This window comes from Rhizobium sp. 01N447_2, assembly GCF_056399245.1.
Genome location: NZ_JBFTQY010000039.1, coordinates 1 through 55,674, shown reverse-complemented (window position 1 = coordinate 55,674; position 55,674 = coordinate 1). Strand labels below are relative to the sequence as shown.

Below are 55,674 nucleotides of genomic sequence, written 5' to 3'. Positions count from 1 at the left end.
AGGTCGTCGAAGCCTATAATTCCGGTCACGAGAACAAGGTCGTGATGACCGAGGTGCCGTTCTCCGAGCTGGTGCAGAAATATGCGACGGCGATCGCCGGCGGACAGGCGCCGGACGCCCTGTCGATGGACCTCATCTATAACCCTGCCTTTGCCGCGGCCGGCCAGCTGGAAGATCTGACGGACTGGGCAAAATCCCTGCCGTATTTCAATTCGCTTTCGCCATCGCATGTTCGCTTGGGCACCTATCAGGACCGGATCTACGGCCTGCCGCTTTCGGTCGAAACATCCGTCTTTGCCTGGAACAAGGATCTCTACAAGAAGGCCGGTCTCGACCCGGAAAAGGCACCTGTGAATTGGGACGAAATTACCGCCAATGCCGAGAAGATCCGGGCGCTCGGTGACGATACCTACGGCTTCTATTTCTCCGGCGGCGGCTGCGGCGGCTGCATGATCTTCACCTTCACGCCGCTCGTCTGGGGTGCGGGCACCGATATCCTGTCGGCCGACAGCAAGACGGCGACGCTCGATACGCCTGAGATGCGCAAGGCCGTCGATATCTACCGCAACATGGTCAAGAAGGACCTGGTGCCGGCGGGAGCGGCCAGCGACAACGGCGCGAACTTCCTGACCTTCACCAACGGCAAGATCGGCCAGCAAAGCCTCGGCGCCTTTGCCATCGGCACGCTGGTGACCGAGCATCCCGATATCAACTTCGGCGTGACGCTCATTCCCGGCGTCGACGGGAAGCCTTCGTCCTTTGCCGGCGGCGACAACTTCGTCATCACCAAGGGTACGAAGAAGATCGACGCGGTGAAGGAGTTCCTCGAATATGTGTATTCGATGGACGGCCAGAAGATCATGGCGAAATATGGCAGCCTGCCGACGCGCGGCGATATCGCCGACAAGGTGCTTGAGGGCCTCGATCCGCGCATGCAGGTCGGCCTGAAGGCGATCGGTGTGGCCAAGACCCCCTATACGCTGCAGTTCAACGACCTGATCAACAGCGCCAACGGGCCATGGGCAAGCTTCACCAACGCCGCGATCTTCGGCGACGACGTCGACGGCGCGTTTTCGAGTGCGCAATCGGAAATGCAATCGATCATCGATAGCGGCCAGTAAACTCTCCCCCGGCCGCGGCCGGGGAGCGGTGGCAGCTTCCCGGCCAATCCCACTCGACAGATGCGGAGCGTTTTGATGACCGGTTCCGGTTCAGAGATTCTATTGCCTCGGCGCAGGCGACGGCGCCGATCGAACTGGCGCGGCCTCGTCTACATCGCGCCGGCCATGGCGCTGGTCATCGTCTTCTTCATCATGCCGGTTCTCTTCACCGGATGGATGAGCCTGCATAACTGGCCGCTGATGGGGGCGTCCCGCTGGATCGGCTTCAACAATTATGTCCGCATGGCCAACGACACCCGCTTCATGACGGCGCTGAATTTCACGGCCTATTACACCGTGATCGTCACCATCGCGATCTTCGCGATCGCCTTTCCGCTGGCAATCTTCGTCGAGAAGGAACGGCAGTTCGTCGGCGCCTACCGGACGATCATCTTCCTGCCTGTCGTGGTCGGTCTTGCGACAGCCTCCCTGCTCTGGGTCTGGCTCGCCAATGTCGATAGCGGCTTCATCGGCCCGGCCTTGAGAGGGCTCGGCCTTCTGGAAAAGAGTCCCAATCTTCTTGCGACTTTCGACACCGCCTTTTTGACGATCGTGGTGATGGTCGTCTGGAAGATCGCCGGCTTCACGATGATCATTCTTTTGACCGGGCTTCAGGCCATTCCGTCCGAGCTGACGGAGGCGGCCCGCATCGACGGCGCCGGCCGCTGGCAGCGTTTCCGGCATCTGACGCTGCCGCTGATGCGCAAGACGATCGCGCTGGCGCTGATCGTCTCCGTCACCGGTTCGATCCTCGCCTTCGACCAGTTCTACATCATGACGTCAGGCGGACCGCAGAACAAGATGATCTCGGTGGTCTACTACATCTTCAATCAGTCCTTCGTGTCGTTCAATCTCGGTTATGGCGCAGCACTGTCGATCGTGCTTCTCGCCATTCTGGTGGCGATCAGCATCGTGCAGCTCTGGCTGCTTCGCGTCGGGGAGGAGCGTCCATGACCACGTCAAGGGAACGCCGCGCGCGCAAGGCCATCCGGACGAAGTTGGCCTATCATCTGACCGGCATCACTATCTCGATCTTCTTTCTCGCCCCCTTCGTGATCACGCTGTTGTCGTCCTTCCGGCATGGCACGGAGGCCAGCCTGCCGCCCTTGCCGCCCTGGCCGACATCCGGCGTCAGCATCGATTCCTACGCGCTGCTCGATACGTTCGGCGCCGGCATCTGGCGGCACATGATCAATTCGCTATTCGTTTCGGTCGCCACCGTGGTGCTCACCGTCGCCGTCAGCCTGCTCGCCGGTTACGGCTTCTCGCGCTATCGATTCCCGCTGAAGAATGCGCTCTTCGTGCTGATCATCGCGACGCTGATGATCCCGTTCCAGTCGATCCTGACGCCACTCTTCATCATCCTGGCAAAGCTCGGTCTCAACAATTCGCTGCTTGGACTGACGCTTGTCTATGTGACGCTGCAACTGCCCTTTTCGGTCTTCATGATGCGCAACGCCTTCGACGCCGTGCCGAAGGAGATCGAAGAGGCCGCACGCATCGATGGGGCGCGGGACCTCAGGCTTCTGGTGCGGGTTCTTCTGCCGCTGGTGCTTCCGGGTGTCGCGACGGTCGCGATCTTTGCCTTCCTCAATGCCTGGAACGAGTTTCTCGCCGCGCTGGTGCTGCTCTCCAGCAATGAGAAATACACCCTGCCGGTGCTGATGACGGCGGTTCGCGCCGGACGGCTCGGCGCCATCAACTGGGGAGCGGTCCAGGCCGGTGTCGTCGTCATGACGATCCCCTGCCTGATCGTCTTCCTGCTCCTGCAACGCTACTACATGCGCGGGCTGATGGCCGGCGCGGTGAAATGATCTTAGAGAAAGTGGAGCCCATGACCAAACCAAGCAACGACCGCCAGTTTCGCCCCGTCGCCGTTCCCGATGTGGAGCTCGGCGGGTTCTGGGGCAAATGGCAGGACGCCGTCTGCAATTCCACTGCCGAGACCCTGCTCGACCGCTGTGTCGAGGCCGGCATGCTCAAGGCGATCGACGTCGATCAGCCGAGCCCCGGGGTCGTCATTCCCATTCAGCCATGGGGCGGCACGACGCAGATGTTCTGGGATTCCGACCTCGGCAAATCGATCGAGACGATCGCCTATTCGCTCTATCGCCGGCCGAACCCGAAGCTCGAAGCGCGCGCCGATGAGATCATCGACATGTACGAGAAGCTGCAGGATGAGGACGGCTATCTGAATGCCTGGTTCCAGCGCGTGGAACCGAACCGCCGTTGGACCAATCTGCGCGACCATCACGAGCTCTATTGCGCCGGCCACCTGATGGAAGCTGCGGTCGCTTATTATCAGGCTACCGGCAAACGCAAGCTGCTCGACATCATGTGCCGCTATGCCGATTACATGATCAAGATTTTCGGCCACGGCAAAGGCCAGATATCAGGCTATTGTGGCCACGAGGAAGTCGAGCTGGCGCTGGTCAAGCTCGCTCGCGTGACCGGCGAGAAGAAATATCTCGAATTGTCGAAATACTTCATCGACGAACGCGGCACCGAACCGCATTTCTTCACCGCCGAGGCAACCCGCGACGGGCGCGATGTCTCCGGGTACCACCAGAAGACCTATGAATATGCGCAGGCGCACCAGCCGGTGCGCGCGCAGACAAAGGTCGTCGGCCACGCGGTGCGCGCCATGTATCTCTATTCCGGCATGGCCGACATCGCCACCGAATACAAGGACAACAGCCTGACGGCAGCGCTGGAAACGCTCTGGGACGATCTGACGACCAAGCAGATGTACATCACTGGCGGTATCGGGCCGGCTGCCTCCAACGAGGGCTTTACCGATTACTTCGACCTGCCGAACGATACCGCCTATGCGGAGACCTGCGCCTCGGTCGGCCTGGTGTTCTGGGCGAGCCGCATGCTCGGCCGCGGTCCGGACCGGCGCTATGCCGACATCATGGAGCAGGCGCTTTACAACGGCGCGCTGCCCGGGCTYTCGACCGACGGCAAGACCTTCTTCTATGACAATCCGCTCGAAAGTGCCGGCAAGCACCACCGGTGGAAGTGGCACCATTGCCCCTGCTGCCCGCCCAACATCGCCCGGCTGGTGACCTCGATCGGCTCCTACATGTACGCCGTTTCGGATAACGAGATCGCCGTGCACCTCTATGGCGAGAGCACCGCAAGGCTGAAGCTGGCCAACGGCGCCGAGGTGGAACTCGAGCAGACCACCAACTATCCGTGGGAAGGGGCGGTCGCCTTTACCACCAAGCTGGAGAAGCCGGCGACATTCGCGTTGTCGCTGCGCATTCCGGATTGGGCTGATGGTGCGACTCTCAGCGTCAATGGAACGATGCTTGATCTCAACGCCATTATGCACGACGGATATGCCAGGATCGATCGCGAGTGGGCCGCGGGTGATCGTGTCGCCCTCTACCTGCCGCTGGCGCTTCGCCCGCAATATGCCAACCCGAAAGTGCGCCAGGATGCCGGGCGCGTCGCACTGATGCGCGGCCCGCTGGTCTATTGCGTCGAAACCACTGACAATGGCGAAGACCTCAACGCCATCGTCCTGCCGCGTGAGCTCTCCACAGCCGAAACCGTCGTGCTGAAGGATCTCAATGATGCCGTCGCTCTCGATCTCAAGGTCGAGCGCGAGGAAACATCGAACTGGGGAACAGCGCTCTACCGCAAGGCGCCGGCCGAAAGGCAGGTCGCCACCGCGCGTTTCGTGCCCTATCATCTCTGGGACAACCGCGCGCCCGGAGAGATGCTCGTCTGGGTCCAGTCGGACAGATAGGTCTTTTTGGGGATGACGAACGGTATGGGTAACAAGAGCGTCGTGCTCCAGGACGTGCGAAAAAGCTATGGCAATCTGCAGGTGGTCCACGGGATCGACCTGACGATCGCGGAGGGCGAATTCGTCGTCTTCGTCGGCCCTTCCGGCTGCGGAAAATCGACGCTTCTTCGCATGATCGCCGGCCTGGAAGACGTGACCGACGGGGAGGTCGAGATCAAGGGGCGTGTTGTCACCGATCTCGATCCATCCGAGCGCGGCATCGCCATGGTCTTCCAGTCCTACGCGCTCTATCCGCATATGAGCGTGCGCGACAACCTGGCCTTCGGCTTGAAGATGGCGCGCACGAATGCCGCGGAGATAGAGACGCGGGTCAAGGCCGCCTCCGCGATCCTRAAGATCGACCATCTTCTCGACCGGCGGCCGGGACAGCTTTCCGGCGGCCAGCGGCAGCGTGTGGCGATCGGCCGGGCGATCGTGCGCAAGCCCGACGTCTTCCTATTCGACGAACCGCTGTCCAATCTCGATGCGGAACTGCGCGTTTCGATGCGCATCGAGATCGCCCGCCTCCACCGCGAACTCGGCAACACGATGATCTATGTCACCCACGACCAGACGGAGGCGATGACGCTCGCCGACAAGATCGTCGTGCTGCGCGACGGGCGCGTTGAACAGGCGGGAACGCCGCGGGAAATCTACGAGAATCCCTCGAATACCTTCGTGGCGGGCTTCATCGGCTCGCCGAGGATGAACCTGCTGAATGCCCGCTGGGGTGAGGGGGGACTGGTCGAGGTCGCCGGCCGGCAGATCGAAAGCGGCCTGCCGCCGGCGGACAGGCCGGTTGGTGCCGCGGTGACGCTCGGTCTGCGGCCGGAGCATCTGAAGGTGGCATCCGACCTATCGGGCAGCCTGACGGCCAGGGTTGATTTTTCGGAATATCTCGGCGGAACGCAATATCTCTATTGCCAGCTTGCCGATGGCCAGTCACTCACCGTCGAGCATCGGTCACCGATCAGTATTGCGGCGGGCGAGCAGGTGAGCCTGCTGTTTGAACCGTCGGATTGCAGGTTGTTCGACGAGGGCGGGAACCGGTTGAGCTAATCGCGGCCGTCAGGATCACAGGCGGGCGAGCACTCGGCGATCGGCCCGTCTGAACTTCACTCGGCGATCGCCAGGGTCATGAGCTCTGCCGCTCTTTGCCGGGCTTCCCTGTCGGCGGCGAAGACATCGTCCATGCCGGAAGCCGCCGGCAGGCGGGCCAGATCGTCCATCACCCTCTCGGTGACCTCGGCCATGGCGAGGAAGGACAGTCGCCCTTCGATGAAGGCTTCGAGCGCCACTTCCTTGGCGCCGTTCAGCACCGCGCCCTGAACACCGCCGCGCGTCATCGCCAGGCGCGCGAGCCGCAGCGCCGGAAACCGCACTTCATCCGGTGCCTCGAAATCCAGCCTGGCGAGCTTGGCGAAATCCAGCCGCTCGACCGGCAGGTTCGGCCGGCGCGGAAAGGACAGGGCATAACCGATGGCGGTGCGCATATCGGGCGCGCCAAGCTGCGCCAGCACAGACCCATCCGTATAGCCGACCATGGAATGGATGATCGATTGCGGGTGGAAGATGACCTCGATCTGTTCGGGGCTGAGGCCGAAAAGGTGCCGGGCTTCGATCATCTCCAGCGCCTTGTTGAACATCGAGGCGCTGTCGATCGAGATCTTCAAGCCCATCGACCAGTTCGGGTGGGCGCGCGCGGTTTCCACCGTCACATCAGCCATGTCACGCAGCGAGGCGGTGCGGAAGGGGCCACCCGACGCCGTCAGGATGACCCGCTCGACGGCATGGCGTTGGTTCTCTTCCAGCACCTGGAAAATCGCGTTGTGCTCGCTGTCGACCGGAAGCAGCCTGCCGCCGCCTTCGCGGATCGCTGCGATAAAGAGATCACCGGCCGATACCAGGCATTCCTTGTTGGCAAGAGCGATATCGGCGCCGCGGCGCGCAGCGGCAAGGGTCGGCGCCAGGCCCGCAGTGCCGACGATGGCTGCCATCACCCAGTCGACTTCGCGGTCGGCGGCTTCCATCAGGCCGGATTTTCCCGAGGCGACCGCGATGCCGCTGCCAGAAAGTTCGCTCTTCAGTGATTCGTAATGGCGGTCGTTTGCCGTCACCGCCAGCCGCGCGCCGGATAGTTTCGCCTGCCGAGCCAGCAATTCGACATTGCCGCTGCCGGTCAGCACGGAGATTTCGAAGTTCTCCCGTCCGCCCAGGTGATCGACGACATTGAGTGTATTCTGGCCGATCGAACCCGTCGAACCGAAGATGCTGAGGCGCCGCGGCGCGCTTTTGCCGGTCATCATGTAGAATTTCGCGAAAATTTCTCTCGTAGGCTCAGGCTCTACTAGGCTTTGGAGGGGGCGGCAAGTGTGCGGTGCAGCAGATTTCAACCCTTGAGGGGTTTACAGAACGGCGGTTGGATGTGATCCTCCTAACATTGCTTGAGGAATCGCGGTTCCGTTGCGGCTGGTTTCGGTCGCATGGGCAATTTGAGGCGCTAAAGCGTCTATTGAAGAACAGGCACTCGGTGCCGCCGGCTTTCCGAGCCAACCATTAAATCGAGGATGAAACCGGGATGAGCGGCTTGGCCGAGATCCCTCATCGCGTTCGCTGCGAGCGCTTCTGTGTGCTGCTGCTTCGGTTTCGGAGCCGCAGCCCTGTGTCAGGCAAAACGTTCTTACTTCATGACGACATTTAAAATAGCGTGCATTCTTTTCGCCATCCTGCCCTCGCTCACCGCTGCAGCGAGGGCGGATGACTTGGTGATCTGGTCACCGGCCAAGCTTTCGGACCAGTCCTACAAGGCGACGATGGGGTTTCGTTTGCCGGCGGAATGGGAAACGAGCGCCGGCGCCGACATTGCGCTGGCCTCGACCAAAGGCGGGGCGCCGCTGCCCGATTCCGAACAGGCAATGCTTTGGGGCCGGATCATCAGGACGAGCGTCACCCCGGCAAGCCGGTCACAGCAGGGCGCGAGCGTCAGCGTCGATACGCTGCGCGGCAGCGGCGCGCTGACCCTCAGCCGCTCGCGCAGCTGGATCCTGTCCGATTCGCTCGACATGCAATCGAGCCGGTCCATCAGCGTGCAATATGACGCGGTCGAAGCCCGGCAGGCTTCGGTGACGGCATCGCAGGCCCTGAAGCTGATCCATCCCTGGACGGGAACCTCGCTTTCGGCAGGGACAGGCGTCAGCAATGCCAGCGGCGACTTCTCGAGCACGGTGGGGGTCAGCCAGACCATCCTGCCGAACCTCAATCTCGATGCCTCGGTGAACAATCCATTTTCGGGGGGTGAGGCAGGCAGCGTCAATCTCCGCTATCGCGTCAACTGGTAGCGGCGCTGAAACCAAACTCTGTCGAGGGGCGTTTCCTCCACAGGTTTCACGGAGGAATGGATCATGGTTTTCAAGGAGCAGACATTTCACGGGCTCGAACCCGAAATGGAAGCGGAAATCGCCAATCGTGCATCGGTCGAGGCAGCCGTCGCCAATGCGCTGGCGATCGCCGGCGGTATCGATGCGTCTGATGTCGAAGTGACGATGGAGAACGACCAGATAGTGCTGAGCGGCACCGTCGGCACGGTCGGCGAGATCGAACGGGCAACCGCGGTTGCCAAAGCCGTCGAGGGCGTGCATGCGGTGCTAAACCGGATCCTGCTTGGCGGATCCTCGCTCGACGGCACGCATTAATCATATGGCGGGCCGCTCCAGGGCCAGACCCTGCCGGACGAGGACTATTCCCACGTCGCCGCTATAAGTTGGCACTCAGCTGATCAACCGGCGAAGCGTTCGACGAGGAAGGACGAGCCGGCCAGACGATCCGTTTTATGTGCGGCGCCCGATCCCTGCGGCTGGTAGGCGATGGCGAGCAGCAGGACACTGACGGCGACATAGGCGATGGCCAAAAGAGTCATCTTGATACGCATGATGAATACTCCTGTTTCGCGATAAACGCGGCTGATATGGCGAAGTTCCTCATTGGCGCGATCAGATGAAAAGCCCGGCTGGGGAGGATCAGCCGGGCTTTTCCTGCAGGGATTGCCTTATCGGCAGATTCGGGTTTCCTTGACGATCGTGTGACCGTGGCGGCGGATTTTTTCCACCTTGGTGAAGCACTCCTCGGAAATGTGACGCGGCCTCATGTGATGGCGGTAATAGGGCCGGTCCGAATGGCGGTAGTACGGACGCGCATCATCCGTGGTGATGGTCACACTTGCCGCCTGGGACGGCATTGCGGAAAAGATGGACGCAGCAGTGAGCGTGCAGGCAAGGATAATCTGTTTCATGACAAGCCTCTCTTTCTGAGTTGGTCACGGCATCAACTCGCTGGAAGCACAGTCAGTTCAATCACATAGAGTTACCGATTGTGACGGAGGCAGAAACCTTTACGGCCGCGGATCGTTAGCGCAGGGGGATAGCCGGAGGCATCGATCATGGGACTGATTGCAAGGATCATCGCCATTGTGGCCGGGCTTGCCGGCGGCACGATTTTTTCGCAGGCGCCGGAATTTGCGCAGCAATACCGCCAGCGGATCGGTGGGGCGATCGACGAATTGCGCGTCATCGTCGAGGATTTCAACGCCCAGGCCGCCGAGCACCATCTCGATCGCCAGCAGGCGCTGAACGCCTATGCGCAATCATCCGACGATTTTCTGCGCGACCGCGGCGTCTCGATGCGCAGCACGATCACGCGTTACGAAACGCTGCTGTCGCAGCAACTCCACCTCGGCACCGCCGCACCCGTCGCCAAGCCTTTCATCCTGCTGCGGGACGCGGATGAGGGCGTTCTCGCCAATACCTGGCGCGACTTCGTACCCGGCATGCCCGTCAGTTTTGCCGGTCTCGTCTGGGGCGCGATTGGGTTTATCGGCGGCTGGGCCGTGGCTGCGCTGCTGGGATTGGGTGCGCGGCGGGTCACGAGGACACGGCGCGTCCATCGTCAGGTGCGATGAACCAATCTACGGCGAACGCGGGCTGCTGCACTTTTCGGGCGGGTTGATCCAGCTGGACGGCGCGGCGTAGCGACTGGTCCCGGAACGTGATGATAAGATCAGCCAAGCTTTGCGCTGAAATGACCCCGCCAAACTTTGGCGGGGTCGTCGATATTGATCGAAACCGGTTCGTTCGGTTGCTTTCGTGGTGATCGGGCCAGAGAGCCTTGTTACGTGGACGCTGCTGCTTCCTTGGTGATGCCACCTGAAAGCAAACGCCAAATGCCGAATGCCACCACGCCCATCGCGAGGAAGATCACAAAGATCAGGAAGTTGTAGTAGATCATCGCCGCCAGCGCGACGAGGGCGAGCCCGAGGGCAATGGCTGGCACCACGGGATAACCCCAGGCCCTGAAGGGTCGGGCCAGTTCAGGTTCGGCCTGACGCAGCTTGAACAGCGACGCCATCGAGACGATGTACATGATGATCGCGCCGAACACCGACATGGTGACAATATTGGCGGTCAGCGGCAAACCGCCGATCTGGATCAGGCTGTCGGAAAAAATGGCTGCGATGCCGACGGCGCCACCTGCAAGGACTGCGAGATAAGGCGTGCGGAATTTCGGATGGATTTTTGCAAGGACTTCCGGGAGGTAGCCGGCGCGGCCCAGCGCAAAAATCTGCCTGGAATAGCCCATGATGATGCCGTGAAAGGAAGCAATCAGGCCGAACAGGCCGATCCAGACCAGCATGTGCAGCCAACCGGAGGATTCGCCCACCACTGCCTTCATCGCCTGCGGTAGCGGATCGTTGATGTTTGACAACGTGCGCCAGTCGCCGACGCCACCGGCGAAGATCATGGTGCCGAAGGCGAGGAAGACGAGTGTCAGAATACCCGCAATATAGGCAATGGGAACGGTGCGGGTGGGGTTCTTGGTCTCCTCAGCCGCCATCGCCGCGCCTTCGATCGCCAGGAAAAACCAGATGGCAAATGGAATGGCGGCAAAGATGCCTCCAATGGCACCGACCGAGAATTCAGGGGCGCCAGCCCAGCCATTGGCCGCGAAATTGGCAAAAGAGAAGCCCGGCGCAACGACACCCATAAAGATCAGCAGTTCGGCAATCGCCAGAATGGTGATGAAGAGTTCGAAGGTTGCCGCGATGGTAACTCCGACGATATTGAGCGCCATGAAAATGATATAGGCGCCGACAGCCGCCACTTTCGGATCGAGCCCCGGGAACTGCACATTGAGATAGGCGCCGATGGCCAGCGCGATGGCCGGAGGGGCGAAGACGAATTCAACCAATGTGGCAAAGCCCGCAACGAAGCCGCCGAGCGGGCCGAAAGCCCTGAGCGCATATGCAAAAGGGCCGCCGGCATGGGGAATAGCCGTCGTCAGCTCCGTGAAGGAGAAAATGAAGGTGGTGTACATCACGGCGATCAGGATTGTGGTGATCAAGAACCCGAGTGTGCCGGCAGCCGCCCAGCCATAGCTCCAGCCGAAATATTCGCCGGAGATGACGAGGCCGACGGCAAGTCCCCATAAATGCAGCCCGGTCAGGCTTTTGGCGAGCGTCGGTTGAGAATTTGACATGATTGTTCCCCTTTTTTTTTAGATGAATTTTATGCTTCCTGGTGTGGCAGCGCTTCTATGGCGCCTTCGGCGTTTTCCTTGAGATCGACGCCGGTCAGCTGCAAGCGAAGCGCCTCCCGGACGATCCAAACGATCTTGTCCGCTGCGACCTCGTAGCTGAGCCCGTCGGCATGAATATTCGAAATACAGTTGCGCTCGCTGTCACGCCGTCCCGATTGCGGTCGGAACGTGATGTAGGCGCCGAGACTGTCAGGTACGCTTAGTCCGGGCCTCTCGCCGATCAGCACGATGGCAACTTCCGCACCAAACGCCGCCGCTGCCTCATCACCAAACGCCACCCGCGCCTGCTCGCCCAATATCACCGGGGCGACGCTGAAGCCCCCGAGACGCTTCATGCATGCCTTGAACAGCGGCACCGCGTGGTGCTCGACCGCCGAGGCCGAAAGTCCGTCCGCAATGATGAAGGCGATATCATAGCGATCGCCTGGGCTCGGGAGATCGGCTGCGTTGGTCTGACGACCGAGATCAGGGCGCGCCAGATAGATCGTACGGTCTTTGGCGCGAGACCGAATCCGGACCGTAGTCACAGGAGCAAGCTGCTTGGCAAGGGCGACAAAATCCACTTGCCCATGCACGGCATCCCGCGCCCGGGCATGGGCAAGCTGGAAGTCGAGAATTGCCGATGTCGGCAAGGCGTCGCCCGCCCTTCCAAGCCCAATTCGGGCGCGTGTGGCGTTGCGGAACCGCGCAAACGGATCTCGTTCGAAGGGAGTCATGCCGATGCCCTGTAGCTCAAGAGATTGCGAGAAAAGGCGCCCGAGGCGCTGGCAGGCGCAAGACGACCCGCGTGATCAAGCATGCCCATGCGATGGAGCCAGGCTTCGAATTCTGGGGCGGGCGGGCGATTGAACTGGTGCCTGAGGCCGACAATATCGTGGTAGGAAAGGCTCTGATAGTTGAGCATGACGTCGTCGGCGCCGGGCACTGCGATCAGAAAGCTGACGCCCGCAACAGTCAGCAATACCATCAGATTATCCATATCGTCCTGGTCGGCTTCCGCATGGTTCGTGTAGCAAACGTCGACCCCCATCGGCACACCAAGCAGTTTGCCGCAGAAATGGTCTTCGAGCCCGGCGCGGATAATTTGCTTGGCGTCGAAAAGGTATTCGGGGCCAATGAAGCCGACGACTGTATTGACGAGCAACGGATTGAGTTCACGTGCAACGGCATAGGCCCGCGCCTCCACCGTCTGTTCGTCGACACCATGATGGGCGTCTGCCGAGAGAGCGCTGCCCTGGCCGGTCTCCAGATACGTGACATTGATTCCGACCGTGCCGCGCTTCATGGAAAGTGCTGCCTGCTGGCCTTCCCTGAGGACGGCGAGATCGACGCCGAAACCCTTGTTGGCGGCCTCAGAGCCGGCGATTGACTGGAACACCAGGTCGAGCGGCGCTCCAGCCTCGATCGACTTGATTGACGTGGTGACATGGGTCAATACGCAGGATTGGGTCGGGATATCGAACCGTTCGCGCAGCCGGTCGAAAAGAACCATCAATCTTGTGCAGGCCTCGAGATTGTCGGTCGCCGGGTTGATGCCGATCACCRCATCGCCGATCCCATAGAGAAGTCCATCGAGCGTCGAGCCGGCGACGCCTTCAGGATCATCGGTGGGATGATTGGGCTGAAGACGGCTCGACAGTCGGCCGGGCAGACCGATCGTGGAACGAAAGGCAGTGACCACCCTGCATTTGCCGGCGACGGTGATCAGATCATGGTTGCGCATGATCTTGGAGACCGCCGCGACCATTTCGGGGGTGAGGCCTGGTGCAATCGCAAGCAGTTTTTCGGAGGTCGCGTCATAAGAGAGAAGCCAATCGCGAAACTCACCGACCGTCATATGAGATACCGGCGCGAATGCCATCCAATCATGGCGGTCGACGATCAGTCGGCTGACCTCGTCGACCTCGTATGGAATGACGAGATCCTCCAGGAAAGTTTTGAGAGGCATATCCGCGAGCAGGTAGCGGGCGGCCACCCGCCGCTCGTTGCTTGACGCTGCGATCCCGGCCAGCACGTCACCGGATTTCAGCGGCGAAGCGCAAGCCAATACCGATTTCAGATCCTGAAAGACATGGCGTTCGCGTCCTAGAACGATCGAATATGTTGTCATTTGCTCCTGGCCGTCGATCAGCCTATTCGATGCCCGAGAACTCGTCCGCCTTTGGTGGGCATTCGCGGGCTTCCGCCGAGCATGTTTTTGCTCGGCCCCATATCCAGCAACGCAAGATGCGTGCCATTTAGTGGGCTAACGTACCAAGGCAACCGTGCCAAAGGCTCCGCATGGCGGGCTATGACCGCTTACGCAGCTGGGCTCTCGCAGAGACTGTTTTCAATTTAGGGTGGTTGTATCCACTTTACGACAACATGCTCCGATATGCGCACATTTGCGCCCAGCTCAACACTGATTGCGAGTATATTCGTTGATCGTCCTGATCCCGTGATTCTGGCCCGAGTGCTTTTCGGTGGGGCAGTCTGCACTGAGACGCGATCGTCAATTTTGAGCGAACTGACCGTGGATCGACGCCGATGTCGAAAAACTAGCCAGTTGAACGAATCCAATTGATCGCCAACTCTCTTGCCATAAGAGTTCGGACGTTTTGCGAAGACCGCTTTAAGATCTTGAATCGTAACCGCCATGAGGGTGCGGATCCAATTGGCTTTATCGGCAGCTGGGCCGTGGCAGCGTTTCTGGCGAAGGCTAAGCGCATCGCCGTCAGCCTTAGAGGCGCCGCTAAGTCGATATCCAAGTTCAAAGAGTGCTTCGGAAAACCCGATCCGGATTCCGCTGCCGCGGCGTCTCCAAGTCAACCCAAGTGAGAACCACCGACATATCGCGCTCCCCCATTTGATAATGCGAAGATGCTTATTTCTTTGATGAAATATTGGCCCTCGCGTATGGCCCGCGCATTGGGTCCCGCACGGCTGATACGTTGAGGTCCTCTCTTATGATTGCGCATAGTTCGATGGCGGCCACGTTTTCTGGATTGAGCAATGTATGCATCTCGGCTCTGCTTACTTTCAGGTCCTCGGTAACTACCTGGAACATATCTCCGATTTCCATCCTCGGAACCGGTTCGCGATTCTTTCCATCCTCATATGCATCAAGCTGAGCCTCTTGATACTTCCGATAGGCCTCATTCACGCTGAGGATAGACAGCGCTTCGGAGGAGATATTATTGTGAATGAACTCAATGCACCCTCGCGGATAATGATCGCCAAGTGCATCAATGACATCGCCTGCCTTCTTCAGCACCTCAATCGCAGAAGCGTCGCTCGCACGCGAGAGTGCGGCGTGTCCGTATTTTCGAAGCATGTCGTCCGCGGCTTTCAACGCGGCCTCCTCGTCTCCTGCCTGAAACTTAGCGTTTATCTCCTTCGCTTCATCCATATGATCTGAGAAAATCGCGTGAAGAAAAGGGTTGGTGCTTGCGAGGTCATTCATCAACTCCTCGACCGATCCCGGCCTTACATCTTGAGCGATTACTCCTGAGGCGAGAAACCCAACCCCCGCGCATAGCGATAAGAAATTTTTCAAACTCGTCCCCACTTTGCACGTCGCCAGAAGACCTATCAGTCCATCGTGACGCCGCCGGCGTCAATGTGGCTGCGCGTCACGCCAAAATCGTCGGCAAGGTCGCCCAACGCTTCCTCTACGTCAGCGTCCCCTGCTCATCGAGACCTGCAAGGTCAATGCCGTTGATCCGTATGCCTAGCCTTTCATACGGTTTCAACTGGTCATACTCGTCAATCGTGGACATAGAATGGGTCTCGTTCGTGTCGCGTGGAGATCGTCAATGGTGTTGGTTTGGGCATGCCTACTTTTTCTGACGTGCTGGGTGCTCCCCAAGCGCCTCGCAGCCGCCATCGCGTCGCGCCGATGTCACGGCGCCTTGCTCGTGGTTGTCGCAGCCCTAGGGATCGTGCTTGGCGTCTTCCTATGGGCGACAGCGTCATTCCTCGCTGTGTTGCAGCTCGGCACACCGCCTGCCGGGCTGGCATGGATAGCCATCGCAGGTTTCTTCCTCTCGATCGTCGCGACGGTGATCGGAAAGCGGCAAGCATCTACCGCACTCCCTTGAGCATCTTCGAGAGTACTCGACCTCCTCCGGGTGTGACCTTGCGCCCATCCTCCCGTATCCATGTGCAACGGTTTTGCAGTCGGTCTTTTCGCAAAGGCGGCCACGCCCATAGGACACCTCAACGTGATGACGAGGTCCAACTGCTAGGCGTTGGACAGGTGAGTCCTAGACCTCCAATGCGCAGCAACGGCGGCTTTTGTTACCCGACCGGCAATTGATCGTTAAATTTTGGCCCCAGCATAAGCGGTAAGTATTTGAGATTATGTGGTGATCCCGGCGCGATTCGAACGCGCGACCCCCAGATTAGGAATCTGGTGCTCTATCCTGCTGAGCTACGGGACCACTTGAGTGCCATGCATACAAAAGGCTTGGCGTGAAGCCAAGCCTTAATTGTTGCTAGAGACCGAGGCGCTGTTCGGCGAGGCGGACCCAATAGGAGATGCCGTGGGCGATGGCTTCGTCGTTGAAGTCGTAGGCCGGATTGTGGAGGCCGGCGCTGTCGCCGTTGCCGATGAAGATGAAGGCGCCGGGGCGGGCGTTCAGCATATAGGAGAAATCCTCGCCGCCCATCATCGGATCGATTTCCGCGTTGACGTTCGCCTCGCCGGCTATGGCGCTGGCGGTGGCGACCGCATGCTCGGTCTCATCGGGGTGGTTGACGGTGACGGGATAGTTGCGGTGGAAGCTGATGTCGGCCTCGGCGCCGTGGGCCGCGACCAAGCCCTCGACGATCTGCCGGAAGCGCGTCTCGGCGAGCGTGCGCACCTCGGGGTCGAGGGTACGAACCGTCCCGGCGAAGGTCGCGTCGTTCGGAATGACGTTATGGGCGAAACCGGCATTGAATTTGGTCACCGAGACGACGACCGAGCGTAGCGGATCGGCAGTGCGCGAGGCGATCATCTGCAAGTTGGCGATGATCTGGGCGCCGATGGCGATCGGGTCGATCGTCCGGTGCGGCTGGGCGGCGTGACCGCCGCGGCCCTTCACGGTAACGGTGAATTCGTCGGTCGCCGCCATGATCGCGCCCTTGCGGGTGGCGAACTGGCCGACGGGCAGGCCCGGCAGATTGTGCATGCCGTAAACCTCTTCGATAGCGAAGCGCTCCATCATACCGTCCTTGACCATCAGATTACCGCCGCCGCCGCCTTCTTCGGCGGGTTGGAAGATGACGGCGACATTGCCGTTGAAGTTGCGGGTCTCGGCCAGGTATTTTGCGGCGCCGAGCAGCATGGCGGTGTGGCCGTCATGGCCGCAGGCATGCATTTTGCCAGGCGTCTTCGAAGCCCAAGGTTTGCCGGTGATTTCGGTGAGCGGCAGAGCGTCCATGTCGGCGCGCAGGCCGACCGTGCGGGAGCCTTCGCCCTTGCCCTTGATCAGGCCGACGACCCCGGTGCGGCCGATACCAGTGACGATCTCGTCGACGCCGAATTCCTTGAGTTTTTCGGCGACGAAGGCGGCCGTATTTTCCACCGCGAAGAGGAGTTCGGGCCGGGCGTGGATGTGGCGGCGCCATTCGGCGACCTCGTCCTGCAACTCTGCGGCTCTGTTCAAAATCGGCATATCGGCGTTCCTGTTATGAAATCTCGACAATCTTTCATCGCATCACAAGGGTGTGAGGCTGTGGAAATTACTTAGTCAATGACCTTTGCCATGTCATAGCCATATAGGCTAAATAGGGGAAGATTTCGAGATTTTCCTGATATCTGAAGGACGAACCGTGTCGACGCGCCACTTCCGTTTGTTTGCTGCCTTGCGGCCGCTTTCTTTCGTATCAGCGGCGACTGCCGTTGTTCTGGGCTCCGTTTCGCTTGCCCAGGCCAATCCGCATATTCTCGTCGACGTGCAGACCGGCCGCGTGCTCGAGCATGAAGAAGCCTTCCGCAAATGGTATCCGGCCTCGCTGACCAAGCTGATGACCGTCTATACCGTGTTCGATGCGATCCGCGCCGGCCAGATCAGCCTCGATACGCCCATCGTCATGAGCAAGCGCGCCGCCGCGCAGCCGGCTGCCAAGATGTATTTCAAGCCTGGCCAGAAGCTGACGCTCGACAGCGCACTGAAGATCCTGATGGTGAAATCAGCCAATGACATCGCGGTCGCGGTTGCCGAAGCCATTGGCGGCACGCAGGAGGGCTTCGTGACGCGGATGAACGGCGAGGCGCTGAAGCTCGGCATGACGGATTCGCATTTCGTCAATCCGAACGGCCTGCCCGGCAAGGGCCAGTATACGACGGCACGCGACCTTGCGGTGCTGACGGTGGCGCTGCGCCGCGATTTTCCGCAATATGCCGGCTATTTCGCGCTGGAGGGCTTCACCACCGGCCAGCAGAACGTGCCGAGCCTCAACATGCTGATCGGCCGCTTCGCCGGCGCCGACGGCATGAAGACCGGCTTCATCTGCGCCTCGGGCTTCAACCAGATCGGTTCGGCAACGCGCAACGGCCGCACGCTGGTCTCCGTCGTGCTCGGCACCGACAGCCTTGCAGCGCGTGCCGATGCGACGGCGAACCTTTTGCAGAAGGGCTTCACCACCCAGCCTGCCAGCAACGACACGTTGGGTTCGCTGAGACCCTACGGGTCGGGACAGGACCAGGTGACCGACATCAGCGCCGATATCTGCAGCGCCAAGGGCGCCAAGGTGCGCAGCGAAACGCGCGACGAAGTCGGCCGCATGCGAGTGCAGTCACCCTACATCCAGCCAATGGACCACGATCCGCAATTCGTCTTTGCCGGCCTCATTCCGGGCCAGGATCCGCAGCCGGCCGCGCAGCCGGAAAAAATGGCGCGCGGCGATACGGCGGGAGCGATCGCCAACGTGCCGGTGCCGATGCCGCGCCCGACATCCTTTTAAGCTTTTAAGGTAAAATGACATGAGCGCGCTCAACGACAGGATTCCGGTCACCGTCCTGACCGGCTTTCTCGGCGCCGGCAAATCGACGCTGCTCAACCGCATCCTCAAGGATCCCGTGATGAAGGACGCGGCCGTCATCATCAACGAATTCGGCGACGTCGGCATCGACCATCTCCTGGTCGAAAGTTCCGGCGATTCGATCATCGAACTATCAGACGGGTGCCTCTGCTGCACCGTGCGCGGCGAGCTTGTGGATACGCTGGCGAACCTGATGGACGCGGTGCAGACGGGCCGCGTCAAGCCGGTGAAACGCGTCGTCATCGAGACGACGGGCCTTGCCGATCCTTCACCGGTCATGCAGGCGATCATGGGCAATCCTGTCATCGCCACGAATTTCGAGCTCGACGGCGTCGTCACCGTCGTGGACGCGGTGAATGGGCAGCAGACGCTCGACAATCACGAGGAAGCGCGCAAGCAGGCGGCGGTCGCCGACCGGCTGATCGTCTCGAAAAGGGCGATGGCCGAGGCAACGGACGGGCTGGAAAAGCGCCTGCGGGCGCTCAATCCGCGTGCCGTGATGATGGATGCCGACAGCGCCGAAGCGGGCAGTGCCGCGGTGCTGGTCAACGGGCTCTATGATCCGGCGACGAAGATTGCCGATGTCGGCCGCTGGCTGCAGGACGAGGATGCGCACGAGGCGCATCATGATCATGATCACCACGGTCACCACCATCATGATCATCACCATCTTGGTGATCAGGGGCATGCGCACCAGGACCCGCACGACGTCAACCGTCACGATGCCTCTATCCGCTCTTTCTCGATCATCGAGGAGAAGCCGATCGATCCGATGGCGCTTGAGATGTTCATCGATCTCCTGCGTTCGGCCCATGGCGAGAAGCTGTTGCGGATGAAGGCGATCGTATCCGTCTCCGACCGGCCGGATCGGCCGCTGGTGCTGCATGGGGTGCAGAGCATCTTCCATCCGCCGGTGCGGCTGCCCGCCTGGCCGGGAGAAGACCGGCGCACACGCATGGTGCTGATCACTCGGGATCTGCCGGAAGCCTTCGTGAAGGATCTCTTCGACGCTTTCCTCGGCAAGCCGCGCATCGACATGCCGGATCGTGCGGCGCTCTCCGACAACCCGCTCGCCATCCCCGGCCTCAGAATTTAAAGCATGTCGCGCAAAAGTGTGCAGCGGTTTTGCGCCAAAGACATGCGGAAAACAAAGACCTAAAGTGCGGCAAGCGAATCTGAAAGATCGCGACGCTCTTTAGCGCTTGCGGATCAGGAAGCGGTGGCCGCTTTCGGTCTTTTCCGTCTCGATCAGCTCGTGGCCGTCCTCATTGCAGAAATGCGGCATATCGATCACGGCCAGCGGATCGGTGGTGTCGACGCGAATGAGCGTGCCGCTCGCCATGGCGGCGAGCTTCTTGCGTGTCTTGATCACCGGGAATGGGCATTTCAGGCCGCGAAGATCGTAGAGAACGGGGTTCAAGCCGTTCAGTTCCTCGCCCAGAATTTCCAGAACGGCTTCTTTGCCGTGGCTTCCGCCGTTTCCTGCGGTTCGGGCGCCGTAAAGGCCAGCGGGTTCTGCATCGGCACCGGCACGACCGCTGGCGTCGCGGCAGCGACGGCCACTGCCTGCGGCTGGGCAGGTGCTACAGGCGTGGCGCCCGGCGCGCTCTTGGCAGCGAGGCCCTGCGCGGTGCGCTTGGCCATCATGTCTTCGAGTTCGGCGACCTTGACCATGCGGCCGGCTTCCAGCGAGGTACCGGTCGGGGCGTAAGCCAGTTCGCGGCCCTTGCGCGTCTTGGCGACCACGGCCTTGCGCTCGGCTTCGGACGGATCGTACCAGGCCATGCCGTCAAATTTGCTCATCGCCTTGGCATAATCGGCATCGTAGGTCTTGCCGTAGGAGGCAAGGGCCGCCGTCAGTGCCGGCGGCGTCGACATAGCAGGGCACTTGCCGGCGGCATTGAAGGCGCTGCCGTCGGTTGCCTGCTGATTGAAGACGTATTTCTTCTCGCAGACGTTCACCTCAGGCGGGCGCTTCGTCACTTCGAAATTGTCGTAGCCGACCTTCAGCATCTTCCAGAAGTCGTAACTGCTGTCGAGGCGATGCTTGACCATGTTTTCCGCCGTCATGCGGAAGGGGAAGGCCTGCAGCTGCACAGTCGACTGGCCGCCCTTGAAGGCATCGCGGGCGAAGGCGTAGATCTCCAGCACCTGCTGGTCGGTCATCGAATAGCAGCCGGAGGACGAGCAGGCGCCGTGGATCATCAGATCGGAGCCGCTGCGGCCGTTCGCCGCGTCGTAGCGGTTGGGAAAGCCGGTGTTGATCGCCAGATAATATTTCGAATTGGGATTCAGGTTGGCGCGCGTCAGGTCGTAGAAACCTTCCGGCGCCTGCCGGTCGCCGGTCTTTACCTTCGGACCGAGACGGCCGGACCAGGCGCAGATCTTGTAATCGGCGATCTTGTCGAAACGGTTGTCGGTCTTCGCCTTCCATATCTCCATGGCACCTTCCTCCTTGAAGATGCGGATCATGATCGGCGAATTGCGGTCCATGCCCTTGGCGGCCATGGCGGTGAGGATATGGCTGGGAAGCGGCTGTTCGACCTTGTTCTTGACCTTGGAAAGATCGACCTGCGCGGTTTCCAACGCGTCATTGCAGCCGGACAGAGCCAGCGCCATGAGGGAAATATAGGCAAAATGACGTATGCGCATCCAAACTAGCCCATAAATATAATACGACCCGGTCCGCCTATGGAGTCCGGGCATCAGAAGGAATCATAGGCGGCTTATACTTTATAAAATCTTACCAGCCAATGACGTGCCTGGAACATCCCCGCAAGCGCGATTGCTACAGATAACATCAATGTGGCCAAGATTTGGCCCCAATCGGCGAAGAGCCGAATGTCTGCTAGAGATTGCGGCCCATGGCGAGGAATTTCTGGCGGCGGTCGTTGCGTAGCTGTTCGCCGGAGCGCGGTGCCATTTCGGCCAGCGCACTGGCGATTACGTCGCCGGTTGCGGCTATCACGCTGTCGGGATCGCGATGCGCGCCGCCGAGTGGCTCGGAAATGATGCCGTCGATGACGCCGAGCGATTTCAGGTCTTCGGCGGTGATCTTCATGTTGGTCGCCGCTTCACGGGCGCGGGTGGAATCGCGCCAGAGGATGGAGGCTGCCCCTTCCGGCGAGATGACGCTGTAGATCGAATGCTCGAGCATATAGACCTTGTTGCCGGTGGCGATGGCGATCGCCCCGCCCGAGCCGCCTTCGCCGATGACGACGGAGACGAGGGGAACCTTCACGCCCAGGCACATTTCCGTGGAGCGGGCGATCGCCTCGGCCTGGCCGCGCTCTTCGGCGCCGACGCCGGGATAGGCGCCTGCCGTATCCACCAGCGAAATCACCGGCAGACCGAAACGATCGGCCATCTCAAGGATGCGGATCGCCTTGCGGTAGCCTTCCGGGCGGGGGCTGCCGAAATTGTGCTTCAAGCGGCTCTTGGTGTCATTGCCCTTTTCCTGGCCGATGACAGCGACAGGCTGGCCGCGGAAACGGGCAAGGCCCGCCTGGATCGCGGCATCCTCGGAAAATTTGCGGTCGCCGGCAAGCGGCGTGAATTCCTGGAACAGCGTCTTGGCGTAATCGACGAAATGCGGGCGCTGCGGATGGCGGGCGACCTGCGTCTTCTGCCAGGGATTGAGCTTGGAATAGATTTCAACGATGGCCTCACGGACGCGAACCTCCAGCCTGCCGATCTCATCGGTGGTGTCGATGCTCTCGTCTTCCGTTGCGAGCTTCTTCAGCTCGATGATCTTGCCTTCGAGGTCGGAGATCGGCTTTTCGAAGTCGAGATAATTGTGCATGAGGTGCGTTTCCGTTCCTTGTGCCCGGGGCGTTTTCCTGGCTCCGCCCCTTGTCGCCGGTCCTATTCGTGCTTTTTCGCCTGTTTGGCAAGGGGGTGATGCGTCTGGACAAGCTGCTGCAGCCTCTCTTCGAGGACATGTGTGTAAATCTGCGTGGTCGAAATGTCCGAATGGCCGAGGAGTTCCTGTACGACGCGCAGATCGGCGCCGTTGGCAAGCAAGTGKCTGGCAAAGGCGTGGCGCATGACATGCGGCGAGATCAGCGACGGCGTCAGGCCGGCACGGATCGCCAGGTTCTTGAGGTCGCGGGCGAAAACCTGGCGCGGCAGATATCCCTCCTTCGAGGCGGAGGGAAATAGCCAGGGGCTTTCTTGCGGCGGGTCCTTCGTCGCGGCATTTTCGGCCGCCAGCCRGCGCCCATAGGATTTCAGGGCTGATATCGCCGATTGCGACAGCGGCACCAGCCGCTCCTTGTTGCCCTTGCCGCGGATCATCAGGAAACGGCCCTCCTGATCGAGCACGCGGGCAGGAAGCGAGACAAGTTCGCTGACACGCATTCCGGTGGCATAGAGCAGTTCCAGCAGCGCCAGCATGCGCAGGCGCTGCAGCTGGCCCGGAGCCGGATCGTCTGCCTCGGCCTCGGCCTGCGAGAGCAACCTGCCGACCTCCTCGACGCCCATCGTCTTCGGCAGCGGTCGGCCCTTCTTCGGCGCGTCGAGAATGCCTGTGGGGTCGTCGGTCCTCAGGCCCTCGGCGTAGAGAAACTTGTAGAACTGCCGCATGGCCGCAAGACGGCGCGCCTGGGAGGAGGGTTTGAAGCCCTTTCGGGCGAGCGAGGAGAGATAGGCGGCGAGATCGGCGGAGGCGGCTTCGGTGAGCCTTATGCTGCGCTCCTTCAGGAAGGATCTGATATCGTCGAGATCGCGTTCATAGGATTGCAGCGTGTTGGCGGCAGCGCCCCGCTCGGCGCTCATCATCTCCAGGAAGGATTCCACATGGACGCGGCCGAGATCCACCATGCCGGTCACTTCCTGGTCGTGTCGATCGCGCCCGTGGCGGGCGGATTGACCCGCTCGGACGGAATGCGGATCGTCACGTCGCGCTGCTGCGGCTCCACGAAGGTCACAAGCGCCAGCATCGCTCCGTAGACCGTCCCGGCGAGGATCGCGCAGACGAACAGGAAACGGAACAGGGTCGGCATCCAGCAACTCCTTCATGCTCTGCTTCTGTTATAAGAAGCCTATCTGCAAGTGCAAGAAGCGGTATTCAAGYCATGATTCCCTTGTCCGCGACTTGACGCTCCACCTGCATTTGTCGATACCGTTTGCAAACAAAGTGTGAATGGACCGATGAGTGAACAACTGCTGACCGTTGCTGACAGCTTGAAAGACAGAGCTCGCGCCGCGCTCGGTTCACGCAACCTGATCCTTGTCGGCCTGATGGGCGCCGGAAAATCCTCCGTCGGGCGCATCGTCGCCAGCCAGCTCGCCATTCCCTTCATCGACAGCGATCTTGAGATCGAGCGGGTTTCGCGCATGACGATCGCCGAGCTTTTCGCCGCCTATGGCGAGCAGGAGTTCCGGGCGCTGGAAGCGCGGGTGATCAAGCGGCTGCTGAAGAGCGGGCCGCGCGTCGTCTCCACCGGGGGCGGCGCCTTCATCAACGACCGGACGCGCAAACATATCAAGAAGGGCGGCCTTTCCGTCTGGTTGAAGGCCGATCTCGACGTGCTCTGGGACCGGGTCGCCAAGCGCGACACGCGGCCGCTGCTCAAGACCGAAAATCCGAAGCAGACGCTCGAGGGCCTGATGAATGCGCGTTATCCGATCTATGCGCAGGCTGATCTGACCGTGCTTTCGCGCGACGTCCGCAAGGAAATCATGGCCGACGAAGTCTTAAAGGCCTTGATCGAAGCTCAGAAGGAAAGTGCAGCGTCATGAATGCGATAACCTCCGCCCCCGCCATCCGAACGGTGCATGTGCCGCTCGGCGAGCGCGCCTACGACATCCTGATCGGGCCGGGGCTGATTGCGCGGGCCGGCGCCGAGATCGCCTCTCGCCTCAAGGGCCGCAAGGCGGCTGTTGTCACCGACGAAAATGTCGCTCCGCTCTATCTCAAAACCCTCGTCGCAAGTCTGGATGAAGCGGGCATCGCCTCGGCTGAGGTCGTCCTGCCGGCCGGCGAGAAGACCAAGAGCTTCGAACATCTGATCACTGTCTGCGACAAGGTGCTTGAGGCGCGCGTCGAGCGTAACGATTACGTCATCGCGCTCGGCGGCGGCGTCATCGGCGACCTTTCGGGATTTGCGGCCGGCATCGTCCGCCGAGGCGTGCGCTTCGTGCAGGTGCCGACCTCGCTTTTGTCGCAGGTTGATTCCTCCGTCGGCGGCAAGACCGGCATCAATTCTCGCCACGGCAAAAATCTGATCGGCGTCTTCCATCAGCCGGACCTGGTTCTGGCCGATACGGATGTGCTGAATTCGCTGAGCGAGCGTGAATTCCGCGCAGGTTACGCCGAGGTCGCGAAATACGGGCTGATCGACAAGCCGGATTTCTTTGCCTGGCTGGAAGCGAACTGGAAGGCGGTTTTTACCGGCGGCTCCGCGCGTATCGAGGCGATTGCCGCGAGCTGCCAGGCGAAGGCCGACGTCGTCGTTGCCGACGAGCGCGAGAACGGTCCGCGGGCGCTGCTCAATCTCGGGCATACCTTCGGCCATGCGCTGGAAGCGGCGACCGCCTATGACAGCTCCCGCCTCGTGCATGGCGAGGGCGTTTCGATCGGCATGGTGCTGGCGCACGAATTCTCCGCACGAATGAACCTTGCAAGCCCGGACGAGGCGCGGCGCGTCGAGCGGCATCTGAAGGAGGTCGGYCTGCCGACCCGCATGTCCGACATTCCGGGCGACTTGCCGCCGGCCGAAACGCTGATGGACGCGATCGCCCAGGACAAGAAGGTCAAGAGCGGCAAGCTCACCTTCATCCTGACCCGCGGCATCGGCCAGTCCTTCGTCGCCGACGATGTGCCGGCGTCCGAAGTGATCAGCTTTCTCCGGGAAAAACACCCTTGATAGCGATCGAAGGCGCTCTGGCATTTCTGGAAACATATTGGCCGGAAATCCTTTCGATCACGGCACTCGTGCTCATGTCAGCCTTCTTCTCCGGCTCGGAAACCGCGCTTACCGCCGTTTCGCGCAGCCGCATCCATACACTGGAGGCGAACGGCGACGAGCGCGCCGGCCTCGTCCGGCAACTGATCGAACGGCGCGATCGGTTGATCGGCGCGCTGCTGATCGGCAACAATCTCGCTAACATTCTCTCCTCCTCGATCGCCACCAGCCTTTTCCTCGGGCTGTTCGGCAATTCCGGCGTGGCGCTTGCGACGCTTGCGATGACCGTCATCCTGGTCATCTTCGCCGAAGTGCTGCCGAAGAGCTGGGCGATTTCGACGCCAGACCGGTTCGCGCTCGCCATCGCCGTTCCGGCCAAGCTCTTCGTCACCGTCGTCGGCCCGGTTTCCACCTTCGTCAACGCGATCGTCCGGCAGATTCTGTCGCTGTTTGGCATCAACCTCTCTCGCGAGACGTCGATGCTGACGGCGCATGAGGAGCTGCGCGGCGCCGTCGACCTGCTGCATCGCGAGGGATCGGTGGTGAAGGCCGACCGCGACCGCCTCGGCGGCGTACTCGATCTCAGCGAGCTTGAGCTCTCCGACATCATGGTTCACCGCACCGCGATGCGGGCGATCAACGCCGACGATCCGCCGGAAGCGGTGGTGCGCGCCATCCTCGAAAGTCCCTATACGCGCATGCCGCTCTGGCGCGGCACGATCGACAACATCATCGGCGTCGTCCACGCCAAGGATCTGCTGCGGGCGCTTGCCGAGCCGAATATGGAGCCGCAGAACCTCGACATCGTGAAGATCGCCCAGAAGCCGTGGTTCGTGCCCGATAGCACCAACCTCGAAGACCAGCTCAACGCCTTCCTGCGGCGCAAGCAGCATTTCGCCGTCGTCGTCGACGAATATGGCGAGGTGCAGGGCATCGTCACGCTGGAGGATATTCTCGAGGAAATCGTCGGCGACATTTCCGACGAACACGATATCGAGATACAGGGCGTGCGTCAGGAGGCCGACGGTTCCGTCGTCGTCGACGGCGGCGTTCCGATCCGCGACCTGAACCGCGCGCTCGACTGGAACCTGCCCGATGAGGAGGCGACGACGATCGCCGGCCTCGTCATCCACGAATCGATGACCATCCCGGAAGAGCGTCAGGCCTTCACCTTCTACGGCAAGCGTTTCGTCGTCATGAAGCGGGAGAAGAACCGCATCACCAAGCTGCGCATCCGCCCGGCCGGAGAAGACGGCGCAAAGCCAGCCTGATTCTGTTTGGATCGTAGACGGCCAATGCCTATATGGGTTGCGTGCCGCTACCAGCGGGTCGGTTCATCAGGTGCAGCCGGTTCGACGGCCAGCGCATGCAGGCCGGCATCGAGCTCCGGTTTCAACAGGTCGGTGATCGCCCGGTGGCGCGCCAGCCGCGACATGCCGGCGAATTTCCCGGAAACGATCCTCACCCGCATATGGGTTTCGCCGGTGCCGGTGATATCGGGCTGGTGGCCGGCATGCAGATGGCTTTCGTCGATGACGCTCAGGCGTTCGGGCGCGAAGGCTTCAACAAGTTTTTCTTCGATGCGGGTTCGCAGGGTCATCATCCGGTCTTGCTGGTTCGCGAAAAGGGTTCCTACCAAGCCTGCAACATTCCCATTTGTCAATTCTTGTTGTCGCTTCGCGACAGCCCCATAATTAGCGCCGTCATGAGACTTGATTCCAAATATTTCGATCGCATCCGAACACGCCGCAAACGCGAGCCGGAGACAGAGCAGGCGCCGCCTACCTGTCAATGGGACGGGTGCGACAAGAAGGGGGCGCATCGCGCTCCCGTCGGCCGCAATGCGGAAGGCCAGTTCTTCTTGTTCTGCTTCGAGCACGTCAAGGAATACAACAAGGGCTACAATTATTTCTCCGGTCTTTCGGACGGCGAGATCGCGCGTTACCAGAAAGAGGCGATCACCGGCCATCGGCCGACATGGACGGTCGGCGTCAACAAGGCGGCGAAGGACAGTCCGCTGCATTCGGAGATCCGCTCCGGCGCCTATACGCGTGTTCGCGATCCCTTCGGCTTCGTCAAGGAAGGCGGCAAGGGCAGCGGACCGCGTTTTCCGCAGGCGCGCAAGCTGAAATCGCTTGAGACCAAGGCCTTCGAAACGATGGGCCTCGACGCCAATGCGACATCGGCGGAGATCAAGAGCCGCTACAAGGAACTGGTGAAGAGACACCATCCGGATGCCAATGGCGGCGACCGCGGCTCGGAGGAGCGTTTCCGCGCCGTCATCCAGGCCTATCAATTGTTGAAGCAGAACGGTTTTTGTTAATTCCCGTCCTTGCTCTTAAGCTTCAATCGGGTATGGTCCAAATCGGCTGAGGCCGCAGGCAAACGCGGCTCATATTTGTGCGTTTTCCCGACATCGCCTCCGCCGACCTTCCGGACGCGGCGTTTCTTGTCCGGGACTCTTTCAAGAATGYTCGCACGCGGTCATTATCCCGCCGAGGTTTCGTTTCAGTCCCGGAGAAGCATCGCCGACGTTCCGACCTGGACGGGCGCGGAATAAAAAAACGCGGCGTCTAGGTTGCGACATGGCCTGAGACAGTATGGCCGGGTGGCATCACCCGCCTTGGAGACACGATGAGCAAGATCGACCTGGATATATCAGAACTGCCCGATACCACCGTTTCGGTCCGCGAGGCCTTCGGTATCGATTCCGACATCCGCGTTCCCGCCTACAGCAAGGGCGACGCCTATGTGCCGGACCTCGATACCGACTACCTTTTCGACCGCGACACGACGCTCGCCATTCTCGCAGGCTTCGCCCATAACCGCCGCGTGATGATCTCCGGCTATCACGGCACGGGCAAGTCCTCGCATATCGAGCAGGTGGCGGCGCGGCTCAACTGGCCCTGCGTGCGCATCAACCTCGACAGCCATGTCAGCCGTATCGATCTGGTCGGCAAGGATGCGATCGTCGTCAAGGACGGGCTGCAGGTCACCGAATTCAAGGACGGCATTCTGCCCTGGGCCTATCAGCACAATGTCGCGCTCGTCTTCGACGAATATGACGCCGGCCGTCCGGATGTGATGTTCGTCATCCAGCGCGTGCTCGAATCCTCCGGCCGCCTGACGCTGCTCGATCAGAGCCGCGTCATCCGGCCGCACCCGGCCTTCCGGCTGTTTGCGACCGCCAATACGATCGGCCTCGGCGACACGACCGGCCTCTATCACGGCACGCAGCAGATCAACCAGGCGCAGATGGACCGTTGGTCGATCGTCACCACGCTGAACTACCTGCCGCATGATCACGAAGTGAATATCGTCGCCGCCAAGGTGAAGAGCTTCGGCAAGGATAAGGGCGGCCGTGAGACCGTTTCGAAGATGGTTCGTGTCGCCGACCTGACGCGCGCCGCCTTCATGAACGGCGATCTTTCGACCGTCATGAGCCCACGCACGGTCATCACCTGGGCCGAAAACGCCGAGATCTTCGGCGATCTGGCCTTCGCCTTCCGCGTCACCTTCCTCAACAAGTGCGATGAGCTGGAGCGTCCGCTGGTCGCCGAGCACTATCAGCGCGCCTTCGGCGTCGAGCTGAAGGAAAGTGCCGCCAACATCGTTCTCGGGGCTTGAGACCGACCGATCATGGCAGCTCGCGGTGACAATTCGAAAGCAAAGCCCGGCGCGCCTGTCGACGTCGAGCCACTGCGCCGGGCGATAACCGGTTGCGTGCGCTCGATCGCCGGCGACGGTGATGTCGAGGTGACCTTCGCCAATGAACGGCCGGGGATGACCGGCGAGCGCATCCGGCTGCCGGAACTTTCCAAGCGGCCGACGGCGCATGAGCTGGCGGTCACCCGCGGTCTCGGCGATTCGATGGCGCTGCGCCTTGCCTGCCATGACGAGAAGGTGCATGCGACGATGGCGCCGCAGGGCTCGGACGCCCGGGCGATCTTCGATGTGGTCGAGCAGGCGCGTGTCGAATCGATCGGTGCGCTGCGCATGGAGGGCATGGCGTCGAACCTGCGCTCCATGACGGAGGAGAAATATTCCAAGGCGAATTTCACCGGCATCGAGCGTCAGGAAGACGCACCGGTCGGCGAAGCTGTTGCGATGATGGTGCGCGAGAAGCTGACCGGCCAGCGTCCGCCGGCCTCCGCCGGCAAGGTGCTCGACCTCTGGCGCGACTTTATCGAGGACAAGGCAGGGTCCGAACTTGACAACCTGTCGAACGCGATCAACGACCAGCAGGCCTTCGCCAAGGTCATCCGCAACATGCTGTCGGCCATGGAAATGGCCGAGGAATACGGCGACGACGACAGCGATGCCGACAATGACGACCAGTCGGAGCAGGAAGACCAGTCGAGCGGCGACGAGCAGGACCAGGACGAGGTCGACGAGGATGCCGGCACGGATGCCGCCCCTGTCGAGGACAGCGAGGTCGCCGACGAACAGATGGAGGACGGCGAGACCGAAGGCGCCGAAATCTCCGACGACGACATGATGGAAGAAGGCGAGGACGATTCGGAAACGCCGGGCGAGACCCGCCGTCCGAACACGCCCTTTGCCGATTTCAACGAAAAGGTCGATTATCACGTCTTTACCGAAGAGTTCGATGAGATCATCACCGCCGAGGAACTTTGCGACGCCGCCGAGCTGGAGCGCCTGCGCGCCTTTCTCGACAAGCAGCTGGCACATCTGCAAGGTGCGGTCGGCCGTCTCGCCAACCGGCTGCAGCGCCGCCTGATGGCGCAGCAGAACCGCTCCTGGGATTTCGACCTGGAAGAGGGCTATCTCGATCCGGCCCGGCTGCAGCGCATCATTATCGATCCGATGCAGGCGCTCTCCTTCAAGATGGAGCGCGRCACCCAGTTCCGCGATACCGTCGTCACGCTGCTCATCGACAATTCCGGCTCGATGCGCGGCCGGCCGATCACGGTTGCCGCCACCTGTGCCGACATTCTCGCGCGCACGCTGGAGCGCTGCGGCGTCAAGGTCGAGATCCTGGGCTTCACCACCAAAGCCTGGAAGGGTGGGCAGGCGCGTGAAAGCTGGCTTGCTGGCGGCAAGCCGCAGACGCCGGGACGCCTCAACGACTTGCGCCACATCATCTATAAGTCGGCCGACGCGCCGTGGCGGCGGGCACGCGCCAATCTCGGGTTGATGATGCGCGAGGGCCTGCTCAAGGAAAATATCGACGGCGAGGCGCTGATCTGGGCGCATAATCGCCTGCTCGCGCGCCGCGAGCAGCGCCGCATCTTGATGATGATCTCGGACGGCGCGCCGGTCGACGATTCGACACTGTCGGTCAATCCGGGCAATTATCTGGAGCGGCACCTGCGCGCCGTCATCGAGCAGATCGAGACGCGTTCGCCTGTGGAATTGCTGGCGATCGGCATCGGTCACGACGTGACGCGCTACTATCGCCGCGCCGTGACGATCGTCGATGCGGACGAGCTTGCCGGTGCGATGACCGAGCAGCTTGCCTCGCTGTTCGAAGATCAATCCGTCCAGCCGCGCGGCGGCCGGATACGCCGTGCCGGCTGACGCCGCTCAAAGGAAACTCTTGGAATGCTAGATCAGGATGATTTTAGGCCGGATGGCCGAAAATCTGAATCCGGATCTAAATCAAAGAAATAGAGCATGATGTCGTCCGAAAACCGCTTACACTTTTCGGCATCATGCGCCATGCGCCTCTGGCGTGCGGCGTCGATCGCTCTCGGCATCGCAGCCGGCGCTTCCTCGTCATGGGCCGGCGACGACGTGCCGGTCATTAGCCGGCAAATCACCGACTTCAGGATCGGCTCTTCTCAGACGACATTCGGCTCGCTGGAATTTCTCGGCGGGCTGGAGATGGTCTCCAGCAGAGCGCTGTTCGGCTCGCTCTCCTCCATCCGTTTCCGGCAGGACCAGAAACATTTCGTCGTCGTGCTCGATACCGGCCAGTGGCTGACCGGCAGCATCGAGCGTGACGTCAAGGGCAGGCTTTCGGGTCTCTCGGATGTCGAGATCACGCCGATGAAGAACAGCGCCGGGCGCAGCTTCGAGGGCAAGGGACATATGGATGCCGAGGGCCTGGCGCTCGACGGCGACCGGATTCTGGTCTCCTTCGAGCAGGATCATCGCGTCGATGTCTATCCCGATCCTGGCTTTGCCGGCTCGGGAGCGATCGCCACCCTGCCGATTCTTATCCCGCGGAGGATGCTGGACGACAACCGCGGCATCGAGACCATCGCCGTGGCGCCGGCATCCAGCCCGCTGCGGGGCGGCGTGGTCGTCGTCTCCGAACGCGGTCTCGACAGTGACGGCAACCGGCTGGCGGCCATTCTCAGTGGGCCGCTGAAAGGGCGTTTCTCGGTCGAGCGGGACGGCAGTTTCGACATCACCGACGGCGCCTTCCTGCCGAGCGGCGACCTGCTGCTGCTGGAACGCCGCTTCAACATGGCCGAAGGCATCGGCATGCGCCTTCGGCGCATCAAGGGCACTGATATCAGGCCTGGCGCCATTGTTGACGGCGAACTACTGCTGGAAGGCAATTTCAACTCGCAGATCGACAATATGGAAGGGCTCGATGCTTTCCAGGCCGCCGACGGCACCACCCATATCATTCTGGTGTCGGACGACAATCATTCGATCCTGCAGCGCAATCTGATGCTGGAATTCCGGCTTTCGGAAGAGGCCGCGTGGTCAGCGCCGAATTCCCGGAAGCAGAATTGATCCTAGCCATCGGCCCGAAAATCGGAATCGATTTTCGGAAAGCACGATGCGTAGATTCAAAATGTTAGAGCGTCAGACTGATGTCATATGCCTCGGCTATCCCGCTCGCGGTATGGACGAAGCAGTCTTCGGAGGGAAGTTCATGGTGCATATTCATGTCATGGGCGCGTCCGGTTCCGGAACGACATCACTGGGCCGTGCGCTTGCCGAAAAGCTCGATATCGCCCATCTCGACACCGACGATTTCTTCTGGCTGCCGACTGATCCGCCGTTCACGACGCCGAGGGATGCCGGCGAGCGCATCAGGCTGCTCCTCGATGAGGTCGCGCGGCATGAAGGCTGGGTTCTCTCCGGATCGGCGCTGAAATGGGGAAGGCCGATTGAGCCGTTCTACGATCTGATCGTGTTCCTCAGGATCGATCCGAGGCTTAGAATGACGCGCATCCTTGCGCGGGAGATTGCCCGATACGGAAACAGAATCAAGCCTGGCGGCGACATGGCCGTCAAGAGTGGGGAATTCCTGGAATGGGCGGCGAGCTATGACACGGCCGGTCCCGAACGCCGCAGCCTTGCGGCACATGAGCAATGGCTGGAAACACGGACAGCGCCGGTGCTGCGGCTCGACTCATCGCTAGGTATCGACGATCTGGCTGCAGAGGTGCTGCTGCATCCGGTCATCGCCGCCGGTGCGGTCCGGCGGCGTCCGTAGCTTAAATTAGCTGGCGCGAGCGGCCTGCATCGGCCGCAGCACGTTCATCAGCGCGCCATAGGGCAGCAGCATGACGAGGCCGACGATCATCTTCACGGCGAAATCGCCGATCGCCCAGGAAATCCAGCGCGGAGCCTCCGTGGCGAAGACGCCGAGGACGGGGGCTGCTTCGAGCGCAAAGGGATCGTTGGGGCCGAGGAAGACGAAAAACGCGGCGAAGGACAACGAGAAGAACATCACCGTATCGAGCGCCGAGCCGATCAGCGAACCGACCAGCGGCGCGCGCCACCAGGCTTGGCGGCGAAGGCGGTTGAACACGGCGATATCGAGCAGCTGGCCGGCGAGATAGGCCGAGCCGGAGGCGATGGCGATGCGCGGCACCGAGGTGAAGAAGGAGAGCGTCACGCCGACGACGAAGCCAGCAAACACGACCTTGCGGGCTGCCTGCGGGCCGAACTGACGGTTGGTCAGATCGGTGATCAGAAAAGCGATCGGATAGGAGAAGGCGCCCCAGGTCAGGATGTCGGCGAGGTTGATGCCGGCGACTTCGGCGTTCAGCGGAAACTGGACGAGGAAGTTGGAGGCGACGACGACGAGCGTCATCAGCGCGACATAGGCAATGGTATAGCGGGTCTTCAGCATTTTTTTATCCTGGGTGATGCCACCAGTTGGAGGAGCAAACCGACAAAGCAAAAGGCTTGTCCGGTATTATCCGTTCAAGCCTTTTGAAGCCGTATGAAAGAAGGGCAGAAGCTTACGCAGCAGCGGCTTCAGCGGTCTTCTTGGCGATCTGACGGCGCAGCAGACGCGCGCGCATCGACAGTTCGTTTTCGCTGGCCTTCAGCAGGAAGGCATCGAGGCCGCCACGATGCTCGACAGTGCGAAGAGCGGCAGCCGAAACGCGAAGACGGTAACGCTGGTTGAGAGCGTCGGAAATCAGCGTAACCTGGCACAGGTTCGGCAGGAACCGGCGCTTGGTCTTGTTGTTGGCATGGCTGACATTGTTACCAGTCAGGACGGCCTTGCCGGTCAATTCGCACACGCGGGACATGGAACACCTATTCTTGTTTTTCTCGGGCCATCGAATTGCCACTCCCGGCAAAGCCAGGCGCGCAATCCAACGGGCATGATTGGAAAGTTGCGGTTCTATAGTCAGACAGGCTGCTCGCGTCAAGCCAAACCTTGGCCTTTCCCGCAATTCTGTCAAAAAGCTGCTGTTTTCTTCCCTTCGCGGCAGGAGTATACAGCGCTCAGCAAGGGCCTGCCAGCGCGCAGCAAGACAAGGCTTTTTTCCATGGCTCATTCGGGCAGACGGATTTTCATTTCGGCCATCGCCGCGCTTCTTGCCATACCGGCATCGGCGGCCGAAATCCAGCATCGGACGGAATACCGGGTGGCGCTCGCCGGCCTGCCGATCGCGCGCGCCGCGTTCCTGACGCAGATCGAAGACGATCACAGTTACAAGATCGCGGGCGACATCAACTCCGCCGGTCTTGCCGATCTCGTCACGACGATTTCGGCGAAGACCAGCGTTTCAGGCGTCGTGCGCAATGACAGATTGCAGGCGCAGAAATATTCGCTCTACTACAAGAGCGGCAAGAAGAAGGCCCGCATCTACGAGGTCAGCTACCGCAACGGCAACATCATCTCGGCGACGACCACACCGATGCCGAAGCGTCCGAAGAACTGGATCGACGTCACGCCGCGCGACATGCGCTCGGTGCTCGATCCGATCTCCGGCCTGGTCTTTACCGGCGATACCAAGGTCTGCTCGCAGACGCTGCCGATCTTCGACGGCGAGACGCGCATGGATCTTGTGCTCTCGCCGAAGGGCGACGAGGATTTTTCCACCAATGGGTTCAAGGGCAAGGCAACCGTCTGCAGCGTGCGCTTCGTGCCGCGCTCGGGCTACAAAAAGGGCCGCAAGGATATCGACTATCTCAGCAAGAGCGACCGCATGGAAATCTGGTTTGCCAAGTCGGACGCGGCAAATGTATACGCTCCTGTCTATGTGCGCATTCCAACCGAATATGGAATGGTGACGATCACTGCCGTCAAATACGGCAGCAACAGCTGACGGGGCTTCTGTCTCCGTGAAAGGGGACAGGTGAAGCTTCGCGCGACGTTGATTGGTTTTACGGCCATTCTGATGTGGTCGTTCCTGGCGTTGTTCACGGCCGCCTCCGGCAAGATGCCGCCGTTCCAGCTTTCGGCCGTCTGCTTTGCGATCGGTAGCATTCCCGGCCTCGTGGTGCTTACCCTCAATCCCGCGCGACTGGCGCTGCTGAAGCAGCCGGCCAAGGTCTGGATAACAGGTATTTCAGGGCTGTTCGGTTATCACTTCCTCTATTTTACCGCGCTCCGGAACGCGCCGGCGGTGGAGGCGGGGCTGGTCGCCTATCTCTGGCCGCTGTTGATCGTCGTCGGTTCGGCGCTGCTGCCGGGCGAACGGCTGCGCTGGTATCATGTGGCGGGTGCGCTTGCCGGACTTTGCGGCACCTTCCTGATCGTCGGCCGCAACGGCATCGATTTCGACGGCGCCTATGCCATCGGTTACGGTGCTGCTGTTCTCTGCGCCTTCACATGGTCCGGCTATTCGCTACTGACGCGGCGTTTCGACGCCGTCTCCACGGATGTCGTCACTGGCTTCTGCCTTGCGACCTCCATCCTGTCGTTCTTCTGCCATCTCGGCCTGGAGACGACCGTCTGGCCTGCAACGAGTTTCGAGTGGGTCGCCGTCGCCGGACTCGGGCTCTTCCCGGTTGGGGCTGCCTTCTACGCCTGGGATTACGGCGTCAAGAACGGCGATATCCAGATCCTCGGCGCGGCAAGTTACGCAGCACCACTGCTATCGACACTGATTCTGGTGCTGTTCGGATTTGCCGAGCCGAGCTGGCGCATTGCTCTCGCCTGTGTGCTCGTCACCGGCGGGGCGGTGCTCGCCGCTCAGGACATGTTCCGCCGCAAAATTCCGGTGCAGTCCGCGACAGCAGAGTAGGTCTTAGAACAGGATGTCAGAGCATGATGTCGTCCGAAAACCGCTCACACTTTTCGGCATCATGCTCTAGCGCCGGGCTTCCAATCGAGCGGCGCCATCTCGAAGCTCGAAAATTCGAAGCCGGGCGAGACGGTGCAGCCGACCAGGGTGAAATCGCCAAGGGTTTCGGCCGATTGCCACCAATTGGCGGGAATGATCGCCTGCGGCCGCTCGCCGGCGAACAGGTTCGTTCCGAGCGTCAAGGTCTCGCTTGCAGTTCCGTCTTCCGACCGATGCAGCGAGAGCGGCGCGCCGGCGTAATAATGCCAGACCTCCGCCGCGTCATGGACGCGATGCCAGTGCGAACGCTGTCCCCTGGTCAGCAGATAATAGATCGCTGTCGAGTGGCCGCGTTCCCCGCCCGCCGCATCGCGGAATGTCTGCACGTACCAGCCACCTTCGGGATGCGGCTGCATGCCGAGTTCGCGGATGATGTCCTCGGGCGACATCAGAAATTGTCCTTGCGCTTGCGGATCTCGGCAAAGACTTCCTCGTTGGTCTTGCCTTCCATCAGCAGATTGCGGCGGATCGCCGGATCGGCGGCGCGCAGGAACGGGTTGGTTTCCTTTTCCAGCCCCAATGTCGTCGGGATGGTGAATTTGCCGTCGGCGCGCAAGGCTTCGATCTCGGCGGCACGGCTCTTCAGTCGCTCATTGTCCGGATCGACGGTCAGTGCGAAGCGGGCATTGGACAATGTGTATTCATGGCCGAAATAGACGGCGGTCTCATCGGGCAACACGGCGAGTTTCTGCAGGGAATGCCACATATCGGCGGCGGGGCGTTCGAACAGCCGGCCGCAGCCGAGCGCAAACAGCGTGTCGGCGGCAAACAGCAGCTTGTCATCGGCAAAGTGATAGCAGATGTGGCCGGCGGTGTGGCCGGGTGTCTCGATGACGTTGACGGTGTGATCGCCGAAAAGGAAGCTGTCGCCATCGGCCATCGTCCGATCGAGGCCGGGAATGGCGACGGCCTCGTTGATCGGGCCGATGACCTCGCAGCCGAATTGCTCCTTCAGCGCCAGGTTGGCGGTGACATGATCGGTGTGATGATGCGTGGTGAAGATATGGGTGATTTTCCAGCCGCGACGTGTCGCCGCTTCCAGGATCGGCGCCTCCTCCGGCGCATCGATCGCCGCGGTAAAGCCTGTCTCCTGATCGTGCACGAGAACGCCGAAATTGTCGGTGCGGCAGAGAAAAACGTCTAATTCCAAAGGTTTCATCGTTCAATAATCCCTTATCCCAGGAGTCTTGCGGAAATGTAGAGGTTCCGGCCTTGAAGTCCAACCGCCCGCTGATAACATTTGTCGCAATGCACGCCGATATCGTCGACTTACGCCAGTTCTATCATTCCGAGCTCGGACGTCTTGCCGAGCAGTCGATCGCCATGGCGCTGTCCTCGCTCTGGGTGYGGCTGCCGCAGGAGCGTCTGGTCGGTCTCGGATATGCCGTGCCTTTCCTTGATCGCTTCCAGGCCGATACCGAGCGCACCTTCGCCTTCATGCCGGCCGGGCAGGGCGCGGTGAATTGGCCGATGGGCTCGCTTTCGACGACGGCGCTGATTTTCGACGAGGAACTGCCGCTGCCGGATTCCTCGATCGACCGGGTGCTGATGGTGCATTCGCTGGAATTTGCCGAAAGCCCGCGTGAGACTCTGAAGGAACTCTGGCGGGTGCTGGCGCCGGGCGGACGGCTGGTCATCGTCGTGCCGAACCGGCGCGGCGTCTGGGCACGCATGGAGCATACGCCCTTCGGTTCGGGCCGGCCCTATTCCCGCGGTCAGCTGACAAATCTGCTGCGCGAGACGAATTTCACGCCGGGCGCGACGGCTGAAGCGCTGTTCTTCCCGCCCTCGAAGCTCAGGACCATCCTGCGGCTTCGCCGCGCCTTCGAGCGGATCGGCCGAACGCTATGGCCGGCCTTCTCGGGCGTCATCATCGTCGAAGCGCAGAAGCGGCTCTATCAGGGGCTGCCGGTTGCGGCGCGGGCCTCCCGCCGCGTCTTCGTGCCGGTTCTCGCACCGCATGGCGTGCCGACCACACGCACGACAGCGCCGCGCGTCTTTTAAGACGCGCAAAGGACGCTGTAACACTTTGAGTGCGGCATAATCTTATCCCTAAATCGATTCCGATTTAAGGAATTATGCAGGAGGTAACGTCGCGCCCAGCGTTCTCCAACTGCTTGTGTCACGCCCATAGCTCTCGACAACAATCGCATTCCGCTTTAATGCCACTTGGTGTTTTTCAGCCCGGATTTCCGGCAATTCCAAGGTCGAACCCATGAGCGTTGAGATGAGCAAGCCTGTTCCGCGTCCCGGTATTCTCGATATCGCAGCCTATGTGCCGGGCAAGGAACATGCGCCGGGTGTTGCCCGCGTCTACAAGCTTTCGTCCAACGAAACGCCGCTCGGCGCCAGCCCGAAGGCAATCGAGGCCTTCAAGGCGGTTGCCGACAATCTGGGGCGTTATCCTGACGGGCAGGCGATCGAACTGCGCGAGGCAATCGCCGCCGTGCACGGTCTCAATCCGGCAAACATCCTCTGCGGCAACGGTTCCGACGAACTGCTCGGCCTGCTCTGCCATGTCTATCTCGGCGCCGGTGACGAGGGCATCATCACCGAGCACGGCTTCCTCGTCTACAAGATCCAGATCCTCGGCGCTGGCGCCACGCCTGTGGTCGTCAAGGAGAAGGACTATACCGTCGATGTCGATGCGATCCTTGCCGCGGTGACGGAGAAGACGAAAATCGTCTTCATCGCCAATCCCGGCAATCCCACAGGCACCTATGTTTCCGTCAGCGAGATCCGCCGTCTGCAGGCCGGACTGCCGAAACATGTCGTCCTCGTGCTCGATGCCGCCTATGCCGAATATGTGCGCCGCAACGATTATGAAGCCGGCATCGAGATCGTCTCCTCCCATGCCAACGTGGTGATGACCCGCACCTTCTCGAAGGCTTATGGTCTTGCGGCGTTGCGCGTCGGCTGGATGTATGCGCCGGCCGAGATCGTCGACGCGTTGAACCGCGTGCGCGCGCCGTTCAACTTGAACGCGCCGGCAATCGCCGCCGCTGCCGCTGCCATCCGCGACCAAGTCTTCATCCAGCAGGCCGTCTCCTTCAACCAGATGTGGGTCGAGAGGCTCACCCAGGCGCTCGAAGCGATCGGGCTGAAGGTGACGCCGTCCGTCGCCAATTTCGTCCTCATCCATTTCCCGGAGATCGACGGCAAGCGCGCCGCGGATGCCGACGATTTGCTGACGAGCCGCGGCTACATCCTGCGCGCCGTGCGCGGCTATGGTTTCGCCAATGCGCTGCGCATGAGCATCGGCCCCGAAGAGGCCAACCGCGGCGTGATTGCTGCGCTCACCGAATTCATGGGACATCAGGCATGAGCGTGCAGTTCGATCGGATTGCGCTGATCGGCATCGGCCTGATCGGCTCTTCGCTTGCCTACGACATCAGACGGCTTGGTCTTGCAAGGGAGATCGTCGTCGCCACGCGCAGCCCCGATACGCTGAAGCGTGCGGAAGAACTCGGTCTCGGCGACCGCTACACGACGTCTTCGCAGGATGCCGTCAAGGATGCCGATCTGGTGATCGTCTCGGTGCCGGTCGGCGCTTCGGAAAGTGTGGCGAAGGAGATTTCGGGAAGCCTGAAGCCCGGGGCTATTGTCACCGATGTCGGCTCCACCAAGGCCTCGGTCATTGCGCAGATGCTGCCGCATATGCCCGCCGATGTGCATTTCATCCCCGGCCATCCCCTGGCCGGTACTGAGAAATCCGGCCCGGATGCCGGCTTCCCCGGCCTCTTCGAAGGCCGTTGGTGCATCTTCACGCCGGTCGCGGATACCGATGAGACAGCGTTGAAGCGGCTGCGCAGCTTCTGGGAAGCGCTGGGCTCGAAGGTCGACGAAATGGATGCCGAACATCACGACAAGGTGCTCGCGATCGTCTCGCACCTGCCGCATATCATCGCTTACAATATCGTCGGCACCGCCGACGATCTGGAGACGGTGACGGAGTCGGAAGTCATCAAATATTCCGCCTCTGGCTTTCGTGATTTCACCCGCCTCGCCGCCTCCGACCCGACCATGTGGCGTGATGTCTGCCTGCACAACCGCGATGCGATCCTCGAAATGCTGGCGCGCTTCTCGGAGGACCTCGCCTATCTGCAGCGCGCCATCCGCTGGGGCGAGGGCGACAAAATTTTCGAACTCTTCACCCGCACACGCGCCATCCGCCGTTCGATCGTCCAGGCCGGCCAGGATGTCGACGCGCCGGATTTCGGCCGCCACGCGCTGGACAAGAAGTAGCCGCCGCGATGGTAGTGGCGATACGCGCCGGCCAAGCAGATATCGACTGGCTGGTGCGCGCGGATGCCAGCGCCGGTGCGGCGTGGGTATCGCGCTGCGTGGCGCTCGGCGAATATCTGGTTGCCAAGGAGGCCGATGAGATTGTCGGCTTCCTGCGTTTCTCCCGCTTCTGGGGCAGGGTTCCCTATATGGAAATGATCCGCGTTCTGCCCGGCCATCGCCGGTTGGGCGTTGGAACGGCGCTGTTTCTCGCCTGGGAAGAAGCCATGCGCAGCGACTGCGCCCGCCTGTTGATGACGTCGAGCGAATGCGATGAAAGCCGGCCTCAAGACTGGCATCGCCGCAACGGATTTTCCGAAAGCGGCGCGATCGAGTTGCCCGGCCTGCAATCGGTGCCGGAAGTCTTCTTCATCAAGCGAATCGCCTGAAGCGCCTCGCGTCGAGCCGGAATCATCCGACGCGCTTCAGGCCTTTTCTACTTCGTATGCATCCCGTTGCCCAAAACCACTGGACACTTTTGGGCGAGATGCATCAGATCGGCGGAATCCGGCCGAGCGGAATGAAACCGCTGACGGTGGCATTGCCACGATCGACGACGAGATCAACCGAGACCTTGTCGCCGCCACCGGCAAGCGACTTCAGCAGCTTTGTCGCCGTGTTGACGGTCGAGGCGATATCCGGAAAGGCCTGTTTCAGGCTGTCGCCCCAGGGGCCGAGCTGTTCGATCTCCAGCTTGAACTTTCCCGAGAGCAGACCCTGTTCGTCAAAGGAGAAGGGGCCAGTCAGCGTCATCACCTTGCCGTCGCCGATGTCGGCGACGATGCGGCGCAGTTCACCGGTGGCGCCATTGAGGCCGTTCGGATCACTGCCGTCGATCAGGCCGGCCTTGCCGGCGATGGTCAGATCGATGCTGGCAGACATTTTTGGAAAGATCTGCGGCCAGTCCTTGATCGCCGTATTCGCATCCTGCACGGAGATCGCGCCATCGAGATCGGCGCCGTTCTGGCGCAGATGGATTTCGGTGCGGGCGGCATCGAAGCTGATGGTCTGGCCGGTGTAGGAGGAGACGGCCATCGCCTTCAGACCCTCGATGACGGTCGAGCTGCGGTCGATGCCCTGCAGCCTGGTCGCAAGACTCGCCTGCAGGTTCGTCCATTGGGCCGAGATCGACAGGCCGTTGGTGGTGCGGATTTCGGCCGGCGAATCGAGTTCCCAGACAATATTGCCGGGTGCATAGACCTGTGCTGCCGAGCGTAGCGCGCCGAAGGTGGCGGAGACGCCGTTGACATTGTCGTCGACGTCGATCTTGGAGCAGAACAGGCCGATACGGAAGGGATAGCCGCGGAATTCGATATCGGAGCATTCGCCGCTGACGCCTGCCTGGTCGCGTGGCGCGATCGCCTTCAGCACCGTGGTCTTCAATGCCGACGCCGCATAGAACCAGCCGCCGGTATAAAGCGCGATCACCAGGAGGATACCTCCACCCAGCAACCAGAATTTCTTACCGCTGCCGGATTGGCTGCTGCCGGATCGGCTTGACGCTGCCATGATGTTCTCCAATGGTGAATCGCAAATGTGATTCCCGGTCTGGCGTGCGATATGGACGAATTTTGGGTATTTGGCTACGGTTCGCTGATGTGGAATCCGGGCTTCGAGTTTATGGAGCGGTCAGAGGCTCTGGTCTACGGCTACAGGCGTTCGCTTTGTGTCCGCTCCTTTGTCCATCGTGGCACACGCGACAATCCGGGCCTGGTTCTCGGCCTCGACAGGGGTGGCGCCTGCCGCGGCATGGCTTTCCGCATTTCGCCTGAAAAATGGAAAGAGGTGATCGATTATCTCCGCGCCCGCGAACTGGTCACCAATGTGTATCTGGAGCGCCGGGTGCGGCTGCAGCTTGCCGGCCGGCGCCGGGTGGAAGCGGTCGCCTACATCATCGACCGCGAGCATGAACAATATGCCGGCGCGCTCGATGCGCTTGCGGCGGCACGGGTGGTGAACGACGCAAAAGGCCAGTCAGGTCCGAATGATGCCTATGTCTTCAACACGCTGACGCATCTGAAGCAGATGGGCATTCGCGACCATTGGCTGGAGCAGGTCGTCAACGAAGTGGAGCGGCTACGCGCCGCCTGATCTCAGGCAGTTGCCGCGTTCAGCTTGCGCAGCTCGACCAGTCTTTCGACCGCCGTCGGCGGCAGCGGCAGATGCGGATTTCGTTCGACGGTTTCGAGCAGAAGCTCGTCGCTTGCCCGCTCCGATACCTCGATCAGATGGGCGAAAAAGGCGTCCGGATCCATTCCCGGCATGATTGGCGGCAGGATTCTCACTTTGAAATGACCGGGATAACGACGAATGCTCCGCCGCGGCCAGAACAGACCGGGATGCATGGCGACCGGTACGACGGGGAGGTTAAGGTCGCGGTACATGCGGGCGATGCCGTATTTATAGACCGGTTCCGCACCCGGCGGGCGGCGGGTGCCCTCGGGATAGATGATGAGCTGGCGGCCGGTCGAAAGCTCCTCCTTCGTGCGTTTCAGCACTTCCACCATCACCTTGCCGCGGGCGCCGCGATCGACCGGGATCATGCGCTGCTTCTTCGCATACCAGCCGAAGAGCGGAATCCACATCAGTTCGCGCTTCAGGATGTAGACCGGATCCTCCAACCAGGGCAGCAGCGCGTAGGTATCCCAGAAAGACTGATGCTTCGGCGCCAGGATGTAACTGCCATCAGGCAGGTTCTCCAGGCCCTCGATCTCGAAGGTAGTGCCGACGATCACTCGCATCAGCCAGTGGTTGGAGCGCGCCCAGTTCTTCGGGATCGCATAGGCGATCTTGCGCGGCACGACGAAATAGTAGGGCGAGAGCACGATCATCCGGATGATCAGGTTGGCATAGAAGATCGTGTTGAAGAGAACGGAACGCAGGGCGATCATGAAACTTTCCCGAGGCATGCTCACGCGACCGGCCTACACGATATTGCCCGTCATAAAAAGCGTTTGATGCTGCCTTGATGTAAAAGCCTGGAGCAATTCCAGCAAAAGTGCGCAGCGGTTTTGCGTCCGGAATTGCGCAAAACAAGAAGATAGAGCGTCCGTAGCGCGTCCTATCCGACGTGCGGCTTTATTGCTGGCCGGACGCATTTGCCGAGCGCAGCCCGGTGTGGCGGCCGAAGCCGGTGATGTTGCGGGCGCCGGCCAGCAGCACTTTCGCATATTCGGCAAGCATGACGCGCATCGCATTCGGGTCGGTGAACCAGTTGCTGCTCTTCAAATCCGAATTGACCACGGGATAAGCGATGAACTCGATGTCGGGATCGACATAGGAGAGTTCGGCGAGGCTTCGGGGCATGTGGTAATTGTTGGTGACGATCAGAACGCTCCGGTATCCCTTGGCGTGGATCCAGTTCGAAGCTTCCTCGGCATTGCCGATCGTGTCGATCGCATCGTAGCCGATATCGACACAGCAGGAGAACAGATCGGCCGAACCCTGCGTCATTTTGCGGATCTGTGCCGGCGTCGTCGTCGGGTGGACGCCGGAAATGAGCAAACGTTTGCCAGCACCCTTCTGCAACAGCTCCACGGCCTGGTCGATGCGCTGGTAGCCACCCGTCAGGACCACGATCGCATCTGCCTTCGGCTCGGCTGGCGGTCTGAGTGTCGTCACCGAATCGGCAAAACGCAGAAAACCGCCGAACACCAGGGCGATTACCAGCAGGCAGCCAAAGCCGCCCCAGCGCAGCAGGCGGCGGATCGGCCCGCGCCGCGGCGGCAGACCCACCGGGCGATCAAGCTCCGGGTCCTGATGAAGCGGGTTGGGTGTCGTATCTCCCATGGTCATGAATCGTGATTATACGCTGATTGCGGCGCAGAACAGACGCTTTCATGGCAAAACGGCACGGTCACGATCAACTTCCGATGCCGTCGGTGCGCGTCGGGTCCGAGCGTAGTGTATCGATTTCGTAGATCGTCCGCATGACGGTCAGCCGCGCGGTGAAGGTGGTGAGGAGCGCGATGATGATCATCGTCGCGAAGATGCCGGCATAACCAAGCACGCCGACGGAGAAGGTGCCGAAGAGCGCGGTCGCCTGATCGGTTTCCGGGGTGGCGAGGGTGCGGCTTTGCCAGAAACCGGCGGTGGCGAAGAAGAGAGCGGCAAGCGCGCTGCCGATCGCCGAGCCCTTGAGGCTGATCTTCAGGAAATGCTTCTGGAATTCGCTGGCGACGAAGGAGCTTTCGGCGCCGACGAAATGCAGCACTTCGACGACGTGACGGTTGCCCGACAGCGCGCCGCGCGTGGCGAAGACGACGGTGAGCACCATCGCCGTGAAAACCAGGAGCAGGATGCCGGTGCCGATCATGACAGTCGTGTGCGCCATGGACACCAGCCGGTCGACCCAGGTGCGGTGATCGTCGAGGCTGGCCTGCGGGATACTGTCCTTCAGCAGCGCCCGCATCGAATCGAAATCCGGCGGATTGCTTTCGTCGATGGTGATGATGACGAGGCGGGGAACAGGCAGATCCTTGAGATCGAGACCGGGGCCGAGCCAAGGTTCGAGCAGGCGAGCGGTTGCCGCTTCGTCGACGATCTGGCCGCTCTTGGTGCCGACGAAGGTCAGCGCCAGGTCGCGCGCCTGGGTCAGCGCTTTTTCCATGTCGAGATTGTCGTCCGGCTTGATCTGAATGGTGATCTCGCGGGAGATCTGGCTCTCCCAGCTTGCCGCCGTCGAGCGCACCATGCTGACGCCGCCGAGCGTCAGGCAGGCGAGAAAGGCCATGATTGATATCACCACCATCAACGCACTGCCCTGGATGTTGGAAGGCGGCAGGATCGGCGCGGTCGGACGCACGCGCAATTCCGGCCGCTTCTGCTGGATCTTGGCAGCCGCCTTCTCGGGGTTTCTGGACGGGGGCTCAGTCATAAATATCGAGATGCCCCTCTGAGAGGATCATGCGGCGGGCTTCCACCTGTTCCATCAGCGCCAGGTCATGCGTGGCGATCACGACCGCCGTGCCGAGGCGGTTCAGCTCGAGGAAAAGATTGAGCAGGCGTTTGGCCATCGGCGGGTCGACATTGCCCGTGGGTTCGTCGGCCAGCAGCACTTCCGGCCGGTCCATCAGCGCCCGGGCGATTGCGGCGCGCTGCTTCTCGCCGCCGGAGAGCACAGGCGGCAGCACGTTGATGCGTTCGCCAAGGCCGACCCATTTCAACAGTTCCAGGACGTCGGTCTTGTAGGAGCTCTCATCCTTGCCGCGCACCCGTAAGGGCAAAGCGACATTCTCATAGGTGGTGAGATGGTCGAGCAGGCGGAAATCCTGGAAGACGATGCCGACGCGGCGGCGCAGAAGCGGCAGTTCGGGGCGGGGGATTTCGGAAATGTCGCGCCCGAACATGCGGATCAGGCCGCGTGTCGGCTGCAGCGACATGAAAAGCATCCGCAGCAGCGACGTCTTGCCGGCGCCCGATGGGCCTGTCAGAAACTGAAAGGATTTCTTCGGGATGTCGAAGGTCAGGTCCCGGAGGATTTCCGGGCCCATGCCATAGCGCAAACCGACATTCTCAAAGTGGATCAACGGGCAGCTCAGTCTGTTGTGGGTTTCACCGCACGACTTGTTAACCAACACCGTTAACAGCCGGTAAATTTTGCTGGAAAGACGCCCGTTTGATGGCGATCTTTGCGAAGCATTAACCATTAAAATTTACGACTGAGCAGGATTCGTTTCAATGCCAGATTTCTCCTGGCAACGAAACCATGTGGACATCTGCGAGGCAGCCACCATGGAAGCATCCTCCTTCAGTCGCCGGACGCCGGGCCAGGCCTATGATTTCCTGCCGCCGGAGCCCGCCAACCGTCTGTACCGCTCGGCGCGCCCTGCCGATATCTCCGACGCTGAATTCGTTACCCTCGGCAAAGTGCGGCCCAGGGAATTCAGCGCAAGGACCCATAACGACAACCGCAAGCGCATAGCTGCCGCACGGGCTGCACAGCCGCCGCTCATGCCAGCGATGGCCGCTTCCGTTCTGCGGACAGCGGAATCCTGGCTGCAGCGCGCGTCGATGCGGAGCTTCGCAGCGCTGGTGCTGGCGCTCGTCGTGCTCGTCTTCGGGCTCGCGGGTGGTTTTTCCGGCCTTTCCGGCGAGCGCGCCACTTCCGGAGCGCCGCTGCATTTCACCCACGTCACGGTGACGCCGCGTGATGCAAACGGCATGCGCGTGCTCGTTATCAACGGCATCATCGAAAACGAGAGCGGCACGACGCAGACGGTGCATCCGATCCGTGCCGATCTCGTGACCGACGAGCGGCTGACTGCAAGCATCGTCATCGACCCGCCGGCCGATGTCATCTATGGCGGCCAAAGCCGGGGCTTCTCGGCTCGCGTACAGCATGCCGGCGGAAAGATGCCGGAGGTCCGGCTTTCCTTCCTGCCATAGACGTAACAGGACATGGAATGGTCGACTTTCCCGCCACAGGTCGCGCCAATCCCGTTAATTTCATGGTCGGCGAGGCTGTTTCAGGCTCGCATATGTGCTAACGGCTTACCCTTCTTTTCATGGAGCAAGCCCTTATGCCTGTCGTGCGCGGAAAAAACATCGAGCCGCTTTTCACCGCCGAGCAGATCGCCGAGCGCAATCATTCGATGGCGCGGGAGATTGCCAGTGGCCCGACCAAGGACCTGCTGGTCATCGCCGTGCTCAAGGGCTCCTTCATTTTCGCCGCCGACCTGATCCGCGCCCTGCATGATAGCGGGCTTGCCCCGGAGGTCGAGTTCATCACTCTGTCGAGCTACGGCATCGGCACGGTTTCGCAGGGCGTACGCATCGTCAAGGATATCGACAGCGACGTGCATGGCCGCGACGTCCTGCTGATTGACGATATCCTCGAATCCGGCCGAACGCTGCTCTTTGCCAAGGAACTGCTCTTCGAGCGTGGCGCGCGCAACGTCACGATCGCCGTGCTGCTCGACAAGCGCGTCAAGCGTAAGGAAAAGCTGGAGGCTGATTATGTCGGCTTCGAATGCCCCGACTATTTTGTCGTCGGCTACGGCATGGATGTCGCCTATGCCTTTCGCGAACTGCCCTTCGTCGGCGTGGTCACCGGGGACGCCTGAGCCGCTGCAAAGTGTTACAGCGCTTTTGCGCGACATGCCTTAGCCGTTCGAGACGGGTTGTTAACCATCTCGTCCATCGCTTCACCATCTTTACCGATCGAAAAGGAAAGTCTGGTGATTTCCGTCGCGGGGCTGACGACGGAGCGATGCACATATGGCAAGAATTCTGATTACGGAAGACGAGGACTCCCTGCGGTCCTTCGTAGCCCGGGCCCTGCGGCTCGATGGCCACGAGACCGATGAGGCCGCCGATGGGGCTGAGGGGCTGGAGAAGCTCAAGGACGGGGTCTACGATCTGCTGCTTTCAGACATCCGCATGCCCGTGATGGACGGCATTGAACTCGCCCATCAGGCAAAAGACGCTTTTCCTGGCTTGAAAATCCTGCTGATGACCGGCTATGCCGAACAACGCGAACGGGCCGACGATCTTGCCGAGAAGATTATCGACGTCGTCGCCAAGCCATTCGCGCTTCCCGATATCCGCAAGGCGGTCGCCCGGGCGCTTGTCGCTTAGAGCCTGGATGCCGAAAAGTATCAGCGCTTCTCGGTCGACATCCCGCTCTATTTCTCTGATTTAGATCAGGTTCAGATTCTAGGCCGCTCCGGTCTAGAATCATCCTTTCCAGTGCGCGTCCTATCATTGCGCGGAGGCGTAAGGCCTACTGGATGTCCAACAACCGTTCGAGATACCGCCGTTCCATTTCCTGCGGCGGATTGTTGCCAAGCTTTTCGCGAATCGCGTCGAGGATTTCTCGTGCCCGCTGAACGTCGATTTCGTCAGGCACCTTCACGCTGTTGTCGCCGAAATCCGGCCCCTGGGGCCGGCGCGGCCGGCCGAGCGGGTCGCGGCCGTTCTGGTCGCCTTGGCCTACCTGGCCATTCGGACCTTGACCCTGCTGGCCCTGCTGCGCCTGCATCATCTGGTTCATCATGTCGCGGGCGCCCTGGCGAAGCGCTTCCAACGCGCGGCCCTGACCCTCGACGGCCGGTTGGCCGCGGCCCTGGCCGAGTTCACGGCCGGCGCCTTCCATTTCGCGCTGCGCCTGCCCAAAGCCCGGGCCGGGTTTCATTCCCATCTCGCCGAGGCTCTTCTGCAATTCGCCGAGCTGCTTGCCCAGCGCATCCTGCTGGGCGCGCAGCTGTTTCAGCGCCTCACGCAGCTGCTCGGCCGTCATCTGGTCGGAGGGCTGCTGTCCATCCTTGCCTTGCTGGCCCTGTTGCTGATCCTGCGGCTCGCCGTTCTCTCCGGGGTTCATCTCGTCGAGCAGTGGATCGTTCTCGCCCATGTCGGGCTCGCCGCGCTGCATGCGGTCCCTGAGCTGCTGGTCGAGCCGGAAGGTCTGCTCCATCAGCTTTTGCTGGTCGCGCAGGATCTCGCCGAGCTTGTCGATCTGCTTGCGGGCCTCGCTGTTTTCCTGGCTCTGCTGGCTGCGCTGCGGGCGGCCGGCCTGCAGGTTGTTCATCATCCGCTGCAATTCCGACAGCATCTGCTGGGCCGCGTCACGATTGCCGGAGCGGGCGAGATTTTCGATCTGATCCATCATCCGTTCCAGATCCTGCTGGCGCAGAATGTTCTGCGCGTTCTGGTTCGGCTGCATTGGCGCGTTCTGCATGCGTTGGGCGAGCTCGGTCATATAGTCCTGCATCGCCTTGCGCAGCTCGTCCATCAGCTTCTTGATCTCTGCGTCCGGGGCGTTGCGGTCCAACGCGTCGGCGAGGTTCTGCTGGGCCTCGCGCAGCTTGCGCTCGGCCAGCGAAAGATCGCCGTCCTCCATGCCGAGGGCAATCTCCCACAGATATTGGGCCGTATCCTTCAGCGCATCCTCGCCCCTTGCAAGCTTCATACGCGTCAAGGCGGATTCCAAGAGCAGGTAGTTGGTGAGCTTCGGGATGGTCTCCTCGGGGCGGATGGTCAGCGCCTCGTTCAGGGCGATGGCCTGCGGCATCTTGCGCGTATCGAGCGCGAAAACCTGCCGTTCCTCGGCGACGGCTGCGGCGAGCGGTTCGTTGAAGGGGCGTGACGGTAGCGTCATCTCATGCGGCGGGCTGCGGCCGGTCTGGCCGGCGGCATCCTTGGCGACGAGCGTGATGCGCACACGTTTGCCGGCAAGCGGATGTTCGGTCAGGTTGCGGCTGGTTACAGCCTTGGCGTCGCGGGCGTTGCGGCGGGGAATATCCAGCCGATATTCCGGCAGTGGATAGAGCGGCGTTGCCGTCGGATCGGTTTCGACGGGAACAATCTCCGCATGCGCCTCCTGGACCCCGTAATCGTCCTTGACGGTGAAGGCGATTTCAAGCGCGCCGTTGACGCTGGGCTTCGGCAAGCCGTCGAAGGCAATCTCTGGCGCCTTGTCGGGGAGTACGTCGAAGCTCCAGCGGCGGCCGTTGACCTCGAGTGCACCGTTCTCCTGGAGCTTCATCATATGCGTCTGCGCGATGAGAGCCTGGCTGGTCGGTGCCGCCGTCTGCTGCTCGCTGCCTGATGCCGCCGTCTGCTGCGGCTTGGTATCTGCCTGCACGGCGATATCCTGCGCCTCGCCGTTCGCCTTGCGGAACACGACCTTTTCGGCCGTCTTTCCGCCGCTGACGCGCACGGTGAGGCTTGAAAACTGCGGAATGCCGATCGGCGCCTGCTCGCTGCCGTCAGCCGTCAGATAAACCGGGGCGCGACCGGTATAAGAAGGCGGCGTCACCCAGGCGTCGATGCGCACTGCCGGATCGCTGACCACCTGCTCGGGCGCCGCCTGCAATGCGTCGCGGATCGAGCCGCCGTTGATCGACAGCGAATAACCGAAGGCCGTGACGAGCAGCAGCGCCGGGACGGCGCGCAGGGCGAAACGATCATGCGCGGCGATATCAGGCCGCGGCAGTCCCGCATCGAGCGCTGCGATCTTTTCAGCCATGCGCATCTGGTGCTCGCGCCAGAGCGCCCGGCCGAAGGGCGTATCGAAGGCCGGCTCGTCTTCCTGGACGGTGACCGGCTGGTGCGGCAGGCCGTTGCGCTCTTCCAGCATGCGGTCGGCTTCGGCGATCCTCGGCCAACGCAGGGTGCGGAAGGGGAGGAGCGAGACGAGAAAAGCGGCAGCAAAGGCGATGAGCAGCAGGATGCGCAGCCAGTCAGGCACGCTGCGGAAGAGGCCGAACCAGGAGGCGGAGAGATAAAAGGCGATGACGGACAGTACCGGCATCAAAGGCGGCAGCAACTGCTCGAAAAAGAGCACGATGCGCGCCAGCAGGCGTTTCGTCGTCACCAGCCGGGCAAGCGAGGGACGGAAGGCAAATGCACCCTTCTTCTGCCTCGAGGGGCTTGTCATCGGTCCGGTCTCCGCGATCTGGCGTTCTGGAACAGAGGGCGCTTCCGGCGATTGCGGGGCAATACGCTCATGAACGAAAGGATAACACTCTTTGTGGCGAAGGCGAGGGCGAGCGGCCGGTAATACCGGCTTTTCACGTTTATTCGCCAAAAAGTGATGGCTTGTTCAGTCGAGCCAGGCCGGAACGGAATCGAGGCTGATCAGCTCGGCATAGGTTCTGCGCGGTCGAATCGTATGGAAATCGCTGCCCCTGACCAGAACTTCGGGCACCAGCAGGCGGCTGTTATAAGTGCCGGCCTGGACCGCGCCATAGGCGCCGGCAGTGCTGACGGCCATCAGGTCGCCGGGCTTCGGCATCGCCATCTCGCGGTCGAGCGCCAGATAGTCGCCGGTCTCGCAGACGGGGCCAACGACATCGGCGCGGATGCGCGGCGCGTTGGCCGCCGAAATCGTTACCGGGCGAATCTCGTGATAGGCCTCGTAGAGCGTCGGACGGATGAGATCGTTCATCGCGCCGTCGACGATGACGAAGGTCTTTTCGCCGCCATCCTTCACATAGAGGACTTCTGTCACCAGGATGCCGGCATTGCCGACGATCAGGCGGCCGGGTTCGGTGATGATCTTGCAGTCCAGGCCGCGCAGCTGGTTCTTGACGATTGCCGCATAGGCGTCTGGCAGCGGCGGCGGATTGTTGTCGTCCTTGTAGGGAATGCCGAGGCCTCCGCCGATATCGACGTGATGGATGGTGTGGCCGTCGGCGCGGAGCGTCGCGACAAGGTCATGCAACAGCTTGAAGGCGTCGTCGAAGGGCTGCAGTTCGGTGATCTGGCTGCCGATATGCATGTCGATGCCGGTGACCTCGATGCCGGGTAACTTTGCGGCATGGGCATAGATGGCGCGGGCGCGCTCCCATGAGATGCCGAATTTGTTTTCCTTCTTGCCGGTCGAGATCTTGGAATGCGTCTTTGCATCGACATCCGGGTTGATGCGGAAGGAGACCGGCGCTTTTTTGCCCGCGCTCACAGCGCGCTGGTTGAGGATTTCGAGCTCAGGCTCGGATTCGACGTTGAAGCAGTAGATGCCGGCCTCAAGGGCGAAATCCATCTCGGACGGCGTCTTGCCGACACCTGAGAACATGATGCGGTTTGCCGGAATGTCGGCAGCAAGCGCGCGGCGCAGTTCGCCTTCAGAGACCACGTCGATGCCGGCGCCGAGGCGACCCAGCGTCTTCAGCACTGCCTGGTTCGAATTCGCCTTCATCGCATAGCAGACCATGGAGTCCATGTCGGCGAAGGCTTCCGAAAAGACGCGGTAATGGCGCTCCAGCGTTGCAGTGGAATAGACGTAGAAAGGTGTGCCGACCGCCTTGGCGATCTCGGGAACGGGGACGTTCTCGGCATGAAGGACGCCGTCTCGGTACTCGAAATGGTTCACGGGCTTGTGCCTTAAAGAAGGGGATCGAGAAGGAAGGGCTTGTCGACGGTTCCCGGCTGTTTCGTCGGCTTGGAAACGTCGCCTTCCTTGGTTGCCGCAGCGCTCGGCGGATCGAGGTCGCCCTTGCGCCCGCATCCGGCAACGGCAAAGCCGATGACGGCGAGAACCGCCGTCAGGCGGACGAGGTGCGGCAAGCTCTTCATGGATATCCTCTTCTGCGGCATGTGACGGCATCATTCATATCGAATGACGGACATCTTCATAGCGAAGTTTATCCGCCTTGTGCACCCTGATTGTTGGACGGTCTTTCCGCCAGCAGGAAGGGCGCGGGCGGCTTTTCGCCACGCCTGGTATCTCTTAGTTGCGGGCGCGCCAGAAGGCGATCTGCTTGCGCACTTCGGACGGCGCTGTGCCGCCGAAGCTCTTGCGGCTGGCGACCGAGGCCTCGACGGTCAGCACATCATAGACCTTGTCGGTGATGTCGGGATGGATCGCCTGTAGATCGGAGAGCGGCAGCTCGGCAAGGTCGCAGCCCTTGCTTTCGGCCAGTGCGACCGCGCGGCCGGTGACGTGATGGGCGTCGCGGAAGGGGAGGCCGGCTTCGCGCACCAGCCAGTCGGCAAGATCGGTCGCGGTCGAATAGCCGGAGCCGGCCGCCGCCTTCATGCGCGCGGTGTTGACAGTCATGTCGCGCACCATGCCGGTCATGGCAGCAATTGCCAGTTCCAGGCTCTCGGCTGCGTCGAAGACCTGTTCCTTGTCTTCCTGCATGTCCTTGGAATAGGCAAGCGGCAGGCCCTTCATGATCGTCAGCAGCGCCACCAGCGAGCCGTTGATGCGGCCGGTCTTGGCGCGCACCAGTTCGGCGGCATCCGGGTTCTTCTTCTGCGGCATGATCGACGAGCCGGTCGAGAAGGCGTCGGAGAGACGCACAAAACCGAATTGCGGGGTCGACCAGATGACGATTTCTTCTGCCAGACGCGACAGGTGCATGCCCGCAATCGCTGCGATCGACAGAAATTCGATGGCGAAATCGCGGTCGGAGACCGTATCGATGGAGTTGCGGGTCGGCTCGCGGAAACCGAGCGCCTTGGCCGTCATATGGCGGTCGATCGGGTAGCCGGTGCCGGCAAGGGCGGCGGCGCCGATCGGGCTTTCATCCAGATGCTCGATGGCGTGGCGCACACGCGAGCGATCGCGGCCGAACATTTCGACATAGGCCATGCAGTGATGGCCGAAGGTAACGGGCTGGGCAGTCTGCAGGTGGGTGAAGCCCGGCATGACGCTTTCGGCATGTTCCTCGGCGCGGTCGAGGAAGGCCGCGATCAGGCGGGTCAACATCTGCTCGGTCTTCTGCAGCTCTTCCTTCACCCAGAGACGGAAGTCGAGCGCCACCTGATCGTTGCGCGACCGGGCGGTGTGAAGACGGCCGGCGGCCGGTCCGATCAGCGTCGCCAGGCGTGCCTCGACATTCATATGGATGTCTTCGAGCTGGCGCGAGAATTCGAAATTGCCGCTTTCGATTTCTGACAGGATCGTGTTTAGCCCGTGAACGATCTTGTCCTTATCTTCGGCGGAAATGATCCCCTGATGGGCAAGCATCGTCGCATGGGCGATCGAACCGCGGATATCCTGCGCGAATAGCTTCTTGTCGAAACCGATCGAGGCATTTATCTCCTCCATGATCGCGTCCGGGCCGGAGGCGAAGCGACCGCCCCACATCTGGTTGGAGGATTTGGTGTCCGTGGTGTCGTCGGCCATGAAGGTGTCCGCCTTGAGGATGCATGTCCAGGAGAATGAAATGACGACAAGAAAACCCCTCGGGCTGCCATCCCTGAAATGGATTGCGATGGCCGCCGTTGCGGGTGTCGTTGCCGGTGCGGCAGCGGTATACGTGAAGGAGACGGGGATTGGCAATGGCGGCGGCGAAACGGCTTCTGGCGAATGCAAGCTTGCCAAGGATCGCGTCGCCAGCGTCACACCGCTGATGAAGGGGCAGGTGGCCGCCATGGTCGCCGCCTACGAGCCGCGCAAGCTGACCGCAGTCTCCTTCAACGGGCCGGACGGCAAACCGCTGACGCTCGATCATTTCGCCGGCAAGACCGTGCTTCTCAATCTCTGGGCGACATGGTGCGTTCCCTGCCGCGAGGAGATGCCGGCGCTGAACGCGCTCGAGAAGGAGATGGGCAGCGACAGGTTCCAGGTGGTGCCGGTCAATATCGATACCGGCGACGACGAGAAGCCGAAGACGTTCCTCACCGAGATCGGCGTCGATGCGCTGCAGCTCTACCGCGACAATACGATTTCGGTGTTCAACAATCTGAAGAAAGAGGGCCTCGCCATGGGGCTGCCGGTGACGCTGTTGATCGACGACAAGGGCTGCCTGATTTCAGCGATGAACGGCCCGGCTGCCTGGGACAGCGAGGATGCCAAGGCGCTGATCAAGGGTGCGATCGGGTCGTAGAGCCGCGACCGGTTACTCTCTTGTGCTAAGGACGGTGCTTCGAGCAGCAGCGTTTAACGCGTCGGGACCGGCACTTCGCCGCGATAGTCATAGAAACCGCGGCCGGACTTGCGTCCGAGCCAGCCGGCTTCGACATATTTCACCAGCAGCGGGCAGGGGCGATATTTCGAGTCCGCCAGGCCGTCATGCAGCACCTGCATGATCGAGAGGCAGGTGTCGAGGCCGATGAAATCGGCAAGCTGCAGCGGCCCCATTGGATGGTTGGCGCCGAGCTTCATCGCCGTATCGATGGCGTCGACCGTACCGACGCCTTCATAGAGCGTGTAGATCGCTTCGTTGATCATCGGCAGCAGGATGCGGTTGACGATGAAGGCCGGGAAATCCTCGGCGACGGTGATGGTCTTTTCCAGCGTGCCGACGAATTCCTTGGCGGCGGAGAAGGTCTTCTCGTCGGTCGCGATGCCGCGCACCAATTCGACCAGCTTCATCACCGGCACCGGGTTCATGAAATGTATGCCCATGAAGCGTTCGGGGCGGTCGGTGGCGGCAGCAAGCCGGGTGATGGAAAGGGAAGAGGTATTGGTGGCAAGCAGCGCTTCCGGCTTCAGGACCGGACAGACCTGCGCGTAAATCTTCCGCTTGACTGTTTCATCCTCGGTGGCGGCCTCGATGACGAGATCAGACGGGGCGAGATCATTGACATCGGAAGAGCCAGTGATGAGCGACAAGGTCGACTTGCGTTCCTCTTCGGTCATCTTGCCGTTCGTCACCAGGCGGGCCAGGTTGCCATTGATGGTGGCAAGGCCGGATTCGATGCGGTCCTGGGAGAGATCGTAGATGTGAACCCTGTAACCTGCGGCGGCCGAAACATGCGCGATGCCGCAGCCCATCTGGCCGGCACCGATAATACCAATATTCTTCAACACCGCATTCATCTCCAAACCCCCGCACGGCATTCGCCCCCGCGCCGCCGCATTTTTCTAGCAATACTGCCGGACGAAGGATCGCCCGGCAGCAGTAGTAGCCCGATAAAAGATAATTTTCCAGTCATTCGCAAGTGCGAAAGAAAAGCATTTGACGCGGTCAGAGCGCCTTTTCCAATTCCGGCAGGGCCTCGAAGAGATCGGCGACCAATCC

Annotated in this window: 57 protein-coding genes and 1 tRNA gene (1 of these 58 only partly in view); 29 read left to right on the top strand and 29 right to left on the bottom strand. The window is 61.3% G+C overall.

Annotation, left to right across the window (positions count from 1 at the left end):
* The 5 genes from AC1ECN_RS23630 to AC1ECN_RS23610 form a co-directional block, all read left to right on the top strand.
* On the top strand, positions 1-1,121 hold the 3' portion of the coding sequence (locus AC1ECN_RS23630) for an ABC transporter substrate-binding protein (protein ID WP_018069287.1). 118 nt of this gene lie to the left of the window's left edge; 1,121 of the gene's 1,239 nt are visible here — the last part of the coding sequence; its start codon lies beyond the left edge, outside the window; the stop codon is at positions 1,119-1,121.
* A gap of 75 nt (positions 1,122-1,196) precedes the next feature.
* Positions 1,197-2,114 (top strand): carbohydrate ABC transporter permease, encoded by a 918-nt coding sequence (locus AC1ECN_RS23625; protein ID WP_020397370.1) that lies wholly within the window; start codon positions 1,197-1,199, stop codon positions 2,112-2,114.
* Complete coding sequence (locus tag AC1ECN_RS23620; protein ID WP_075225901.1) at positions 2,111-2,974, top strand: carbohydrate ABC transporter permease; 864 nt, start codon at positions 2,111-2,113, stop codon at positions 2,972-2,974. Before AC1ECN_RS23625 ends, AC1ECN_RS23620 begins: the two co-directional genes overlap by 4 nt.
* Before the next feature lie 20 nt (positions 2,975-2,994).
* A complete protein-coding gene (locus AC1ECN_RS23615) occupies positions 2,995-4,917 on the top strand; it encodes a glycoside hydrolase family 127 protein (RefSeq protein WP_130725902.1) in 1,923 nt (640 codons plus the stop codon).
* A 24-nt stretch (positions 4,918-4,941) separates the two neighbouring features.
* Positions 4,942-6,015 (top strand): ABC transporter ATP-binding protein, encoded by a 1,074-nt coding sequence (locus AC1ECN_RS23610; RefSeq protein WP_197727526.1) that lies wholly within the window; start codon positions 4,942-4,944, stop codon positions 6,013-6,015.
* Positions 6,016-6,071: 56 nt separating this feature from the next.
* Here AC1ECN_RS23610 and dxr read toward each other — a convergent pair whose 3' ends face one another.
* Complete coding sequence (gene dxr / locus AC1ECN_RS23605) at positions 6,072-7,262, bottom strand: 1-deoxy-D-xylulose-5-phosphate reductoisomerase (protein ID WP_130662355.1); 1,191 nt, start codon at positions 7,260-7,262, stop codon at positions 6,072-6,074.
* Positions 7,263-7,643: 381 nt separating this feature from the next.
* Between dxr and AC1ECN_RS23600 the strand changes: the two genes are divergently transcribed.
* A complete protein-coding gene (locus AC1ECN_RS23600; RefSeq protein WP_197727525.1) occupies positions 7,644-8,294 on the top strand; it encodes a hypothetical protein in 651 nt (216 codons plus the stop codon).
* A gap of 63 nt (positions 8,295-8,357) precedes the next feature.
* Complete coding sequence (locus AC1ECN_RS23595; protein WP_018069280.1) at positions 8,358-8,648, top strand: BON domain-containing protein; 291 nt, start codon at positions 8,358-8,360, stop codon at positions 8,646-8,648.
* Positions 8,649-8,731: 83 nt separating this feature from the next.
* On the opposite strand, the gene AC1ECN_RS23590 is transcribed toward AC1ECN_RS23595, so the two are convergent.
* Together AC1ECN_RS23590 and AC1ECN_RS23585 are read right to left on the bottom strand one after the other, a co-directional pair.
* Positions 8,732-8,884 carry a hypothetical protein gene (locus AC1ECN_RS23590; RefSeq protein ID WP_018069279.1) on the bottom strand — a complete coding sequence of 51 codons (153 nt, stop codon included), beginning with the start codon at positions 8,882-8,884 and terminating at the stop codon, positions 8,732-8,734.
* A 117-nt stretch (positions 8,885-9,001) separates the two neighbouring features.
* Positions 9,002-9,244: a hypothetical protein gene (locus tag AC1ECN_RS23585; RefSeq protein ID WP_018069278.1), complete on the bottom strand. Its 243-nt coding sequence runs from the start codon at positions 9,242-9,244 to the stop codon at positions 9,002-9,004.
* 147 nt (positions 9,245-9,391) lie between these two features.
* On the opposite strand from AC1ECN_RS23585, the gene AC1ECN_RS23580 reads away from it, so the two are divergent.
* A complete protein-coding gene (locus AC1ECN_RS23580; RefSeq protein ID WP_130662353.1) occupies positions 9,392-9,910 on the top strand; it encodes a DUF2937 family protein in 519 nt (172 codons plus the stop codon).
* A 209-nt stretch (positions 9,911-10,119) separates the two neighbouring features.
* Here AC1ECN_RS23580 and eat read toward each other — a convergent pair whose 3' ends face one another.
* The 6 genes from eat to AC1ECN_RS23550 all read right to left on the bottom strand — a co-directional run bounded on the left by eat (position 10,120) and on the right by AC1ECN_RS23550 (position 17,183).
* The gene (eat, locus tag AC1ECN_RS23575) at positions 10,120-11,484 is read right to left on the bottom strand and encodes an ethanolamine permease (protein WP_018069276.1); all 1,365 of its coding nucleotides are present in this window, start codon (positions 11,482-11,484) and stop codon (positions 10,120-10,122) included.
* A gap of 29 nt (positions 11,485-11,513) precedes the next feature.
* Positions 11,514-12,260 (bottom strand): ethanolamine ammonia-lyase subunit EutC, encoded by a 747-nt coding sequence (gene eutC, locus AC1ECN_RS23570; protein ID WP_130662352.1) that lies wholly within the window; start codon positions 12,258-12,260, stop codon positions 11,514-11,516.
* On the bottom strand, positions 12,257-13,654 hold the full coding sequence (locus AC1ECN_RS23565) for an ethanolamine ammonia-lyase subunit EutB (protein WP_477954234.1): 1,398 nt from the start codon (positions 13,652-13,654) through the stop codon (positions 12,257-12,259). The genes eutC and AC1ECN_RS23565 overlap by 4 nt, the downstream gene beginning before the upstream one ends.
* Positions 13,655-14,407: 753 nt before the next feature.
* Positions 14,408-14,986: a hypothetical protein gene (locus AC1ECN_RS23560; protein ID WP_130662350.1), complete on the bottom strand. Its 579-nt coding sequence runs from the start codon at positions 14,984-14,986 to the stop codon at positions 14,408-14,410.
* A gap of 902 nt (positions 14,987-15,888) precedes the next feature.
* A tRNA-Arg gene (locus AC1ECN_RS23555) sits at positions 15,889-15,965 on the bottom strand.
* A 54-nt stretch (positions 15,966-16,019) separates the two neighbouring features.
* Positions 16,020-17,183: a M20 aminoacylase family protein gene (locus AC1ECN_RS23550; protein WP_130656518.1), complete on the bottom strand. Its 1,164-nt coding sequence runs from the start codon at positions 17,181-17,183 to the stop codon at positions 16,020-16,022.
* A 157-nt stretch (positions 17,184-17,340) separates the two neighbouring features.
* Between AC1ECN_RS23550 and AC1ECN_RS23545 the strand changes: the two genes are divergently transcribed.
* On the top strand, positions 17,341-18,474 hold the full coding sequence (locus tag AC1ECN_RS23545; RefSeq protein WP_018482753.1) for a D-alanyl-D-alanine carboxypeptidase family protein: 1,134 nt from the start codon (positions 17,341-17,343) through the stop codon (positions 18,472-18,474).
* Positions 18,475-18,493: 19 nt separating this feature from the next.
* Positions 18,494-19,648 carry a CobW family GTP-binding protein gene (locus AC1ECN_RS23540; RefSeq protein ID WP_018069271.1) on the top strand — a complete coding sequence of 385 codons (1,155 nt, stop codon included), beginning with the start codon at positions 18,494-18,496 and terminating at the stop codon, positions 19,646-19,648.
* 99 nt (positions 19,649-19,747) lie between these two features.
* Here the strand turns inward: AC1ECN_RS23540 and AC1ECN_RS23535 are convergent, their stop codons facing one another.
* From AC1ECN_RS23535 to AC1ECN_RS23515, 5 genes are all read right to left on the bottom strand, one after another.
* Positions 19,748-19,972, bottom strand: a complete 225-nt coding sequence (locus AC1ECN_RS23535; protein ID WP_018069270.1) for a sulfurtransferase TusA family protein — start codon at positions 19,970-19,972, stop codon at positions 19,748-19,750.
* Positions 19,973-19,977: 5 nt separating this feature from the next.
* Complete coding sequence (locus tag AC1ECN_RS23530) at positions 19,978-21,204, bottom strand: L,D-transpeptidase family protein (RefSeq protein WP_130662342.1); 1,227 nt, start codon at positions 21,202-21,204, stop codon at positions 19,978-19,980.
* A gap of 196 nt (positions 21,205-21,400) precedes the next feature.
* Positions 21,401-22,354, bottom strand: a complete 954-nt coding sequence (locus AC1ECN_RS23525; protein WP_011653737.1) for an acetyl-CoA carboxylase carboxyltransferase subunit alpha — start codon at positions 22,352-22,354, stop codon at positions 21,401-21,403.
* Between the two features lie 62 nt (positions 22,355-22,416).
* Entirely contained in the window at positions 22,417-23,373 is a 957-nt protein-coding gene (gene xerD, locus AC1ECN_RS23520; RefSeq protein WP_477954231.1) for a site-specific tyrosine recombinase XerD, read from the bottom strand.
* Between the two features lie 5 nt (positions 23,374-23,378).
* On the bottom strand, positions 23,379-23,555 hold the full coding sequence (locus AC1ECN_RS23515) for a hypothetical protein (protein WP_012759201.1): 177 nt from the start codon (positions 23,553-23,555) through the stop codon (positions 23,379-23,381).
* 148 nt (positions 23,556-23,703) lie between these two features.
* Between AC1ECN_RS23515 and AC1ECN_RS23510 the strand changes: the two genes are divergently transcribed.
* The 3 genes from AC1ECN_RS23510 to AC1ECN_RS23500 are packed head-to-tail and all read left to right on the top strand — an operon-like array spanning position 23,704 to position 26,731.
* Positions 23,704-24,294 (top strand): shikimate kinase, encoded by a 591-nt coding sequence (locus AC1ECN_RS23510; protein ID WP_018069267.1) that lies wholly within the window; start codon positions 23,704-23,706, stop codon positions 24,292-24,294.
* On the top strand, positions 24,291-25,421 hold the full coding sequence (aroB, locus tag AC1ECN_RS23505; protein ID WP_130662338.1) for a 3-dehydroquinate synthase: 1,131 nt from the start codon (positions 24,291-24,293) through the stop codon (positions 25,419-25,421). The genes AC1ECN_RS23510 and aroB overlap by 4 nt, the downstream gene beginning before the upstream one ends.
* On the top strand, positions 25,421-26,731 hold the full coding sequence (locus AC1ECN_RS23500; protein WP_130673565.1) for an HlyC/CorC family transporter: 1,311 nt from the start codon (positions 25,421-25,423) through the stop codon (positions 26,729-26,731). The genes aroB and AC1ECN_RS23500 overlap by 1 nt, the downstream gene beginning before the upstream one ends.
* 47 nt (positions 26,732-26,778) lie before the next feature.
* Here AC1ECN_RS23500 and AC1ECN_RS23495 read toward each other — a convergent pair whose 3' ends face one another.
* The gene (locus tag AC1ECN_RS23495) at positions 26,779-27,063 is read right to left on the bottom strand and encodes a BolA family protein (protein ID WP_171816872.1); all 285 of its coding nucleotides are present in this window, start codon (positions 27,061-27,063) and stop codon (positions 26,779-26,781) included.
* Between the two features lie 102 nt (positions 27,064-27,165).
* On the opposite strand from AC1ECN_RS23495, the gene AC1ECN_RS23490 reads away from it, so the two are divergent.
* The 5 genes from AC1ECN_RS23490 (at position 27,166) to AC1ECN_RS23470 (ending at position 32,880) form a co-directional block, all read left to right on the top strand.
* Complete coding sequence (locus AC1ECN_RS23490; RefSeq protein WP_130662337.1) at positions 27,166-27,783, top strand: J domain-containing protein; 618 nt, start codon at positions 27,166-27,168, stop codon at positions 27,781-27,783.
* Between the two features lie 311 nt (positions 27,784-28,094).
* Positions 28,095-29,087 (top strand): cobaltochelatase subunit CobS, encoded by a 993-nt coding sequence (cobS, locus tag AC1ECN_RS23485; RefSeq protein WP_011653731.1) that lies wholly within the window; start codon positions 28,095-28,097, stop codon positions 29,085-29,087.
* A gap of 12 nt (positions 29,088-29,099) precedes the next feature.
* Positions 29,100-31,001: a cobaltochelatase subunit CobT gene (cobT, locus tag AC1ECN_RS23480; RefSeq protein WP_477954228.1), complete on the top strand. Its 1,902-nt coding sequence runs from the start codon at positions 29,100-29,102 to the stop codon at positions 30,999-31,001.
* 96 nt (positions 31,002-31,097) lie between these two features.
* Entirely contained in the window at positions 31,098-32,171 is a 1,074-nt protein-coding gene (locus AC1ECN_RS23475) for an esterase-like activity of phytase family protein (protein ID WP_397460923.1), read from the top strand.
* A 142-nt stretch (positions 32,172-32,313) separates the two neighbouring features.
* Entirely contained in the window at positions 32,314-32,880 is a 567-nt protein-coding gene (locus tag AC1ECN_RS23470) for an ATP-binding protein (protein WP_130656513.1), read from the top strand.
* 6 nt (positions 32,881-32,886) lie between these two features.
* Here AC1ECN_RS23470 and AC1ECN_RS23465 read toward each other — a convergent pair whose 3' ends face one another.
* Together AC1ECN_RS23465 and rpmB are read right to left on the bottom strand one after the other, a co-directional pair.
* Positions 32,887-33,522, bottom strand: coding sequence for a VUT family protein (locus tag AC1ECN_RS23465; RefSeq protein WP_017962311.1), 636 nt, complete (start codon positions 33,520-33,522; stop codon positions 32,887-32,889).
* Between the two features lie 112 nt (positions 33,523-33,634).
* Entirely contained in the window at positions 33,635-33,931 is a 297-nt protein-coding gene (rpmB, locus tag AC1ECN_RS23460) for a 50S ribosomal protein L28 (RefSeq protein WP_003543341.1), read from the bottom strand.
* A gap of 243 nt (positions 33,932-34,174) precedes the next feature.
* Here rpmB and AC1ECN_RS23455 point away from each other — a divergent pair, with 243 nt between their 5' ends.
* Together AC1ECN_RS23455 and yddG are read left to right on the top strand one after the other, a co-directional pair.
* Positions 34,175-34,957, top strand: a complete 783-nt coding sequence (locus tag AC1ECN_RS23455) for a DUF3108 domain-containing protein (protein ID WP_075225914.1) — start codon at positions 34,175-34,177, stop codon at positions 34,955-34,957.
* 30 nt (positions 34,958-34,987) lie between these two features.
* Positions 34,988-35,878 (top strand): aromatic amino acid exporter YddG, encoded by an 891-nt coding sequence (gene yddG, locus AC1ECN_RS23450; protein WP_075225915.1) that lies wholly within the window; start codon positions 34,988-34,990, stop codon positions 35,876-35,878.
* 59 nt (positions 35,879-35,937) lie between these two features.
* Here yddG and AC1ECN_RS23445 read toward each other — a convergent pair whose 3' ends face one another.
* Both AC1ECN_RS23445 and gloB read right to left on the bottom strand, forming a co-directional pair.
* Positions 35,938-36,366, bottom strand: coding sequence for a cupin domain-containing protein (locus tag AC1ECN_RS23445; RefSeq protein ID WP_075225916.1), 429 nt, complete (start codon positions 36,364-36,366; stop codon positions 35,938-35,940).
* Complete coding sequence (gene gloB / locus AC1ECN_RS23440) at positions 36,366-37,136, bottom strand: hydroxyacylglutathione hydrolase (protein ID WP_075225917.1); 771 nt, start codon at positions 37,134-37,136, stop codon at positions 36,366-36,368. The genes AC1ECN_RS23445 and gloB overlap by 1 nt, the downstream gene beginning before the upstream one ends.
* Before the next feature lie 53 nt (positions 37,137-37,189).
* On the opposite strand from gloB, the gene AC1ECN_RS23435 reads away from it, so the two are divergent.
* The 4 genes from AC1ECN_RS23435 to AC1ECN_RS23420 all read left to right on the top strand — a co-directional run bounded on the left by AC1ECN_RS23435 (position 37,190) and on the right by AC1ECN_RS23420 (position 40,650).
* The gene (locus AC1ECN_RS23435; protein ID WP_477954224.1) at positions 37,190-37,981 is read left to right on the top strand and encodes a class I SAM-dependent methyltransferase; all 792 of its coding nucleotides are present in this window, start codon (positions 37,190-37,192) and stop codon (positions 37,979-37,981) included.
* A gap of 223 nt (positions 37,982-38,204) precedes the next feature.
* A complete protein-coding gene (gene hisC, locus AC1ECN_RS23430) occupies positions 38,205-39,302 on the top strand; it encodes a histidinol-phosphate transaminase (protein WP_018069254.1) in 1,098 nt (365 codons plus the stop codon).
* A complete protein-coding gene (locus AC1ECN_RS23425) occupies positions 39,299-40,222 on the top strand; it encodes a prephenate/arogenate dehydrogenase family protein (protein WP_075225919.1) in 924 nt (307 codons plus the stop codon). The genes hisC and AC1ECN_RS23425 overlap by 4 nt, the downstream gene beginning before the upstream one ends.
* Before the next feature lie 8 nt (positions 40,223-40,230).
* The gene (locus AC1ECN_RS23420; RefSeq protein WP_130673171.1) at positions 40,231-40,650 is read left to right on the top strand and encodes a GNAT family N-acetyltransferase; all 420 of its coding nucleotides are present in this window, start codon (positions 40,231-40,233) and stop codon (positions 40,648-40,650) included.
* Between the two features lie 103 nt (positions 40,651-40,753).
* Here AC1ECN_RS23420 and AC1ECN_RS23415 read toward each other — a convergent pair whose 3' ends face one another.
* Positions 40,754-41,770: a DUF2125 domain-containing protein gene (locus AC1ECN_RS23415; RefSeq protein WP_018069251.1), complete on the bottom strand. Its 1,017-nt coding sequence runs from the start codon at positions 41,768-41,770 to the stop codon at positions 40,754-40,756.
* 51 nt (positions 41,771-41,821) lie between these two features.
* Here AC1ECN_RS23415 and AC1ECN_RS23410 point away from each other — a divergent pair, with 51 nt between their 5' ends.
* Positions 41,822-42,352, top strand: coding sequence for a gamma-glutamylcyclotransferase (locus AC1ECN_RS23410; RefSeq protein WP_075225921.1), 531 nt, complete (start codon positions 41,822-41,824; stop codon positions 42,350-42,352).
* A 2-nt stretch (positions 42,353-42,354) separates the two neighbouring features.
* On the opposite strand, the gene AC1ECN_RS23405 is transcribed toward AC1ECN_RS23410, so the two are convergent.
* The 4 genes from AC1ECN_RS23405 to ftsE all read right to left on the bottom strand — a co-directional run bounded on the left by AC1ECN_RS23405 (position 42,355) and on the right by ftsE (position 45,789).
* Positions 42,355-43,152: a lysophospholipid acyltransferase family protein gene (locus AC1ECN_RS23405; protein WP_075225922.1), complete on the bottom strand. Its 798-nt coding sequence runs from the start codon at positions 43,150-43,152 to the stop codon at positions 42,355-42,357.
* Positions 43,153-43,339: 187 nt separating this feature from the next.
* On the bottom strand, positions 43,340-44,050 hold the full coding sequence (locus tag AC1ECN_RS23400; RefSeq protein WP_130673170.1) for a YdcF family protein: 711 nt from the start codon (positions 44,048-44,050) through the stop codon (positions 43,340-43,342).
* 73 nt (positions 44,051-44,123) lie between these two features.
* Complete coding sequence (locus AC1ECN_RS23395; protein ID WP_075225923.1) at positions 44,124-45,137, bottom strand: cell division protein FtsX; 1,014 nt, start codon at positions 45,135-45,137, stop codon at positions 44,124-44,126.
* Positions 45,130-45,789, bottom strand: a complete 660-nt coding sequence (ftsE, locus tag AC1ECN_RS23390) for a cell division ATP-binding protein FtsE (protein ID WP_003543317.1) — start codon at positions 45,787-45,789, stop codon at positions 45,130-45,132. The genes AC1ECN_RS23395 and ftsE overlap by 8 nt, the downstream gene beginning before the upstream one ends.
* Before the next feature lie 205 nt (positions 45,790-45,994).
* Here ftsE and AC1ECN_RS23385 point away from each other — a divergent pair, with 205 nt between their 5' ends.
* The 3 genes from AC1ECN_RS23385 to AC1ECN_RS23375 all read left to right on the top strand — a co-directional run bounded on the left by AC1ECN_RS23385 (position 45,995) and on the right by AC1ECN_RS23375 (position 47,839).
* The gene (locus AC1ECN_RS23385; RefSeq protein ID WP_130673564.1) at positions 45,995-46,648 is read left to right on the top strand and encodes a hypothetical protein; all 654 of its coding nucleotides are present in this window, start codon (positions 45,995-45,997) and stop codon (positions 46,646-46,648) included.
* Between the two features lie 134 nt (positions 46,649-46,782).
* A complete protein-coding gene (gene hpt / locus AC1ECN_RS23380) occupies positions 46,783-47,325 on the top strand; it encodes a hypoxanthine phosphoribosyltransferase (protein ID WP_003543314.1) in 543 nt (180 codons plus the stop codon).
* A 154-nt stretch (positions 47,326-47,479) separates the two neighbouring features.
* Entirely contained in the window at positions 47,480-47,839 is a 360-nt protein-coding gene (locus AC1ECN_RS23375) for a response regulator (RefSeq protein WP_003543311.1), read from the top strand.
* Between the two features lie 145 nt (positions 47,840-47,984).
* Here AC1ECN_RS23375 and AC1ECN_RS23370 read toward each other — a convergent pair whose 3' ends face one another.
* The 4 genes from AC1ECN_RS23370 to argH form a co-directional block, all read right to left on the bottom strand.
* Positions 47,985-50,639 carry a TIGR02302 family protein gene (locus tag AC1ECN_RS23370; protein WP_130673169.1) on the bottom strand — a complete coding sequence of 885 codons (2,655 nt, stop codon included), beginning with the start codon at positions 50,637-50,639 and terminating at the stop codon, positions 47,985-47,987.
* 165 nt (positions 50,640-50,804) lie between these two features.
* A complete protein-coding gene (lysA, locus tag AC1ECN_RS23365; RefSeq protein WP_018069243.1) occupies positions 50,805-52,073 on the bottom strand; it encodes a diaminopimelate decarboxylase in 1,269 nt (422 codons plus the stop codon).
* An 11-nt stretch (positions 52,074-52,084) separates the two neighbouring features.
* Positions 52,085-52,297, bottom strand: a complete 213-nt coding sequence (lptM, locus tag AC1ECN_RS23360) for an LPS translocon maturation chaperone LptM (RefSeq protein ID WP_018069242.1) — start codon at positions 52,295-52,297, stop codon at positions 52,085-52,087.
* 133 nt (positions 52,298-52,430) lie between these two features.
* Complete coding sequence (argH, locus tag AC1ECN_RS23355; RefSeq protein WP_018069241.1) at positions 52,431-53,834, bottom strand: argininosuccinate lyase; 1,404 nt, start codon at positions 53,832-53,834, stop codon at positions 52,431-52,433.
* A gap of 40 nt (positions 53,835-53,874) precedes the next feature.
* On the opposite strand from argH, the gene tlpA reads away from it, so the two are divergent.
* Entirely contained in the window at positions 53,875-54,537 is a 663-nt protein-coding gene (tlpA, locus tag AC1ECN_RS23350) for a thiol:disulfide interchange protein TlpA (RefSeq protein ID WP_024323352.1), read from the top strand.
* 53 nt (positions 54,538-54,590) lie between these two features.
* Here tlpA and AC1ECN_RS23345 read toward each other — a convergent pair whose 3' ends face one another.
* Positions 54,591-55,472 carry a 3-hydroxybutyryl-CoA dehydrogenase gene (locus AC1ECN_RS23345; RefSeq protein WP_018069239.1) on the bottom strand — a complete coding sequence of 294 codons (882 nt, stop codon included), beginning with the start codon at positions 55,470-55,472 and terminating at the stop codon, positions 54,591-54,593.
* Positions 55,473-55,674: the final 202 nt, after the last annotated feature.

Bases quoted from the DNA above. Each gene is read 5' to 3' on its own strand.
- AC1ECN_RS23625 (WP_020397370.1), top strand. From the start codon at position 1,197: ATGACCGGTTCCGGTTCAGAGATTCTATTGCCTCGGCGCAGGCGACGG.
- AC1ECN_RS23620 (WP_075225901.1), top strand. From the start codon at position 2,111: ATGACCACGTCAAGGGAACGCCGCGCGCGCAAGGCCATCCGGACGAAG.
- dxr (WP_130662355.1), bottom strand. From the start codon at position 7,262: ATGATGACCGGCAAAAGCGCGCCGCGGCGCCTCAGCATCTTCGGTTCG.
- AC1ECN_RS23600 (WP_197727525.1), top strand. From the start codon at position 7,644: ATGACGACATTTAAAATAGCGTGCATTCTTTTCGCCATCCTGCCCTCG.
- AC1ECN_RS23595 (WP_018069280.1), top strand. From the start codon at position 8,358: ATGGTTTTCAAGGAGCAGACATTTCACGGGCTCGAACCCGAAATGGAA.
- AC1ECN_RS23590 (WP_018069279.1), bottom strand. From the start codon at position 8,884: ATGCGTATCAAGATGACTCTTTTGGCCATCGCCTATGTCGCCGTCAGT.
- AC1ECN_RS23585 (WP_018069278.1), bottom strand. From the start codon at position 9,244: ATGAAACAGATTATCCTTGCCTGCACGCTCACTGCTGCGTCCATCTTT.
- AC1ECN_RS23580 (WP_130662353.1), top strand. From the start codon at position 9,392: ATGGGACTGATTGCAAGGATCATCGCCATTGTGGCCGGGCTTGCCGGC.
- eat (WP_018069276.1), bottom strand. From the start codon at position 11,484: ATGTCAAATTCTCAACCGACGCTCGCCAAAAGCCTGACCGGGCTGCAT.
- eutC (WP_130662352.1), bottom strand. From the start codon at position 12,260: ATGACTCCCTTCGAACGAGATCCGTTTGCGCGGTTCCGCAACGCCACA.
- AC1ECN_RS23560 (WP_130662350.1), bottom strand. From the start codon at position 14,986: ATGAATGACCTCGCAAGCACCAACCCTTTTCTTCACGCGATTTTCTCA.
- AC1ECN_RS23550 (WP_130656518.1), bottom strand. From the start codon at position 17,183: ATGCCGATTTTGAACAGAGCCGCAGAGTTGCAGGACGAGGTCGCCGAA.
- AC1ECN_RS23540 (WP_018069271.1), top strand. From the start codon at position 18,494: ATGAGCGCGCTCAACGACAGGATTCCGGTCACCGTCCTGACCGGCTTT.
- AC1ECN_RS23530 (WP_130662342.1), bottom strand. From the start codon at position 21,204: ATGCGCATACGTCATTTTGCCTATATTTCCCTCATGGCGCTGGCTCTG.
- AC1ECN_RS23525 (WP_011653737.1), bottom strand. From the start codon at position 22,354: ATGCACAATTATCTCGACTTCGAAAAGCCGATCTCCGACCTCGAAGGC.
- AC1ECN_RS23515 (WP_012759201.1), bottom strand. From the start codon at position 23,555: ATGCCGACCCTGTTCCGTTTCCTGTTCGTCTGCGCGATCCTCGCCGGG.
- AC1ECN_RS23510 (WP_018069267.1), top strand. From the start codon at position 23,704: ATGAGTGAACAACTGCTGACCGTTGCTGACAGCTTGAAAGACAGAGCT.
- AC1ECN_RS23495 (WP_171816872.1), bottom strand. From the start codon at position 27,063: ATGATGACCCTGCGAACCCGCATCGAAGAAAAACTTGTTGAAGCCTTC.
- AC1ECN_RS23490 (WP_130662337.1), top strand. From the start codon at position 27,166: ATGAGACTTGATTCCAAATATTTCGATCGCATCCGAACACGCCGCAAA.
- cobS (WP_011653731.1), top strand. From the start codon at position 28,095: ATGAGCAAGATCGACCTGGATATATCAGAACTGCCCGATACCACCGTT.
- AC1ECN_RS23475 (WP_397460923.1), top strand. From the start codon at position 31,098: ATGATGTCGTCCGAAAACCGCTTACACTTTTCGGCATCATGCGCCATG.
- AC1ECN_RS23470 (WP_130656513.1), top strand. From the start codon at position 32,314: ATGGTGCATATTCATGTCATGGGCGCGTCCGGTTCCGGAACGACATCA.
- AC1ECN_RS23465 (WP_017962311.1), bottom strand. From the start codon at position 33,522: ATGCTGAAGACCCGCTATACCATTGCCTATGTCGCGCTGATGACGCTC.
- rpmB (WP_003543341.1), bottom strand. From the start codon at position 33,931: ATGTCCCGCGTGTGCGAATTGACCGGCAAGGCCGTCCTGACTGGTAAC.
- AC1ECN_RS23455 (WP_075225914.1), top strand. From the start codon at position 34,175: ATGGCTCATTCGGGCAGACGGATTTTCATTTCGGCCATCGCCGCGCTT.
- AC1ECN_RS23445 (WP_075225916.1), bottom strand. From the start codon at position 36,366: ATGTCGCCCGAGGACATCATCCGCGAACTCGGCATGCAGCCGCATCCC.
- gloB (WP_075225917.1), bottom strand. From the start codon at position 37,136: ATGAAACCTTTGGAATTAGACGTTTTTCTCTGCCGCACCGACAATTTC.
- hisC (WP_018069254.1), top strand. From the start codon at position 38,205: ATGAGCAAGCCTGTTCCGCGTCCCGGTATTCTCGATATCGCAGCCTAT.
- AC1ECN_RS23425 (WP_075225919.1), top strand. From the start codon at position 39,299: ATGAGCGTGCAGTTCGATCGGATTGCGCTGATCGGCATCGGCCTGATC.
- AC1ECN_RS23420 (WP_130673171.1), top strand. From the start codon at position 40,231: ATGGTAGTGGCGATACGCGCCGGCCAAGCAGATATCGACTGGCTGGTG.
- AC1ECN_RS23415 (WP_018069251.1), bottom strand. From the start codon at position 41,770: ATGGCAGCGTCAAGCCGATCCGGCAGCAGCCAATCCGGCAGCGGTAAG.
- AC1ECN_RS23410 (WP_075225921.1), top strand. From the start codon at position 41,822: ATGGACGAATTTTGGGTATTTGGCTACGGTTCGCTGATGTGGAATCCG.
- AC1ECN_RS23405 (WP_075225922.1), bottom strand. From the start codon at position 43,152: ATGATCGCCCTGCGTTCCGTTCTCTTCAACACGATCTTCTATGCCAAC.
- AC1ECN_RS23400 (WP_130673170.1), bottom strand. From the start codon at position 44,050: ATGGGAGATACGACACCCAACCCGCTTCATCAGGACCCGGAGCTTGAT.
- AC1ECN_RS23395 (WP_075225923.1), bottom strand. From the start codon at position 45,137: ATGACTGAGCCCCCGTCCAGAAACCCCGAGAAGGCGGCTGCCAAGATC.
- AC1ECN_RS23385 (WP_130673564.1), top strand. From the start codon at position 45,995: ATGGAAGCATCCTCCTTCAGTCGCCGGACGCCGGGCCAGGCCTATGAT.
- hpt (WP_003543314.1), top strand. From the start codon at position 46,783: ATGCCTGTCGTGCGCGGAAAAAACATCGAGCCGCTTTTCACCGCCGAG.
- AC1ECN_RS23375 (WP_003543311.1), top strand. From the start codon at position 47,480: ATGGCAAGAATTCTGATTACGGAAGACGAGGACTCCCTGCGGTCCTTC.
- AC1ECN_RS23370 (WP_130673169.1), bottom strand. From the start codon at position 50,639: ATGACAAGCCCCTCGAGGCAGAAGAAGGGTGCATTTGCCTTCCGTCCC.
- lptM (WP_018069242.1), bottom strand. From the start codon at position 52,297: ATGCCGCAGAAGAGGATATCCATGAAGAGCTTGCCGCACCTCGTCCGC.
- argH (WP_018069241.1), bottom strand. From the start codon at position 53,834: ATGGCCGACGACACCACGGACACCAAATCCTCCAACCAGATGTGGGGC.
- tlpA (WP_024323352.1), top strand. From the start codon at position 53,875: ATGACGACAAGAAAACCCCTCGGGCTGCCATCCCTGAAATGGATTGCG.
- AC1ECN_RS23345 (WP_018069239.1), bottom strand. From the start codon at position 55,472: ATGAATGCGGTGTTGAAGAATATTGGTATTATCGGTGCCGGCCAGATG.